This is a genomic window from Streptomyces sp. Y7, from assembly GCF_043195415.1.
Taxonomy (GTDB): domain Bacteria; phylum Actinomycetota; class Actinomycetes; order Streptomycetales; family Streptomycetaceae; genus Streptomyces.
The window spans coordinates 1-55,135 of sequence record NZ_JBIDDQ010000024.1 but is presented as its reverse complement, the minus strand read 5'-3'; the positions used below and the strand labels follow the sequence as shown (position 1 = coordinate 55,135).

General features: G+C 71.4%; 56 protein-coding genes and 1 tRNA gene (1 of these 57 cut by a window edge). 27 read left to right on the top strand and 30 right to left on the bottom strand.

Translation table 11 applies throughout. The annotated features are described in order from the left end of the window. The 5 genes from ACGFW6_RS36480 to ACGFW6_RS36460 all read right to left on the bottom strand — a co-directional run. Positions 1–594, bottom strand: the start of a protein-coding gene (locus ACGFW6_RS36480; protein ID WP_393520018.1) for a phosphatidylserine/phosphatidylglycerophosphate/cardiolipin synthase family protein. Its footprint begins 621 nt before the window's first position; the window shows 594 of its 1,215 coding nt (coding positions 1–594); its start codon is at positions 592–594; its stop codon lies off the left edge, out of view. A 10-nt stretch (positions 595–604) separates the two neighbouring features. Further along, on the bottom strand, positions 605–1,081 hold the full coding sequence (locus ACGFW6_RS36475; protein WP_393520015.1) for an ATP-binding protein: 477 nt from the start codon (positions 1,079–1,081) through the stop codon (positions 605–607). A gap of 209 nt (positions 1,082–1,290) precedes the next feature. After that, entirely contained in the window at positions 1,291–2,394 is a 1,104-nt protein-coding gene (locus tag ACGFW6_RS36470) for a B12-binding domain-containing protein (protein WP_393520012.1), read from the bottom strand. After that, positions 2,391–4,007: a PP2C family protein-serine/threonine phosphatase gene (locus ACGFW6_RS36465; RefSeq protein WP_393520010.1), complete on the bottom strand. Its 1,617-nt coding sequence runs from the start codon at positions 4,005–4,007 to the stop codon at positions 2,391–2,393. Before ACGFW6_RS36465 ends, ACGFW6_RS36470 begins: the two co-directional genes overlap by 4 nt. Before the next feature lie 330 nt (positions 4,008–4,337). Next, positions 4,338–5,024 (bottom strand): DUF2848 domain-containing protein, encoded by a 687-nt coding sequence (locus ACGFW6_RS36460; protein WP_393520007.1) that lies wholly within the window; start codon positions 5,022–5,024, stop codon positions 4,338–4,340. A gap of 140 nt (positions 5,025–5,164) precedes the next feature. Here ACGFW6_RS36460 and ACGFW6_RS36455 point away from each other — a divergent pair, with 140 nt between their 5' ends. From ACGFW6_RS36455 to ACGFW6_RS36445, 3 genes are read left to right on the top strand one after another with little or no spacing between them, the layout of a single operon-like run. Beyond that, positions 5,165–6,574, top strand: a complete 1,410-nt coding sequence (locus tag ACGFW6_RS36455) for an MFS transporter (RefSeq protein ID WP_393520004.1) — start codon at positions 5,165–5,167, stop codon at positions 6,572–6,574. Between the two features lie 13 nt (positions 6,575–6,587). After that, on the top strand, positions 6,588–7,385 hold the full coding sequence (locus tag ACGFW6_RS36450; RefSeq protein ID WP_393520001.1) for a carbon-nitrogen hydrolase family protein: 798 nt from the start codon (positions 6,588–6,590) through the stop codon (positions 7,383–7,385). Then, positions 7,382–7,726, top strand: a complete 345-nt coding sequence (locus tag ACGFW6_RS36445) for a cupin domain-containing protein (RefSeq protein ID WP_393519998.1) — start codon at positions 7,382–7,384, stop codon at positions 7,724–7,726. The genes ACGFW6_RS36450 and ACGFW6_RS36445 overlap by 4 nt, the downstream gene beginning before the upstream one ends. On the opposite strand, the gene ACGFW6_RS36440 is transcribed toward ACGFW6_RS36445, so the two are convergent. Next, a complete protein-coding gene (locus ACGFW6_RS36440; RefSeq protein WP_393519996.1) occupies positions 7,723–8,349 on the bottom strand; it encodes a GntR family transcriptional regulator in 627 nt (208 codons plus the stop codon). The genes ACGFW6_RS36445 and ACGFW6_RS36440 overlap by 4 nt on opposite strands. Before the next feature lie 267 nt (positions 8,350–8,616). Between ACGFW6_RS36440 and ACGFW6_RS36435 the strand changes: the two genes are divergently transcribed. Continuing rightward, positions 8,617–8,838 carry a hypothetical protein gene (locus tag ACGFW6_RS36435; protein WP_393519993.1) on the top strand — a complete coding sequence of 74 codons (222 nt, stop codon included), beginning with the start codon at positions 8,617–8,619 and terminating at the stop codon, positions 8,836–8,838. Between the two features lie 351 nt (positions 8,839–9,189). Here the strand turns inward: ACGFW6_RS36435 and ACGFW6_RS36430 are convergent, their stop codons facing one another. The 7 genes from ACGFW6_RS36430 to ACGFW6_RS36400 form a co-directional block, all read right to left on the bottom strand. After that, the gene (locus ACGFW6_RS36430; protein ID WP_393519990.1) at positions 9,190–10,536 is read right to left on the bottom strand and encodes a phosphatase PAP2 family protein; all 1,347 of its coding nucleotides are present in this window, start codon (positions 10,534–10,536) and stop codon (positions 9,190–9,192) included. 204 nt (positions 10,537–10,740) lie between these two features. Next, on the bottom strand, positions 10,741–12,036 hold the full coding sequence (locus ACGFW6_RS36425) for a TerD family protein (protein WP_393519987.1): 1,296 nt from the start codon (positions 12,034–12,036) through the stop codon (positions 10,741–10,743). Positions 12,037–12,135: 99 nt separating this feature from the next. Beyond that, positions 12,136–14,136: a beta-galactosidase gene (locus ACGFW6_RS36420; RefSeq protein ID WP_393519984.1), complete on the bottom strand. Its 2,001-nt coding sequence runs from the start codon at positions 14,134–14,136 to the stop codon at positions 12,136–12,138. After that, positions 14,133–15,446: a glycoside hydrolase family 36 protein gene (locus ACGFW6_RS36415; protein WP_393519981.1), complete on the bottom strand. Its 1,314-nt coding sequence runs from the start codon at positions 15,444–15,446 to the stop codon at positions 14,133–14,135. Before ACGFW6_RS36415 ends, ACGFW6_RS36420 begins: the two co-directional genes overlap by 4 nt. A gap of 26 nt (positions 15,447–15,472) precedes the next feature. Next, a complete protein-coding gene (locus ACGFW6_RS36410) occupies positions 15,473–16,357 on the bottom strand; it encodes a carbohydrate ABC transporter permease (RefSeq protein WP_393519978.1) in 885 nt (294 codons plus the stop codon). Then, a complete protein-coding gene (locus tag ACGFW6_RS36405; protein ID WP_393519975.1) occupies positions 16,354–17,331 on the bottom strand; it encodes a carbohydrate ABC transporter permease in 978 nt (325 codons plus the stop codon). The genes ACGFW6_RS36410 and ACGFW6_RS36405 overlap by 4 nt, the downstream gene beginning before the upstream one ends. Before the next feature lie 5 nt (positions 17,332–17,336). Further along, positions 17,337–18,650 (bottom strand): ABC transporter substrate-binding protein, encoded by a 1,314-nt coding sequence (locus ACGFW6_RS36400; RefSeq protein ID WP_393519972.1) that lies wholly within the window; start codon positions 18,648–18,650, stop codon positions 17,337–17,339. Positions 18,651–18,886: 236 nt separating this feature from the next. Between ACGFW6_RS36400 and ACGFW6_RS36395 the strand changes: the two genes are divergently transcribed. Further along, positions 18,887–19,753, top strand: a complete 867-nt coding sequence (locus ACGFW6_RS36395; protein WP_393519969.1) for a hypothetical protein — start codon at positions 18,887–18,889, stop codon at positions 19,751–19,753. A 17-nt stretch (positions 19,754–19,770) separates the two neighbouring features. Here the strand turns inward: ACGFW6_RS36395 and ACGFW6_RS36390 are convergent, their stop codons facing one another. The 5 genes from ACGFW6_RS36390 to ACGFW6_RS36370 form a co-directional block, all read right to left on the bottom strand. Continuing rightward, entirely contained in the window at positions 19,771–21,609 is a 1,839-nt protein-coding gene (locus ACGFW6_RS36390) for a copper resistance CopC/CopD family protein (RefSeq protein WP_393519966.1), read from the bottom strand. A 187-nt stretch (positions 21,610–21,796) separates the two neighbouring features. Further along, positions 21,797–22,564: an SDR family NAD(P)-dependent oxidoreductase gene (locus tag ACGFW6_RS36385; RefSeq protein ID WP_393519963.1), complete on the bottom strand. Its 768-nt coding sequence runs from the start codon at positions 22,562–22,564 to the stop codon at positions 21,797–21,799. Continuing rightward, positions 22,561–23,034 (bottom strand): cupin domain-containing protein, encoded by a 474-nt coding sequence (locus ACGFW6_RS36380; RefSeq protein WP_393519960.1) that lies wholly within the window; start codon positions 23,032–23,034, stop codon positions 22,561–22,563. Before ACGFW6_RS36380 ends, ACGFW6_RS36385 begins: the two co-directional genes overlap by 4 nt. Beyond that, positions 23,031–23,654, bottom strand: coding sequence for a GNAT family N-acetyltransferase (locus tag ACGFW6_RS36375; protein WP_393519957.1), 624 nt, complete (start codon positions 23,652–23,654; stop codon positions 23,031–23,033). Before ACGFW6_RS36375 ends, ACGFW6_RS36380 begins: the two co-directional genes overlap by 4 nt. Beyond that, a complete protein-coding gene (locus ACGFW6_RS36370) occupies positions 23,647–25,806 on the bottom strand; it encodes a penicillin acylase family protein (protein ID WP_393519954.1) in 2,160 nt (719 codons plus the stop codon). The genes ACGFW6_RS36375 and ACGFW6_RS36370 overlap by 8 nt, the downstream gene beginning before the upstream one ends. Before the next feature lie 77 nt (positions 25,807–25,883). Here ACGFW6_RS36370 and ACGFW6_RS36365 point away from each other — a divergent pair, with 77 nt between their 5' ends. From ACGFW6_RS36365 to ACGFW6_RS36345, 5 genes are all read left to right on the top strand, one after another. Continuing rightward, a complete protein-coding gene (locus ACGFW6_RS36365; protein WP_393519951.1) occupies positions 25,884–26,603 on the top strand; it encodes a siderophore-interacting protein in 720 nt (239 codons plus the stop codon). A 91-nt stretch (positions 26,604–26,694) separates the two neighbouring features. Further along, the gene (locus ACGFW6_RS36360) at positions 26,695–27,288 is read left to right on the top strand and encodes an HhH-GPD-type base excision DNA repair protein (protein WP_393519948.1); all 594 of its coding nucleotides are present in this window, start codon (positions 26,695–26,697) and stop codon (positions 27,286–27,288) included. A gap of 224 nt (positions 27,289–27,512) precedes the next feature. Then, positions 27,513–28,193 carry an HdeD family acid-resistance protein gene (locus ACGFW6_RS36355; RefSeq protein ID WP_393519945.1) on the top strand — a complete coding sequence of 227 codons (681 nt, stop codon included), beginning with the start codon at positions 27,513–27,515 and terminating at the stop codon, positions 28,191–28,193. A 98-nt stretch (positions 28,194–28,291) separates the two neighbouring features. Further along, entirely contained in the window at positions 28,292–28,612 is a 321-nt protein-coding gene (locus ACGFW6_RS36350; RefSeq protein ID WP_393519942.1) for a hypothetical protein, read from the top strand. A gap of 46 nt (positions 28,613–28,658) precedes the next feature. Beyond that, positions 28,659–28,784, top strand: a complete 126-nt coding sequence (locus ACGFW6_RS36345; protein WP_393519939.1) for a hypothetical protein — start codon at positions 28,659–28,661, stop codon at positions 28,782–28,784. Between the two features lie 232 nt (positions 28,785–29,016). Here the strand turns inward: ACGFW6_RS36345 and ACGFW6_RS36340 are convergent, their stop codons facing one another. After that, on the bottom strand, positions 29,017–30,675 hold the full coding sequence (locus ACGFW6_RS36340; RefSeq protein ID WP_393519936.1) for a helicase HerA-like domain-containing protein: 1,659 nt from the start codon (positions 30,673–30,675) through the stop codon (positions 29,017–29,019). Between the two features lie 256 nt (positions 30,676–30,931). Here ACGFW6_RS36340 and ACGFW6_RS36335 point away from each other — a divergent pair, with 256 nt between their 5' ends. Together ACGFW6_RS36335 and ACGFW6_RS36330 are read left to right on the top strand one after the other, a co-directional pair. Then, positions 30,932–31,228 (top strand): type II toxin-antitoxin system VapB family antitoxin, encoded by a 297-nt coding sequence (locus ACGFW6_RS36335; protein ID WP_003999914.1) that lies wholly within the window; start codon positions 30,932–30,934, stop codon positions 31,226–31,228. Positions 31,229–31,362: 134 nt separating this feature from the next. Continuing rightward, positions 31,363–31,980: a LytR C-terminal domain-containing protein gene (locus ACGFW6_RS36330; RefSeq protein WP_393520139.1), complete on the top strand. Its 618-nt coding sequence runs from the start codon at positions 31,363–31,365 to the stop codon at positions 31,978–31,980. 97 nt (positions 31,981–32,077) lie between these two features. On the opposite strand, the gene upp is transcribed toward ACGFW6_RS36330, so the two are convergent. Further along, positions 32,078–32,713, bottom strand: coding sequence for a uracil phosphoribosyltransferase (gene upp, locus ACGFW6_RS36325; protein ID WP_393519934.1), 636 nt, complete (start codon positions 32,711–32,713; stop codon positions 32,078–32,080). Positions 32,714–32,851: 138 nt separating this feature from the next. Here upp and ACGFW6_RS36320 point away from each other — a divergent pair, with 138 nt between their 5' ends. From ACGFW6_RS36320 to ACGFW6_RS36280, 9 genes are all read left to right on the top strand, one after another. Continuing rightward, on the top strand, positions 32,852–33,046 hold the full coding sequence (locus tag ACGFW6_RS36320; RefSeq protein WP_393519931.1) for a hypothetical protein: 195 nt from the start codon (positions 32,852–32,854) through the stop codon (positions 33,044–33,046). Between the two features lie 314 nt (positions 33,047–33,360). Continuing rightward, on the top strand, positions 33,361–33,894 hold the full coding sequence (locus ACGFW6_RS36315) for a hypothetical protein (RefSeq protein WP_393520136.1): 534 nt from the start codon (positions 33,361–33,363) through the stop codon (positions 33,892–33,894). Positions 33,895–33,932: 38 nt separating this feature from the next. Further along, positions 33,933–34,364 (top strand): tRNA adenosine(34) deaminase TadA, encoded by a 432-nt coding sequence (gene tadA / locus ACGFW6_RS36310; RefSeq protein ID WP_393519928.1) that lies wholly within the window; start codon positions 33,933–33,935, stop codon positions 34,362–34,364. Positions 34,365–34,419: 55 nt separating this feature from the next. Continuing rightward, positions 34,420–34,504: transfer RNA gene (locus ACGFW6_RS36305), tRNA-Ser, on the top strand. 162 nt (positions 34,505–34,666) lie between these two features. Continuing rightward, positions 34,667–34,846: a hypothetical protein gene (locus tag ACGFW6_RS36300; RefSeq protein ID WP_393519925.1), complete on the top strand. Its 180-nt coding sequence runs from the start codon at positions 34,667–34,669 to the stop codon at positions 34,844–34,846. Beyond that, on the top strand, positions 34,843–35,136 hold the full coding sequence (locus tag ACGFW6_RS36295) for a Dabb family protein (protein WP_030952811.1): 294 nt from the start codon (positions 34,843–34,845) through the stop codon (positions 35,134–35,136). Before ACGFW6_RS36300 ends, ACGFW6_RS36295 begins: the two co-directional genes overlap by 4 nt. A gap of 157 nt (positions 35,137–35,293) precedes the next feature. Continuing rightward, the gene (locus ACGFW6_RS36290; RefSeq protein WP_393519922.1) at positions 35,294–36,148 is read left to right on the top strand and encodes an RNA polymerase sigma factor SigF; all 855 of its coding nucleotides are present in this window, start codon (positions 35,294–35,296) and stop codon (positions 36,146–36,148) included. Positions 36,149–36,416: 268 nt separating this feature from the next. After that, positions 36,417–37,298: an RNA polymerase sigma factor SigF gene (locus ACGFW6_RS36285; protein WP_393519919.1), complete on the top strand. Its 882-nt coding sequence runs from the start codon at positions 36,417–36,419 to the stop codon at positions 37,296–37,298. A gap of 39 nt (positions 37,299–37,337) precedes the next feature. Next, on the top strand, positions 37,338–38,123 hold the full coding sequence (locus tag ACGFW6_RS36280; RefSeq protein WP_393519916.1) for a hypothetical protein: 786 nt from the start codon (positions 37,338–37,340) through the stop codon (positions 38,121–38,123). A 27-nt stretch (positions 38,124–38,150) separates the two neighbouring features. Here ACGFW6_RS36280 and ACGFW6_RS36275 read toward each other — a convergent pair whose 3' ends face one another. Further along, positions 38,151–38,345 (bottom strand): hypothetical protein, encoded by a 195-nt coding sequence (locus tag ACGFW6_RS36275; protein WP_393519913.1) that lies wholly within the window; start codon positions 38,343–38,345, stop codon positions 38,151–38,153. A gap of 206 nt (positions 38,346–38,551) precedes the next feature. Here ACGFW6_RS36275 and ACGFW6_RS36270 point away from each other — a divergent pair, with 206 nt between their 5' ends. From ACGFW6_RS36270 to ACGFW6_RS36255, 4 genes are all read left to right on the top strand, one after another. Next, a complete protein-coding gene (locus ACGFW6_RS36270; RefSeq protein ID WP_393519910.1) occupies positions 38,552–39,049 on the top strand; it encodes a MarR family winged helix-turn-helix transcriptional regulator in 498 nt (165 codons plus the stop codon). Between the two features lie 13 nt (positions 39,050–39,062). Further along, positions 39,063–41,576, top strand: coding sequence for an MFS transporter (locus tag ACGFW6_RS36265; RefSeq protein ID WP_393519907.1), 2,514 nt, complete (start codon positions 39,063–39,065; stop codon positions 41,574–41,576). Between the two features lie 94 nt (positions 41,577–41,670). After that, positions 41,671–42,495 carry a YceI family protein gene (locus ACGFW6_RS36260; RefSeq protein ID WP_393519905.1) on the top strand — a complete coding sequence of 275 codons (825 nt, stop codon included), beginning with the start codon at positions 41,671–41,673 and terminating at the stop codon, positions 42,493–42,495. Between the two features lie 50 nt (positions 42,496–42,545). Next, complete coding sequence (locus tag ACGFW6_RS36255; protein ID WP_393519902.1) at positions 42,546–43,016, top strand: PPOX class F420-dependent oxidoreductase; 471 nt, start codon at positions 42,546–42,548, stop codon at positions 43,014–43,016. Between the two features lie 90 nt (positions 43,017–43,106). Here the strand turns inward: ACGFW6_RS36255 and ACGFW6_RS36250 are convergent, their stop codons facing one another. The 8 genes from ACGFW6_RS36250 to ACGFW6_RS36215 all read right to left on the bottom strand — a co-directional run bounded on the left by ACGFW6_RS36250 (position 43,107) and on the right by ACGFW6_RS36215 (position 53,126). Continuing rightward, a complete protein-coding gene (locus ACGFW6_RS36250) occupies positions 43,107–43,883 on the bottom strand; it encodes a TetR/AcrR family transcriptional regulator (protein WP_393519899.1) in 777 nt (258 codons plus the stop codon). Positions 43,884–44,003: 120 nt separating this feature from the next. Next, a complete protein-coding gene (locus ACGFW6_RS36245) occupies positions 44,004–45,509 on the bottom strand; it encodes an MFS transporter (RefSeq protein WP_393519896.1) in 1,506 nt (501 codons plus the stop codon). A 92-nt stretch (positions 45,510–45,601) separates the two neighbouring features. Next, positions 45,602–47,782, bottom strand: a complete 2,181-nt coding sequence (locus ACGFW6_RS36240; RefSeq protein WP_393519893.1) for an ArnT family glycosyltransferase — start codon at positions 47,780–47,782, stop codon at positions 45,602–45,604. Next, entirely contained in the window at positions 47,779–49,248 is a 1,470-nt protein-coding gene (locus tag ACGFW6_RS36235; protein WP_393519890.1) for a glycosyltransferase, read from the bottom strand. The genes ACGFW6_RS36240 and ACGFW6_RS36235 overlap by 4 nt, the downstream gene beginning before the upstream one ends. Before the next feature lie 14 nt (positions 49,249–49,262). Continuing rightward, positions 49,263–50,954: an ATP-binding protein gene (locus ACGFW6_RS36230; RefSeq protein WP_393519888.1), complete on the bottom strand. Its 1,692-nt coding sequence runs from the start codon at positions 50,952–50,954 to the stop codon at positions 49,263–49,265. Continuing rightward, a complete protein-coding gene (locus tag ACGFW6_RS36225) occupies positions 50,951–51,691 on the bottom strand; it encodes a response regulator transcription factor (RefSeq protein WP_393519885.1) in 741 nt (246 codons plus the stop codon). The genes ACGFW6_RS36230 and ACGFW6_RS36225 overlap by 4 nt, the downstream gene beginning before the upstream one ends. A 130-nt stretch (positions 51,692–51,821) precedes the next feature. Beyond that, complete coding sequence (locus ACGFW6_RS36220; protein WP_393519882.1) at positions 51,822–52,700, bottom strand: DUF2797 domain-containing protein; 879 nt, start codon at positions 52,698–52,700, stop codon at positions 51,822–51,824. A 39-nt stretch (positions 52,701–52,739) separates the two neighbouring features. Further along, positions 52,740–53,126: an HGxxPAAW family protein gene (locus ACGFW6_RS36215; protein WP_393519879.1), complete on the bottom strand. Its 387-nt coding sequence runs from the start codon at positions 53,124–53,126 to the stop codon at positions 52,740–52,742. Positions 53,127–53,246: 120 nt separating this feature from the next. Between ACGFW6_RS36215 and ACGFW6_RS36210 the strand changes: the two genes are divergently transcribed. Next, entirely contained in the window at positions 53,247–53,729 is a 483-nt protein-coding gene (locus tag ACGFW6_RS36210) for a MarR family winged helix-turn-helix transcriptional regulator (RefSeq protein WP_393519877.1), read from the top strand. 12 nt (positions 53,730–53,741) lie between these two features. On the opposite strand, the gene ACGFW6_RS36205 is transcribed toward ACGFW6_RS36210, so the two are convergent. Then, positions 53,742–54,080: a winged helix-turn-helix transcriptional regulator gene (locus tag ACGFW6_RS36205; protein WP_393520133.1), complete on the bottom strand. Its 339-nt coding sequence runs from the start codon at positions 54,078–54,080 to the stop codon at positions 53,742–53,744. A 206-nt stretch (positions 54,081–54,286) separates the two neighbouring features. On the opposite strand from ACGFW6_RS36205, the gene ACGFW6_RS36200 reads away from it, so the two are divergent. Further along, a complete protein-coding gene (locus ACGFW6_RS36200; protein ID WP_393519875.1) occupies positions 54,287–55,114 on the top strand; it encodes an NAD(P)H-binding protein in 828 nt (275 codons plus the stop codon). The last annotated feature ends 21 nt before the right edge of the window (positions 55,115–55,135 follow it).

Below are 55,135 nucleotides of genomic sequence, written 5' to 3'. Positions count from 1 at the left end.
CTGCGCGAAGGCCGCAGCGATGCCGTCCACGGCAGGCCCGCGTACCTCGACGTGGGTGTCCCGCCACTCCTGTGGATTGCGGGCGTCGCCGCACCACTCCTCGGCGATGCCCACACCGCCGGTGAACGCCACCTGCTCGTCCACCACGAGCACTTTGCGGTGGCAGCGGTGGTTCTGCTTGAGCAGCGACAGGTAGAGCGGCTTGCGGAACCAGGCCACCTGCACGCCCGCCCGGCCCATCTCCACCAGCAGGTCCTTGTCGATCAGCCGGCTGCCGAAGCCGTCCAGGAGCAGCCGGACCCGGACCCCGGCCCGGGCCCGATCCGCCAGTGCGTGCGCGAACTCGCGGGCGATGGTGCCCTTCCAGTACACGAACGTCATCATGTCCACCGTGTGCTCGGCGGACCGGATGGCTTCGAGCATCGCGGGGAAGATCTCGTCACCGTTGCGAAGGGCCACCAGCGCGTTGCCCTCGGTCGCCGCGATGCCGATGAGACGCTCGAGCCTGCGTCTTATGCGCACGGCACGCTCGGCAGCCGTCCTGTCGCGGCCCCTGCCGCCCGCGAACCCCACCATGTCCTGAGTGCTGGTCATCCTGCTTCCTTCAGCCGTCGTCGCCCTGTGGTCCGCGCTCGGGATCGTCCGGCCGCGCGGGCTGACCGCGGGTGTCCTCGGCTGTGGTCGGCATGCGGAAGCAGGCGGTGACCGACTTCCCGTAGGGGCAGGGGCGGGCCTCCCACTCGTCGGCGAGGGCATCGACCAGGAACATGCCCCGCCCGCCGAGTCGGTCGCCACTGGGGTCGCGCGGTGTGGGCAGGGCGGCGTCGTCGTCGTGCACGGTGACGTGCAGGCAGCGGCCGTCCCAGGTCATCACGAGCCGGGCGGTGGAGTGGGCGTGCACATGAGCGTTGGTCACCAACTCCGAGACGGCCAGCAGAACATCGTCGACCGTGTGCGAGGTGGCCATGGGCCGGCCGAGGGATTCCAGATGCCCGCGCGCCCAGTCGCGTGCCGCCTTCGGACCGGCACTGATCGGGATCGAGCGTGCCCAGCCCACCGCCCGTACTGACGCATGCTCCACGTCTCCTCCTCGGCCAGGACCGTGCCCCCGCCGCGCGTGCGACTCGTCACGTTGAAGCTCGGACGTCACTCTCTGCGATCGTCGGCTCGGGCCGACAGAACGCCGTTTACCCCGTTCCGCGCCGCACACGCTCAGGGCCTTCGAGAGCCCCTGGGCGGGGCTACGGGTCCTGCGGTGGACCCCCGGCAGGACCGTGAGTCCCCGGCGCGTCAGGCGAGCGCGTTGCGTGCGGCGGCGATGATGCCGCGGGCTCGGGGGAAGTCGCGCAGTTGCTCCTCCAGCAGGTCCAGGGCCGGGAGCAGGGAGCGGGCCGGGACTTGGCGGGCGGTCAGGACCTCGCCGGTCCAGGTGAGGAAGTGGGTGAAGAGGTCTGCGTCGTCCACGTACAGCGCCGCGGCCAGGAACTCCACGATGTGGGCGAGGTCTTCGGCCGTGCGTTCACGCTGATCGTCGTCGTAGCCGCTCATGGCGGGGAAGCGCTGTTCCAGACCCTTGAGGGTCTCGCGGACCAGGGTGCGGGAGGTCCGGGTGACCAGAGTGAATTCCTGGTCGGAAAGGTGCGGCAGGTCGTCGATGGCCTGGTGGGGTGCCCGGGGCCGGGGCAGGGGGCCGGCGGCGAGTCGGTCGGCGGCGGCGCGGGCCTCGGGCGCCCAGGCGTCGGCGCCCAGTTGACGGGCCCAACGGCCGTCGGCACCGAAGGCGAGGCCGCCGACCATGACCGGTGTGCCGGCCGCCTGGACTGCGGTGATCGCGGCGTGCGCCATCGGCAGGCGCGTGGACAGGGCGGCGGACAGGCACACCGTGTCCGCGCCGGTGCGGTGGATATGGCTGATCAAGTGGGCGGTGGGCACCTGGGCGCCGAGGTAGCCGACCTGCCAGCCGCGCAGCCGCAGTGTCTCGGCGAGCAGGCGGGCGGGCAGCGCGTGCCATTCCTTGTCCACGCAGGCGACCGTCACCCGGCCGAGGAACGTGGCGGGGCGCTCGGCGGACAGGACGGCGATGACGCGGTCGTTGATGGCGGTGGCGGCATGCTCCTCGACGACGCTCATGCGGTTGGCGGCCCACTCGACGCCCACCCGGTGCTGGACGGCGCCGATGACCTCCAGCAACACCGTCTCCGCGTCCAGCCCGGCCGCCAGGGCGTCCCCGACGACGTCGAGGGCGCTGTACTCGTCCGCCGCCTGGACGCTGCTCCAGAGCTTCTCCGCCCAGGCCACGGCCCGCTCGTCGCGCCGGGGGGAGGCGAGCCGGGAGCCGATGCGGTGCCGAGCGGATTCCTCGCCGCGGTCGGGAGAAGCGGGGGTGGTCGTCATACGGATTCCCTGCCCGGCCTCGCGCCGTCCACGGCACCGGGGTGCGAGCCGTGGGGTGCGGTGATGGCGAGGACGGCGATGTCGTCGTGCCGCCCGTCGCCGATCCAGGCGTCGGCCAGCATCTGGATCCGCTCGACGACGGCCTCGGCGGGCATGCCCGCGCACTCGGCGAACGCCCGCTTGAGGCGCCGCTCCCCGAACATGGCGTCCCCCAGCGGCCCGCCCTTGGCCTCGGTGACGCCGTCCGTGTAGAGCAGGCACGTCTCCCCCGGCGCGAGCCGGACCTCGGCGGTACGGGAGCTGATCGCCGGCAACGCGCCGATCAGGGTGCCCGCGGTGTCGGCCTCCTCCACCGTGCCGTCCCGGCGCACGATCAGCGGTGGGGGATGTCCGGCGGAGGTCACCCGCAGCACCACGTCGCCGCCCTCCCGGCGGGTGGAGGCGAGCACGAGCGTGGCGAAGCGGATGCTGCCGCTGCCCAGCAGGGCGTTGTTCAGCAACCGCAGCAACCGGGCGTGATCGTCGGCCATCGGCAGCAGGGCCTGCACCGTGTTGCGGATCTTGCCCGTGATCACCGCGGCCTCCAGGCCCTTGCCCGCCACGTCACCCAGGACGGCGAGGGTCTCGGGGCAGTCCTCGCTCGGCGGGTGGACGTCGTAGAAGTCCCCGCCGATGCGGTCGGTCTCGACACTGGCCCGGTAACCGCCGGCGAACTCCACCCCCTCGACCGTACGCAGCGAGGGCGGGAGGAGGTCCCGCATGAGGATGTCGGTGATGGTGTTCTGCTCGGCGTAGAGCCAGGCCGCCGACATCGCCGCGCCGGCCCGGGCGGCGAAGAGTCCGGCGAACGCCTCCTCCGAGTCGCTGAACCGCCCCTGCTGCTCCCGGCGCAGCAGCACCAGTGCGCCGGCCGCGACCCCGTGCCCCGGCAGCGGCGTGATCACCAGCGAACCGACCTCACCGAACCCTTCGGGAATCAGCCAGTCCGACGCCGAAGCGGGGTCTATCCACCGCGAGGGCACCGGGGGGAAGCCGCGCAGCGCCTCGGCCAGTCCTGGCACCGTCTCGGCCTGGGCGGGGACGCTGGTCCGCGTGATGCGGCCCTCGTGGTCGCAGAGGACCGCGGACAGGTTCCGGGCCCGGGTGGGAGAGACGACCAGGGCGGCATCGGCCAGATACTCGGCGGCCAGACGCGCGGTGATCTCCATGCACCGGTCCAGGTTCAGCGACGCGAGCAGAGCGGTCGATGCCTCGGTGAGGAACCTCGCACGCTCGCGCTCGGCCTCCAGTTCCTCGGTCACCGACCGGTAGGCGGTCTCCTCCACCAGCCACCACGCCGTGCCCCCACCGGGAAGCACGGACGGGTGCGCGGAGAAGGAACGACTGCCCACCGTGCCGGTGACAGGCATCACGTCAGGAGCGTGATGTGCGGCGGCGAGCCACTCGGGGGACAGCAGGGGCTGCGCGGTCCGGGCGCCGGGCAGGAGGGCGGAGGCCGCCTCGTTGAGTTCCACGACCCGCCCAGCCGGATCCATGACCACCACCGGGTACGGGGCGGTGGCCGCTGTCACGACGCCTGGGCCGCCTGCGCGGGTGCCATCCAGTGACGTCATGAACCGGAGCCCGGCGCTCGGGCCCTCCACTTCACACGACGAAACGTTGTCATCAGGCAAACATCCCTCACGTGTGGGCCGCTCTGCAACCGTCCGCCGTCCGGCCTTCTTTCGCGTCCACACTTTCTTCACCGAACGGCTGGGCCCCTGGAAGCGGTCCGGGCGCCGTGAGGGAAGAGCGCCGACGGGTGCGATCCGCCGACCGCGCCGAGATGGTGGGCGCCCGGGCCGAGCGCCGCGGCCACGGCCCTCTCCGGCCCCAGCCGAGCGCCCGGCCACGGGTCGGCCGCCCGAGCGCCGGGCGGCCGAACCGCAGTGCCCCCTAGGGCCTCAGCCGATCGCCGCCGGCATGGACCGCACGTCGTACCGGAGGCGGATCGCGTCCCCGGTGGCGGGGTCGGACAGCTCCACGCTCCAGCCGTCGCCGAACTGGTCGACGCCGGGCGTCATCGGAATCGTGCCGGAGATCAGGACCGTGCCGGGGGTGAGCGCGTCGCGCGAGCGCAGGACGTCGATCCAGTAGGCGGGGGCGAGGAGTTCGGCGAGGGTGCCGTGCTGGATCTCCGTCGAGGTGTCGCCGTGGGTGACCCAGGCGCGCAGGGTGAGGTCGTCGAGACGGGACTCCACCTCGGCGAGGCGCCAGGCACGGCGGGCGAGGACGTCGGGGCCGGCGTTCTTGCTCCACGCCACCCCGTGCACCTCGAGGTCGCGGTCGGTGTGGTCGCAGGCGGCGGTCAGCAGAAGCTCGCCTCCGTCCGCCACCACAAGCGCCCACTCCGCCTCGCCGGAGGTGTGCCCGTGCTGGGCGTGGACCCGGTCGGTCTGCTGGGCGAGGTAAGGGGAGACGGGGTAGAGGGCGGGCGTCACGGACGGGCCGGGGACGCCCAGTTCGGCGAGTTCCGCGACGTGCGCGGCGACGTCCTCCTGGCTGCGTCCGGCGTACCCGGCGTTGAGGACCTGGACGACGTCGACCTCGCGCGTCGATCCGTCGGGCAGTTCGAAGGTCAGCACGGCCATGAGGGCACTCCAAGAGATCGGGTCCGTGGAACAGGTCCGCGGTGAAGTTCTCGCGCAGGGGGCTTGCGCATACGACCTGTATACAAGAAGTATGCCGGAAGGTCGATGTCCCCCGACGTCCCCGAGCAAGGATGGGAACCATGCCCGACACCCCGAAGGACGAGACGAAGGACGAGACGAAGGACGCGACGAAGGACGCCACGAAGGACGACGGCAAGGCGTCCGATCGGCACTCCGGCGTCCGCCGGGCCTTCGTCGCGAGCCTGACCGGCACGGCGCTGGAGTGGTACGACTTCGCCGTCTACTCCGCCGCGGCCGCCCTGGTCTTCGGCGATCTGTTCTTCCCCTCGGAGGACCCGCTCACCGGCACGCTCCTGGCGTTCTCCACCTACGCGGTCGGCTATGTCTCCCGCCCGCTGGGCGGATTCGTCTTCGGTCGCCTCGGTGATGTGATCGGCCGCAAGAAGGTGCTCATCGCCACGCTGGTCCTCATCGGCGCGGCAACGTTCCTGATCGGCGTCCTGCCGTCCTACGCGACGGCCGGCGTGGCCGCCCCGATCGCCCTGGTCGTGCTGCGCTTCGCGCAGGGCGTCGGCGTCGGTGGCGAGTGGGGCGGTGCCGTACTGCTGTCCAGCGAGTTCGGGGATCCACGGCGCCGCGGCTTCTACGCCTCCGCCGCGCAGGTCGGCCCGCCCGCCGGAAACCTGCTGGCCAACGGCGTGCTCGCAGCCCTCGGCGCGCTGCTGACCGAGGCGCAGTTCGAGTCGTGGGGCTGGCGCGTGGCGTTCCTGTTCTCCGGCGTCCTCGTCGCGTTCGGGCTGTGGATCCGGGCGAAGCTGGAGGAGACCCCGGTGTTCAAGGCGATGGAGGCCGAGCGCTCCCGGCCGCAGGCGCCGATCCGCGAGGTGTTCACCACCCAGCCCCGCGCCCTGCTCGCCGCGATCCTGTGCCGCGTCGGCCCGGACGTGCTGTACGCCATGTTCACCGTCTTCGTCCTGACGTACGCCACCGAGGAACTCGGCATGTCACGCGGTTCCGCCCTCGTGGCCGTGCTCATCGGCTCCACGATCCAGGTCTTCCTGATGCCGCTGGCCGGGGCTCTCTCCGACCGGGTCAACCGCCGGCTGCTGTACGGCGCCGCCGCGGTGGCCGCCGGCGTGTGGCCCTTCGTGTTCTTCCCGATGATCGGCGGCGGCACCTGGCTGCCGCTCGCCACGGGGGTCGTCGTGGGCCTGGTGATCCACTGCTGCCTGTACGGCCCGCAGGCCGCCTTCATCACCGAGCAGTTCGAGCCCCGGCTGCGCTCGACCGGCTCGTCCCTGGCCTACACCCTGGCCGGAATCATCGGCGGCGCCGTCGCGCCGCTGCTGTTCACCAGCCTGCTGAGCGCCTACGGCACCTGGGTGCCGCTGGCCGTGTACATCGCCCTCGCCTCGGCCGTCTCCCTCGTCGGCGTGCGGCTGGGGCGTGACCCCGAGGCCGCCGTCGACGAGGACGCCGCGCTCGCCGCGCCGAAGGCGCAGCACACGCACACGACCACCCCTGTCTGAGGAGGACCACCCCGTGCGGATCGCACTGAGCCAGCTCACCACCGGCCCCGACCCCGAGAAGAACCTCCTGCTCGTCGAGGAGTGGACCCGGCGCGCGGCCGACGCCGGAGCCCGCGTCGTCGTCTTCCCCGAGGCGTCGATGGCCTGCTTCGGCACCCCGCTGGCACCGCTCGCCGAGCCCCTGGACGGCCCGTGGGCCGACGGCGTGCGGCGGATCGCCGACGCCACCGGCACGGTCGTCGTGGCCGGCATGTTCACCCCGGCCACCGGGGGCCGGGTCGCCAACACCCTGCTGGCCACCGGGTCCGGCGTCGAGGCGTCGTACGACAAGATCCACCTCTACGACGCCTTCGGCTTCCGTGAGTCCGACACCGTCGCCGCGGGTTCGGCGACGGCGGTCATCGACGTGGACGGCGTCCGGCTGGGCCTCGCCACCTGCTACGACATCCGTTTCCCGGAGCTGTTCCGGGCGCACGCCGACGCCGGTGCCGTCGCCACGCTGCTGGGCGCCTCCTGGGGCGCGGGGCCGGGCAAGCGCGAGCAGTGGGAGCTGCTGGTGCGGGCCCGGGCGCTGGACGCCACCGTGTGGCTCGCCGCCGTGGGCCAGGCCGACCCCGGCGCGGGCGCCGGCGCGGGTTCCGCCCCGACGGGGATCGGGCACAGCCTCGTCGCCGGACCCGACGGGACCGTACGGCACGCTCTGGGCGCCGAGCCCGAGCTGCTGGTGGCCGACCTGGACACCGACGAGGTCGCCGCGGTCCGGCAGCGGATCTCCGTGCTGGCCAACAGGCGTCCGCAGGTGTGGCGATGAGCAAGCCCGAGCTGGAGTTCCACCTGCCCGACGGGCCGTGGCGGACCCCGGCCGGCGCCCGCCCGGGCGTCGAGGAGCGCGTCCTGGCCGAGGACCCCGTGCGCGGGTCCCGTACGGCGCTGGTCCGCTGGGCGCCGGGCACCGACACCTCGGCGGACGGCGTGAGCGGCCACGACTTCTGGGAGGAGGTCTACCTGGTCGAGGGAGCGCTGCACGACCTGACGCTCGACCGGAGTTTCACGGCGGGCATGTACGCGTGCCGCCCGCCCGGGATGCCGCACGGTCCCTGGACCTCCCGGGACGGCGTCACCATGCTGGTGATCACCTACCCCGCGACCTAACCCGCGAGCAGCACCTTGAGCGTCGACTCCAGGTGGTGGTCGATGGCGGCCCACGCGGCCTGTGCGTCACCGGCCTCCAGGGCGTTCAGGATGGCCTCGTGCTCCTCCAGCACCGCTTCCTGACGTCCCTGCTGGTTGAAGAGGGCGACCACGCCGGCGCGGACCTGCCGGCTGCGCAGGCCCTCGTAGTGCCGGTCGAGGAGGGCGTTGCCGACGGCGGACACCAGGACGGCGTGGAAGCGGTGGTCCACGGCGATGAACTCGCGGGCCTGGTCGGGGCCGGTGAGTTCACGCTGCCGTTCCAGCAGCGACCGCAGCTCCGCGACGGGCGCCGCGCCCCCGGCGACGAGCTGCTGGGCGGCGTACCGCTCGACGATGCCGCGCAGCTCCATGAGCTCGCGGATCTCCCGTCCCGTCAGCGGGGACACCCGGGCGCCCCGCTTGGGCACCAGTTCGACCAGGTCCTCGGCCGCGAGCTGAAGCAGCGCCTCGCGGATGGGCGTGCGGGAGACGCCGATACGGTCCGCGAGCTCCTGCTCCGAGAGGAAGGCGCCCTGCAGTGCGGGATCCGTCAGCACCGTGTCCTTGAGATACGCGTACGCCTTCTCCCGACCGGACGTCACCGCAACCCCCAGCAGTCGTATACACCTTGTATACGAACGCTATCACGCACCGTCGACCGGAGACCCAGGACGACGTGGCCCTGACGACGAAGCCTTCGTGAAGACGGCCCGACCCCCTGGCGTTCGTCTGTGACATCCTCCTGACTTTTTGCGGGACTTCACGGAGCGGGTCAAGAAACCCCAGGTCAGTGGCGTGACCCGGTTGTTACCTGCCGATCTGTGCCCACAGCCACAGCGAGCGGGAGAAACGTGGGCTCATACTGAGCCATGACAAAGCCTGCGGCACCGAAGCGTCACCTGCCCACCAGCCCCTTCAAGGCCCCGGTCGCACCGGCCCCCAAGCACTTCGAAGTGGGCGATCAGGTCACACATGACGTGTACGGACTCGGCCGGGTGATCGGCATCGAGGACGGAATCGCGGCACTCGTGGATTTCGGCTCGGCGCAGAGGCGGATGCTGAGCCCGTACGCCAAGATGACCAAGTTGTAGAACCGCTGTGCCCGGTCACGGCACCCCGGGCCCCTTCGGGGACCTGTAACGAAAGAGAGACCTCTCATCGACCCGACGTCGCTGTTCTCCGCCGTGGAAGGCCAGGCCGGCCGTTCCGCCGCGGTGTCGCCGCCTCCGGCGACCAACCCCTTCCAGGCCCCGGACTTCGGGGTGGACGAGACATTCCCGCCCGAGGAAGCAGAAGAGCCCGACCCGGCCGTGCGCACGTCACGGCGCAGGGCGGCCTAGCACCCCGAGCGACGGCACCTTCGCCCCCCGGCCACAACCAGAGGGCCGGACCGCTTCCGCGGTCCGGCCCTCTGGCGTTCGCCCGTCGAAGTCGGACTGCTGTCAGACCAGTTCTGGCTGGGGCTTCGGTTGGGGGGTGAGGGTGGGTCTCGGGTCCCACTGGGTGGTGGTGCGGATGTAGGCGGCTATCACCGAGGTCATCGCCAGGACGAGGAGGGGGCCGGCGAGCCAGGGGTGGGCGGCCATCTGGGTCGGCAGGTAGCGGTAGGACACCAGGAGGACGGTGAAGACCGCGGTGCCGTGCGCGACGAGCCGCGTGGCCTGGGGGTCCCAGCCGCGGGCCTGGGCGCGCAGGGCCGTCTCGATGGTGAGGGTGAAGACGACGCCGGCGACGAGGTCGACGCCGTAGTGGTAGCCGAAGCCCAGGGTGGCCCCGATGGTGGCGAGCAGCCAGAAGGTGCCGGCGTAGCGCAGGAGCCTCGGGCCCGTGCGGGTGTGGAGGAAGATCGCGGTCGCCCAGGCCGTGTGCAGGCTGGGCATGCAGTTGCGGGGGGTGATCCCGTCGAACGGCATCGCCTGCGGGGTGATGAGCGGAGGAGCCGTCTCCGGCCACAGGTTGACGGCCGCCCACTGACCGCCGTCGGCGCCGTAGGCGAAGATCGGGCCGACGACCGGGAAGATCATGTAGATCGCCGGGCCGAGCAGGCCGATGGTCAGGAAGGTGCGCACCAGGTGGTGGCGGGGGAAGCGGCGCTCGGTGGCCACGTGGCGCAGCTGGTACAGGGCGGCGCACACCGCGGCCACGGCGAGCTGTACGTAGACCCAGTCCAGGACATGGGCGCCGACCGGGCCGGTGGCCCGGACGAGCCGGCCGACCAGCCAGGACGGGTTGCCGAGCGCGTGGTCGGCGGTCGCGACGTACTGGTCGAGCACCGTGTAGCGGGTCTTCGAGGTGATGAGCAGCCAGGTGTCGCCGGTCTTGCGGCCGGCCACCAGCAGCAGGGCCAGTCCCACGCCCTTCAGCAGCAGGACGCGTTCCCGGCCGGTGCGGTGGGTGACGGCGAGGACGGCACAGCCGAGGACGACCAGGAGCGCGCCGTTGCCGAAGGGGTGGCCCTCGGCGGGTTTGATGCCGTGGCCGGCCGTCCAGCGCACCAGCAGAATCACGAGGTCGATGCCTATCGCGGTGCCCATCGCGACAAAGCGCTGGCGCCAGGTGAGCACCACCATCATCAGGGCCATGCCGGCATAGAGCAGGAAACCTGATTTAGGCGGGAATATCACCTCTCGTACTTGATTGGTGATCGGTCCCGGTACGCCGTAGCGTCGCGCGGCGATCTCCAGTGCGATGAGGAATCCGAGGCCGACCACGGCCGCCGCACCCCACAACACCGCCCGCGGCCGGAGCCACGCGGCGAACGTAGTCCTGCGTCTTATTCGCGAGAACACCCGCGACGCTATAGATATCAATTGTTTTGGCCGATTTGTCAGATAGATGAGGATATTGATTCGTCAATCAGTTCGATCATGCTATCCGAGTTGCGCACGTGGGTTTCCCTGGTTACGCGAAGGAAAATTCCGAGTCGTACGTCACAGAAGAATTCGAGCCACCCGGCGAACCGGCCCGCTCACGCCGCCGTCAGAGCCAGTCGGTCAGCGTCGCTTGAACTCGACCGGACCCGCGTTCATCTCGATCGTGCCGTCGGTGTGCAGGACCGGGCGGCGCTCGGTCATGCGGGCGCTGTAGGCCTCGATGTGGTGGATGGCGGCGCCGTCGGGTGAGGTGAAGTCGACGAGGGCGATGGCCACCCAGTAGCGGGTCTTGGTGTTCTCGAACAGCGGGACCGTGACGGTGGAGCCGCGGTCGTCGGTGACCACGACCTTCGCGCCGAAGCTGCGGAAGGAGCCGAAGCCGTTGCTTAGCGCGGAGTAGGCGCACAGCAGGACGTAACCCTGCTGGTCGGGGCGCACGACCCGGAGGGTCTCGCGGCCGGGGGCCCGGGAGTCGCCGTCGAGGTGGACGAACGGGCGGTTCTTCAGGGAGCCGAGGCGCTTGTAGTAGACGACGTCGGCGCCCTTGCCCTTCTTCGCCGTGTCCGTGTCGGGCGTGGGGGCCGAACCCTTCTTGCGGGCGCGGAGGGTGCCGGGCGGCTGCTCGCCGCGCACCGCCTTCGACGCCGGCACGAACAGGGCGTAGAGGTCGAGGTCGGCGCCCCTCTTGCGGCGCTGGTCGCTGCCGCCGTCCCACTCCAGGGTCGCGGTGACCACCAGCTCCCGGTCGGCCTTGTCCAGGCTCATCGAGACCTGGCCGCCCTTGTCGAGGCTGATGGTGCCGAGCGGCGGCTTGCGCAGGCTCATCGGGGGCGGGGCGGCCGCCGTCGGCGCCGGAACCTCGGGCGCCTCCTGGTGCTGCTCCGGTGCCTCGACGGGCTCCTCCGCCACGTCGATGCCGAAGTCCGTCGCCAGCCCGGCCAGGCCGTTCGCGTACCCCTGGCCGATGGCCCGCAGCTTCCAGCCCTCACCCCTGCGGTAGAGCTCCACCAGCAGGACGGCGCGTTCGCCGTCGGTGAGGGCCGGCGGGCGGAAGTGGACGGGGTCGGCGTCCGGTTGGGAGGCGCGGATCAGGACGTCCTTCACGTCGCGGAAGGTGCGGCTCGCGTCGTCGGGGTCGCAGCTGCCGACCAGGACCACCCGGTCCACGTCCGCCGGCAGCGCGGCCGGGTCCACCTCGATGCGCTCGGCGCCCTCGGCGTCGGCGGCCACGTGCCGTACCGCGTCGGACTCGGCGGACGGCTGGTTGTAGAAGACCAGGTCGTCGTCGGACCGGACCCTGCCGTCCGCCGCCACCAGCAGGGCGCTGAGGTCGACCGTGCCACCCACGGCGTGCAGTTCGGCGACGACGGGCCCGGAGCCCATCGCGATGTTCCCGCCCTTGCTCAGTTCCGGCATGCCGCCCACCCCTCGAAAAATCCCCCGGCACTTCCACGCCACCCTGTCACACCGGACCCGGTACGAAAGGGTGTTCGCGTCCGAGGGGCGGGCGCGCCCTCAGCGTGGCTCGCGCACCACCGCCGTCTCCCCCGCGGGCACCACCACCGAGCCCGGCGCCGGCTTGCCGGCCAGCAGTTCCGTGGCGTCCGGGGCCACCGTGACCTCGGCGGAACGGTCGGTGTGGTTGATCAGGAAGAGGTAGTCGGCGTCCGGCCCGCGCCGCAGGACCGCCTCCACGCCGGGAGCCGTCTCGCGCACCGGCTCCACCCCCGCCTCCGTACGGATGCGGTCCAGGAGCGAGGCGAGGGTCGACTCGTCGGGCAGCGTGGCCAGATACCAGCTGGTCCCGGAGCCGAGGCTGTGGCGCGTCACCGCCGGGACTCCCGCCAGCGGGCCGCTCGTGTACGACTCGACCGGCTCGGCGCCCGACAGCCGTACCCGCTCCGACCACAGCGTCCCCGTGCCGCCGCCGCTCAGGCCCACCGACTCACCGGGCAGCAGCGGGAAGAGTTCGTCGGTCCGCACCCCGAGCGCCTCGCGGAACGCACCCGGGTAACCGCCCAGCCGCACATGGCAGTTCTCGTCGACCGCGCCGCTGTGGAAGCCGACGGCGAGGGTCCCGCCGGCCGACGCGAAGGCCGTCAGATTCCGCGCGCCCTCGTCGTCCACCAGGTAGAGGGAAGGGGCCAGCACCACCCGGTAGGACGAGAGATCCGCGTCCGGGCGTACGAAGTCCACCGCCACGCCCGCCCGCCACAGCGGCTCGTACCAGGCCCGGACCAGGTCCTGGAAGCGCAGTTCGCCACTCGGCTGGGAGGGGAGTTCCAGGGCCCAGCGGGCGTTCCAGTCCCAGACGACCGCCACTTCGGCGGTACCGACGCTGCCGCGCACCTCCGCGAGCGCCTTCAGGTCGGCGCCGAGCCGGACGACGTCCCGCCAGATCCGGCTGTCCGTGCCGGCGTGCGGCAGCATCGCCGAGTGCCACTGCTCGGCGCCCGCCCTGGCCGCCCGCCACTGGAAGTACGCGATGCCGTCCGCGCCCCGGGCGACATGGGCCAGCGCGTTGCGACGCAGCTCGCCGGGGCCCTTCGCCCGGTTCACCGGCTGCCAGTTGACCGCGCCCGTCGAGTGCTCCATCAGCAGCCACGGGCCGCCCGCGAGGGAGCGGACCAGGTCACCGCTGAGCGCGAGGTCGATCGCGGACTCGGGGTCGGTGGACCGGAGGTAGTGGTCGTTGGAGACGAGGTCCAGCTTCGGGGCCCAGCGCCAGTAGTCCAGGGCGTCGAAGGCGTGCATCACCATGAAGTTGGTGGTGGCGGGGGTCTCCGGGGCCGCCGCCAGCAGCACCTGGCGCTCGGCCTCGTACAGCGAGAGCAGCTCGTCGCTGCAGAAGCGGCGCCAGTCCAGCTGGTGGGTGGGGTTGGGGACGGCGCCGGTGGGGCGGGGCGGGAGGATCTCGTCCCAGTCGTAGTACCACTGGCTCCAGAAGCGGGTGCCCCAGGCGTCGTTGAGGGCGTCCAGATCGTCCGCGTACCGCCCGCGCAGCCAGCGCCGGAACGCCGCCGCGCTCTCGTCGCAGTGGCATTCGGCGTTGTGGCAGCCGTACTCGTTGTGGACGTGCCACATCGCCAGCGCCGGATGGCCGGCGTAGCGCCGGGCGAGCTCGCCCGCCATGCGCAGGGCGGCCTCCCGGTAGGCGGGGCTCGACGGGCAGAACGTCTGGCGGCTGCCGTACGACAGTCCCCTGCCGTCCTTGTCGACGGGCAGGGCCTCGGGGTGGGCGCGGAAGAACCACGCCGGGGGCGCCGCCGTCGGGGTCGCGAGGTCGGCCGCGATGCCGTGGCTGTGCAACAGGTCGAGGACGCGGTCCAGGAGCGAGAAGTCGTAGGTGCCCTCGCTCGGCTCCAGCAGCGCCCAGGAGAAGATGCCGACGCTGACCAGGGTCACCCCGGCCTCGCGCATCAGGCGCATGTCCTCGGCCCAGACCTCCTCGGGCCACTGCTCGGGGTTGTAGTCGCCGCCGTAGGCGATGCCGGGGACGGACAGTTCGCGCTTCATCGGGCGGCACCCCCGAGGAGGCGGCGGGTGGTGGCCACGCCCCACTCGTCCAGGGACAGCAGACGGTCGCTGGAGGCCATCAGGCCGCCGGTCGCCTCGACGTGCGCGGCCCACCGCTCCCGGGTCTCCACGGCCGGGCGGGCCATCAGGCAGTCGGGGTCGTTGATCCAGAGCCGGCGGTGCTGCCACTGCCGGCCCACGCCGGTGAACTCGGCCGGGTCCTGGCCGGGCTGGCTGTGGTCGCCGGCCTCGGGGCGGCGGTACGGGGCGGTGTCCGGGCTCACCCGCATCGCGTCGAACAGGCCGAGGGAGGCGAGCAGCGGTGCTCCGCAGCCCAGCAGGTAGGCGTCCGCGCCGATCGCCTCGCGGATCAGCTCGATGCCCGAGCGGTACGCCGTCAGCGCGTCCACCGGCTCGTGCCGTACGCCCTCCAGGGCGCCCGCGTACAGGAAGTCGACCTTGAAGTAGTCGTAGCCCTCGGCGCGCAGCGTCCGGAAGACGTCCGTGAGATACGCCGCCGCCCCGGGGTGGGTGGTGTCCAGGACGCGCAGGTCGTGGCCCCAGTTGCGGCCGGCGTGCGCGAAGCCGCCGTCGGCGGTGCGCACCAGCCACTCGGGGTGCTCGGCGGCCAGGTCGCTCGCCGGGTCGACGAGGAAGGGCGCCGTCCAGATGCCGGCGCGGCGGCCGCGGGCGCGGATGGCGTCCGCGATGCCCGCGCGGGAGCGGAAGCGGCCGGAGAGGGTGAGCCAGTCGCCGAGGGCCTTCTGGTAGCCGTCGTCGATCTGGACGACGTCGACGGGCAGGTCGAGGGTGTCCATCGCGCGGAGGTTCTCGTGGATGTCGTCCTCGGTGACGGCGGTGAAGTACTCGTACCAGGAGCACCAGACCGTCGGGGCCGGACGGGGGACGGGCAGCGCCAGGCTGTCGGCCCACTCGCCCAGCACCGACTGGATGCCGGTCCCCGTCCACTCCTTCACCGGGCCGTCGGCGCTCACTTCCGCGGTGTTCCCGCCGACGACCAGGCGGATCGACGGCACCGCACGCGTCGGCTCGGCGGCCGCCCACAGCCGCACGGGTGAACCGTCACCGGGGTCCAGGGCCAGCAGGCCCTCGCCCTGGAAGGCCCCCTCGGGCACGGTCACGCCCGGGCGGTAACAGACCGTCGCCCAGTTGTCGTTGGTCGGGCGATGCGGGCTGTCGCCGAGAGCGTAGGCACCGCTCGGGCTCCAGGACTGCCAGCCCTCCTCGTGGACGCGGGCGGTGCGCGGGTCCACGAGGACGGAGGCGACGGGGGTGAAGGGGTGGTGCACGGGTTTCTCTTTCACGAAAGGGGCCGTCAGCCCTTGTTGGCGCCCAGCGTCAGGCCGCTGACGAACTGCCGCTGGAGCACGAAGTACACGATCAGCGTCGGGATCGCGGTGAGCAGGGCACCGGCCGCGACCAGGTTGGGGTCGGTGAAGTACGCGCCGGAGAGGTTGTTCAGCGCCGAGGTGATCGGCATGTTCTCGCCGGTCGAGATCAGGACCAGGGCCCAGAAGAAGTCGTTGTAGATCCAGATGGACAGCAGCGTCGCCAGGGCCGCCATCGCCGGGCGGCACAGCGGCAGCACGATCTGCCAGTACTGCCGCCACACCGAGGCTCCGTCCACCAGCGCGGCCTCGGTCAGCTCGTGCGGCAGGGTGCGCATGTAGTTGCTGAGCACGAAGGCGCAGAAGCCGGACTGGAAAGCGACATGAATCAACACCAGGCCGAGCGCGGAGTCGTAGAGCTTGCCGCTCATGGTGATGCCGGGCAGGTCGATCAGCAGGTACAGCCGGTACAGCGGGGTGATGATGACCTGCTGCGGGAGCAGGTTGCCGGCGGTGAAGACCAGCAGCAGCGCCAGGTTGAGGCGGAAGTCGAAGCGGCTGACGTAGAACGCGACCATCGAGGACAGGAACAGCGTCAACAGCACCGCCGGGACGGCGATGATCATCGTGTTGACGAAGTAGTGGCTCATGTCCGACTGCGTGAACGCGTTCGTGAAGTTGTCGAAGGTCAGCGTGTCCGGCCAAGACACGTATCCCTTCTCGCTCGTCTCCGCGTACGGCCGCAGCGCCGCGTAGATCGCCCAGGCGAGCGGCGCGATCCAGGCCAGCGCCGCGCCGGCGAGGAAGAGGTGCAGCAGGATCCGGGCGGGGCGCAGGGGCGTACGGGGCTTGGTCGTCGCGGTGATACTCATGCGCGCCGCTCCTTCCGGAAGGTGGCCACCAGGTAGGGGATGATCACGACGAGGGAGATCAGCAGCAGCACGACCGCGATCGCGGAGCCGTAGCCGATGCGGCTGGACTCGCCGATGATGTTGTTGGTGACCAGGATCGAGAGCAGCTCGGTGCCCTCGGCGCCCTTGTTGAAGACGAAGACCAGGTCGAAGGCGCGCAGGGCCTCGATGATGGTGACGACCAGGACGACGGTGTTGGTGGGGCGCAGCGTCGGGAAGATGACGTTCTTGAACGTCTGCCACTCGTTGGCGCCGTCGAGCGCGGAGGCCTCCCGCAGCGAGGGGTCGACGCCCTTGAGGCCGGCCAGGTAGAGGATCATCATGTAGCCGGTGTGGCGCCAGGACGCGGCGACGAGGATCGCCCACAGGTTGAGGTCCGGGTCACCGATCCAGTCGATGTACTTCCCGGGCTCGTTGGCGCCGATGAGGCTGTTGATCAGGCCGGTGTCGGGGTTGTAGATCAGCTGCCAGACGAAGCCGATGACGGCCATCGACATCACGACGGGCAGGAAGAACGCGGTCTGGTACACCCTGCTGAACCGGATCCGCTTGTCCAGCTGCACGGCCAGGAACAGGCCGAGCGGGGTCGGGATCACGATCAGGACGACGAACCAGATGACGTTGTGCTGGACGGCGGGCCAGAACTGCGGGTTGTTGGAGAACAGTTCCCTGAAGTTCTCCAGGCCGACCCACTTGATCGAGTCGAAGCCGATGCCGTCCCAGGTGGTGAAGGCCAGCGCCACGGAGGCGAGGGCCGTCACCCAGACGAGGGCGATGTGCAGGATCGTCGGCAGGCCCGCCATCAGGCCGAGCGTGAGCCGGTCGCGGCGGGTGAGCAGGCGGCGGTGTCCCTGGGACACCTTCTTGGCGGGGGCAGCGCCCGGAAGCGGCACGGCGGCCGCCTCCGGGATCTCCTCGGTGGTCTCTGTGGTCATGTCGATCAGCCCGACGCGAAGATCGTCTTCTTCTGGCGCTCGATCGAGGACAGCAGGCTGTCGACGCCCTTGGGGTCACGGATGAACTTCTGCAGCGCCGGCTGCATCACCGTGGACGTGAAGTCGGGGCGGGAGTCGCGGTCCATGAACTGGGTCAGGGACTTGGCGCCGGCGATCATGTCGTACGCCTTCTTCTGCAGGGCGGTGTACGAGGAGGTGTCGGCCTTGGTGGAGGCGTGGACCGAGCTCGGGTCGGACTTGAGGTAGACGGTCTCGGCCTCCGGGGTGCCGAGGTACTCCAGGAGCTTGACGGCCTCGGTCTTGTTCTTCGGGCTCTTGCTCATCATGAAGCCGTCGGTCGGCGCCTCGACGGTGTCCTGCCCGAACTGCGGGTCGATCTCCGGGAAGGCGAAGAAGTCGAGGTCGTCCAGGGCTGCCTTGTCGGTGAACTGCTGGGCCACGAAGGTGCCGAGGAGGTACATGCCGGCCTTCTTGGAGGCCAGCGTCTGGGCGGCGTCCTGCCAGGTGCGGCCCGTGGCGCCCTCCTGGTGGTACGGGAGGATCTCGGTCCACAGGTCGAAGACCTTGCGCACCTTGGCGTCGGTCCAGGACGCCTTGCCCGCCATCAGCTCGACGTGGAAGTCGTAGCCGTTCTGGCGGAAGTTGATCTGGTCGAAGGTGCCGAGCGCGGGCCAGGCGTCCTTGTCGCCGAAGGCGATCGGGACCAGCTTGTCCTTCTGCATCTGCTTGCACAGCGCGATGAAGTCGTCCCAGGTGGTGGGGACTTCGTAGCCGTTCTCCTGGAAGACGCTCTTCCGGTAGAAGATCGCCCACGGGTAGGTGTACAGCGGCACGAAGTAGTACTTGCCGTCCTCGCCCTTGCTGAGCTTGTGCATCGCCTCGGGGAAGTTGTCCCCGATGGTCTTCCACACGTCGTCGATCGGGGTGGCCAGTCCCTTGGCCGCGAAGAACTGCATCCGGTAGCCGGCGAACCAGGTGAACACGTCGTCCGGCGTGCCCTGGAGGTAGGAGTTGATCTGCTCCTGGAAGGTGTTGGAGTCCTTGGTGTTCACGTCGACCGTGATGCCGGACTTCTTCTTGTAGGCCGCGTAGATGTCCGCGAACGCCTTCTTCGGCACGGCGTCGGACGCCTTGGAGCCGAGGGTGACGGTCTTCGGGTCGCTCGCCGTGCCGCTGCCGCCGCAGGCGCTGAGCAGCGGGATGCCCGCGCCCAGTACGGCGGCGCCGCCTATGCCGCGCAGCATCGTGCGGCGGCTCGGCGAGGGCAGGGAGAGACCGGAGGGAGAGAAGTGCTGCATCTACGGCTCCTGATGACAGGGTTCGATCGTGAGGGTGGGCGTGTCGAAGTCCGTCGCAACCGATCAGAAATCAACTTGACCGAACACGGTGGCGCAATAACAGCCGTATGTCAGGTCATGCGTCAAGGGATGGCGATCGCCGTTTCGGAAACGTGACCGACATCTCGAACCCCGTTTCAGTGGGCACCTGATCGAACTCGCGTACGCCACGAAGATCGCGCCGCTACCTTTCGGCCATGACGACATCGAGTACGCCCTCGCACCTCCCATCCGTGACCCTGCGCGGGCGTTCCGGGGCGCTGTGGCTGGAGGACGGGTCACTGCTGCTGGAGCAGGACGGGGCGCGAAGACGCATACCGCTGCCGGCCGTCGAGGAGGTCAGACCCACCGAGGGGCCGCGCGGGGTGGAGGTGGTGCTGACCGCGCCGGAGGGGGCGGGCGCGACCGTGTACCGCGTCGCGCACCGGGTGGCCTCCGCGCGGGACGCCTTCGTCACGACCGTGAACGCCGCGCTGCCCGCACGGGACGCGGGGGAGGACCGCCGCAACGGTGCCGAACTGGTCGAGACGCTGCCGGGAACGGTCCGCACGGCCTGGTACCGCAAGGCGCTCGGGGACGTGGCGCTCGTGCTCGCGATCGGAGTGCCGGTCGTGGGCTGGATCGCCGGACTGGTGACACTCATCGCGCACGGCGACCTGATCGGCGCGATCCTGTGGTTCTTCGGCACGAAGCCCTTGATCATCGGCCTCTTCCTGTACGGCATGGCCGCCAAGACCCTGTACGACCGGGCGATCCTGCGCCGCCGCGGTGTCTCCGTGCTGGCCGCCTTCCATCGGTACGACGGAAAGAAGCGCATGTTCCGGTTCACCGACCTGAACGGCGTTCCGCGGGAGTGCGAGATCGACACCGCCGCCGAGCCCGTGAGCACCCAGCCGGAGCGCTTCCAGGTCAGCTACGACCCGCGCAGCCCGCAGCGGGTGGCGGCCGGGCTGCCCCTACGCACCTGGGTCCTGCGGTCGCTGGGCGTGGCCGTGTTCGGGACGCTGTTCCTCTACGCGGGCCTGTACATGGTCCCGTACCAGCTGATCCAGGTGCTGTCCTAGCCGCCGCCGGGACCGGGCTAGCGGATCACCACGGTCCTGGTCTCGCTGACCTGGTCGACCTCCGTCGTCCGCACGGTCACCTTCATCCGCCACTTCCCGGCGAGCGGCAGGTTGAGGAAGCTGTTGGCCCAGTAGCCGCCCTTGTCGGCGAGTTCGGCGTCGATCGGGCCGATGTCCTTGGCCGGCAGCGTGAAGGAGATCCGCAGTTCCGGGACGACGGACACACCGCCGTCGGGGCCGTAGACCAGGGCTTCGATGGAGTTGTCGCCGACCCGGCCCGGGTCGATGGTGATCTGCACCTTGCCGCGACCGCCCGGAGTGCCGACGTCGAAGGGGACGTTGGTGACGGAGGCGCCGACCACGGCAGGCGCTCCCGCCGCCGCCTCGGCCTCCGCCCGGCCGGGCAGCGTGCTGGTGAGGAGCGTGGTGACGGCCAGGACCGCCGCGCCGACGGCGACTTCGGCGAGGACGGAGCGGCGCAGGGCGCTGCGCTGCGCGGACCCGCCTTCCGCCGGGGCGGATCCCTCCGCGGCGGACTCCTCCGGGGAGGCGGACCCGGGCGTGGGGGATTCCGCCGCCGCCTCGGGTGCCTCGGGCAGCGGCGGGCCGCCCACCGGCTCCGGGACCTTCTGCCGTACGGCTGCCTCCGCGTCGACGACGGTCTCCGCGTCCACGGCCGTGCCGGCGTCGGCGGCCGTCTGCGCGTCGGCGGTCGCGAGCCGGGCCGTCCAGCGGCGGGACACGGCCGCCGCGCCGAGCAGCAGCACCACGCCGGCCAGCTTCAGGATCAGGAGCCTGCCGTACGTCGTGCCGGTGAGCGCGTCCCAGGAGCCGAGGCCGCGCCAGGACTGGTAGACGCCGGTGACGACCAGGACGGTCACGGACACGAACGCGAGGCGGGAGAACCGGGTGACGGCCGCCGGGGTCAGGTGCGCGCGGTACAGCGTGACGAGCAGAGCGGTCAGGCCGCCCAGCCAGACCGCGGTGGCGAGCAGGTGCAGCGCCGAGGACGTCATCGCCACCGGGACCTGGATGCCCGCGGAGGCGTGTTCGCCGGCCGCCCAGGTCATCGCGAGGCCGACGGCCGGCGGGGCGCCCGCCCAGCCGAAGGGCTTGCGGAGCCGGGCCGTCCGCAGCAGGTAGAGGGCGGCCACGAGCAGCAGGGCGAGACGGGCCAGCAGTACCTCACCGGGGCGGCCGGTCAGGGTGCGGGTGACGGAGTCCGCGCTCAGGGCACCCAGGGGGCCCTCGCCCGACTCGTACGGGGCGCGCAGCACCAGCAGGGCGAGGGTGGCACCCAGCAGCGTCCACCAGCCGGCCTTCAGCAGCCGGTGCAGCACGGGGGCGTCCGGCGGGCGGCAGACCGCCATGAAGACCGCCGTGCCGATGAGCAGGGCGACGGCGAGGTAGGCCAGATAACGGGCGATGTCGTAGAGGCTCTTGGTCGCCGGGTCCTCGGTGGGGCCGGTGTCCACGGTGGCCGTGGTGAGGGAGGGCTTGCCGACGGAGAAGGTGAACGCGCCGGAGACGGGGTGGCTGTCGGCCGACACCACCCGCCAGGCGACGGTGTACGTGCCCTCGGCCAAGCTCGCGGGGAGCGTCACGCGGGCCGTGTCGGCGCCGCCGCCCGGCGCGTGCTCCGGCTCGCCGGTGCGCAGTCGGCGGCCGTCCGGGTCCAGGACGCGGAAGGAGTCCTCCAGCAGGCCGACGGACTCCGTGAAGGTCAGGGTGATGTCACGCGGGGCCGACTTGAGGACGCTTCCGTCCTCGGGGTCGGTGGCGCGGAGAGCAGCGTGGGCGGATGCGGGGCCCGTGCCGCCGAGGACGAACAGGACCAGCAGGGTGCCCAGCAGCACCAGCCTTTGAAGGTGTCGCCGGTCGGTGGATCGGCTCCGCGGTCGTCGTCGCTCATCGCACCCCGCCACGTCTGTTCACATCTCCGTCGTCGGACTTGAGGCCTCGAGGGTACGTACGGACGGGGGACCCGCAACACTCACCGGCCGCCGTGCTCACTTCTCGCCGGCCCCGCCCTCCCCGGCGGGCTCACCAGGTCGGCCGGGCCGACACCCCTCCGTCCACCACCAGGTCGTGCCCGGTGATCCAGGACGCGAGGTGCGAGGCGAGGAACACACAGGCGTCGGCCACGTCCCGCGGGCTCCCCAGGCGTCCGGTGGGTGCCGCCTCTTTCCAGCGGCGCACTCCCTCCGGCCACGCGTCCTGCAGTCCCTCGCGGTGGATCAGACCGGGGGAGACGGTGTTGACGCGGATTCCCCAGCGGCCGTACTCCAGGGCCGCGGAACGGGCGTGCATGCGGACCGCCGCCTTGGAGGCGCTGTAGTGGGCGTGCCCGGGTGCCGGGCGAGTCGCCTCGATGGAGGCGATGTGGGTCACCGAACCGCCCCCGGCCCGCGTCCGCATGATCTCGGCGGCGGCCTGTGTGCAGGCGAACACGCTCGTCAGGTTGGCGTCCACGACCGCCCGCCACTCGGCCGCCGGCATGCCCGGCAGCTCCCGCACCGGCTGTACGCCCGCGTTGTTGACCAGCGCCGTCAGCCGCCCGCCGCCCCACTCGGCGGCCTCGCCCAGCAGCCGCCGGCAGGCGTCCTCGTCCGTCAGGTCGGCCCGCAGCACCAACGCCCGGCCGCCCGACTCCCGGACGCGGCCCGCGACTTCGTCCGCCGCCGCGACCGCCGTACGGCAGTGCAGGACGACCGCCGCCCCTTCCTCGGCGAACCGCGTGGCGATCCCCCGCCCGATGCCGCCGCCCGCGCCCGTGACCAGGGCGACCTGTCCTTCGAGGAGTCCGCTCATGGGCGGCACAGTCCCGCGATCCGGGCCGCTTCGGCGGGATAGCGCGCCGTCAGGTCCGCCAGGTCGCCGTGCTCGTAGCCCTCGTAGGTGAAGCCGGGGGCCATCGTGCAGCCGAAGAACGTCCACGAACCGCCGGCCGCCACCCGCGCGCCCATCCAGGTCCCGGCCGGGACCGTGAGCTGGACGTGCTCGCCGCGCTGTATGCCGGGGCCGAGCACCGCGGTGCGGGACGTGCCGTCGGGGGCGAGGAGCAGCATCTCCAGGGGGTCGCCCAGGTAGAAGTGCCACACCTCGTCCGACGGCAGGCGGTGCAGGGCCGAGTAGTCGTCCGTGGTGAGCAGGACGACGATCGCGGTGCCCTGCGGCCTCCCGTCGGACAGCTCGGGTCCCGCCCAGGTGCGCCGGAACAGACCGCCCTCACGCGGGATCGGCTCCAGACGGTAGTGCGCTACGAGTTCTTCCGGGGTCATCCCCCAAAAGCTACCTCCCGGGTGAGGAAGGCGAGTTGAGCTTCCTTCGGCGGGAGGTACACGTCCGGGATGTCGACCTCCGGCAGCACGACCACGGGCCCGGCCTCGAAGCCCTGCTTGAGGAACCGGGCGACGGCCTTGTCGTTGCGCACGTCCGGATCGACGACGACGCGCCGGCGGTCCAGGGTGCCGAAGACGTACGACGCGACGACGGCCAGCAGCACCGAGGTCCAGCCGGGCCGCGCGCCCTCGGGACCGGCGGGAGCGAGCAGCAGGTGGACGCCGATGTCCCCGGGGAGGACCTCGTAGCACTCGCTGACCCGGTCCGCCTCCGGCTCGTAGGTCTGCAGGAGCGCGACCGGGTCGTCGTCGCGCAGGACCAGGAAGGCGTGATGCGTGTCGAGGCCGGCCATGTGGGCATAGATCTCGGACACCTGGTCCCTGGTCAGGCCGTTCATGCCCCAGAAGGAGGCACGCTCCGCGTCGACCCAGCCATGGACCACCCCGGCGTCGGCGTGCGGGTCGAGGGGGCGGACGCGGACGCGGCCGAAGCCGTCGACGGTCTGCTCGTGGACGGGTCGGGCGGCGGTCTCGTGGAGCGTCGCGGACGGCTCAGACATCGGATTCCTTCTCGAACTCGGTGAAGTCGGTGACGACCGGGACCAGGTCTCCCCGCACCCACAGGGGGAGTTGGTCGCGGTGGTGGGGCGAACCGGGGACGCCCCAGGCGCCGAGCGGGACCAGCCAGCTGCCGGCCTCCCGGTCGGCCAGGTCCCAGACGTAACGGGCGGCGGGCCCGCGCGCGCTCAGGTCGGTGAGGCCGGGGACGGCGGAGGTGCACAGCACGCAGTCGTGGTCACCGGAGAGGCCGGGCTCGTCGTACGACGGGTCGGGCAGCGCCCGCCAGGGGGCGAGGCGATGGGTGTCGCCCCAGCCGCCCGAGGGCGGCTCCGCGGCCACCTCCTCGACGGCCGCCCGGACGGCATCGGCGCGGTCGATGCCGTACAACTCCTCGGCGCGCAGCAGGTGTTCGAGGGCGAAGCCGACGCGCGGGAGGAGCGCGAGCCAGGGCAGCAGGACCTCGGGGTAGGCGGGCGGGGCGGCCAGCGCGGCGAAGGCCGGGTGGGCGGCGAGCCGCCGTACGACCGCGCCGCGCACCGCCGCGTACAGGGCCGCGGCCTCGCTGTCCGCGTCCATGCGGCGGTCCCAGTCCAGCAGGGTCCGGCGGATGCGCGCCGCCTCGGGGCCGAGGGCGTCGAGGGTGCTCAGGAGGTCCAGCAGGGGTTCCGCCGAGGCCAGCCGGGTGTCCATGTGGATCGCCGGCATGTCGGCGGCCGACCAGCGCTCCTTCTCCCCCAGCAGGGCCGTGATGCGGTCGGCGCGATGGGGCGCGGCGAACTCCACGCCCAGCGGAGCGGCGAGACCGCGCTGGTTGGCCATGGCGGCGACGCCGTCGGTGAGCCCGCCGCGCGGCGTCTCGTGCCAGCCCTGCCACTCGTGGCCGGGCTCCCAGGCGGGCACCGGCCCGATGCCGTTGGCCGCGGACCGCACCGGCACCTTCCCGGCCACGCGGTGCAGCAGCCCGCCCTCGGTGTCGGCGGCCTGGACGACGTTGACGGGCTCGGCCCACAGGTCGACGGCCCGGTCGACGTCGGCGACGCGGCGGGCGCGCAGAAGGGGGAGCAGGGCGCTGAAGCCGAGGTCGGCGGTGACGCGGGGCGGGTAGCGCAGGGCCATGGCGAGGGGCGGGGCGTCGGCGTCCGAGGGGGCGTCGAGAACATCGGACAGCCCGGTGGAGAAACCTTCCGGCAGATCGCCGGGGGCGTCATCGGAGAAACCTTCCGGCAACCCCTCGGGGCCGCCGATCACCACCGGCCCCCGAGCCGTCTCGATCACCTCGACCTCGACCGGCTCCTCCCCCGCGACCGCCACGACCTCCGTGTGCCGCGCGGCCCGTCGCCAGACCCCGTCCGGGTCGAGCGCCTCGACGCCGGCCCCGGTGCGCCGCAGCCGCTCGCGGTACAGGTCCTGGTAGTCGGCCATGGCGTTGGTGATGGCCCAGGCGACCGTGCCGGTGTGGCCGAAGTGGCCGATGCCCGGGACGCCGGGGACGGCGAGGCCGATGACGTCGAACTCGGGGCAGGACAGGTGGACCTGCTGGTAGACACCGGGGTCCTCGATGAAGCGGTGCGGGTCGCCGGCGATGATCGCGTGCCCCGTGACGGTCCGCTCACCGCTCACCAGCCAGCCGTTGCTGCCCGAGGTGCCCGGCCCGTCGGCGGCGAACAGCCCGACCGCGTCGGCTCCGAGGTGCCGTACGACCTGCTCGCGCCAGAGCTTGGCCGGGAAGCCGGCGAACAGGATGTGGATGCCGAGCCAGACGCCGAGCGGCGTCCACGGCTCCCAACGCCCCGGAGTCAGATCCGCCTTCGCGAACTCGGGTGCGCGGCGGGCGCCTTCGTCCATTCCCTCGTTGACCCCGTCGACGTACGCGCGCACCCACCCCGCCGTCTCGGGGTCCCGTCTCTCCAGTTCGGCGAAACACCGTCTCGCCGTGTCGTCGAGGCGGGCCCGTCTGACGAACCGGTCCCAGGGCAGGGCCTCGGCGCCGAGGAAGGACGCCGAGGTGCCCCGGGCCCGGTGCCGTTCGACCTCGAGCTGCCAGGCCCGGTCGAGGGCGGTGACACGGCCCTGCACACGGGCGAGTTCACTCGCCGAGTCGGCCCGGAGATGCGGAATGCCCCAGGCATCGCGAAAGATCTCGCCGGTCACCTGTGCCCCTCCTTTGCTTTAGGTTAGGCTTCCCTAAGTTGTTGGTGCGGGAATCGTACGCGAAGGGTGAAGAACTCATGGGGCAGGGGCACGGCTGGGAGGGCGCGGTCCTGAAACTGCTGCGCGCGAAGGACTTCGTCTTCACGGTGACGGGCGCCGAGGACGTCACCGAGCACTACCGCCGCGTGCATCTCACGGACGGCGGCATGCTGGCGGCGACGGGCGTCCACCCCACCATGTGGGTCCGGCTCTGGTTCGACAACGCGGGCAAGCCCCATCAGCGCGCCTACACCCTCGTCGACCCGGACCCGCAGGCCGGCACCTTCAGCCTGGAGTTCGCCCTGCACGAGGGGGTCGCCAGCGACTGGGCGCGCACGGCGAAGCCCGGCGACACGATCGAGGCGACCATCCACGGCACCGGGTTCACCGACCCCGAACCGGCCCCCTCGCACGTCTTCGCCATCGCCGACACGGCCTCCCTGCCCGCTCTCAACTCCCTGCTCGACGCCCTGGACCAGGCACCCGCCACGGTGTGGTTCGAGGGCGAGCGCGACGGTCTGCCCTTCCGCGCGGAGGAGTCCCGGCACGACGTACGGACCCTGCCGCGGCGCGACGCCGGGGCCCACCTGGTCGCCCAGGTGAAGGAGAACCTGCCCGGCCTGCTCGAGGACACGCCGGACCCGTACGTCTGGATCGCCTGCGACACGGCGACCACCCGCGCGCTGACCGCCTACGTCCGCAAGGAGCTGGGCCTGCCCAAGCAGCGGGTGAACGCGCTGGGGTACTGGCGCCCCTGATTCCGGCACGGGCGCACCCCCCTTGATGCGCCCGTGCCGGACCGGCATCCCCCGCGCGCGTGCGGACGGCGCGCGCGGCATCATCGGGGGCATGGACGTCACCCTGCATCTCGCCCAGGACCCCGAGGCCGACGAACTCCTCGGCCGCAGCCCGCTCGCCGCGCTCGTCGGCATGCTGCTGGACCAGCAGGTCCCGATGGAGTGGGCGTTCAAGGGACCCCGCACGATCGCGGACCGGCTCGGCGCGGACGACCTGGACGCGCACGACATCGCCGCCCAGGACCCGGACGCCTTCGTCGCCCTGCTGTCCGAGAAGCCGGCCGTGCACCGCTACCCGGGCTCCATGGCCAAGCGGATCCAGCAACTGTGCCAGTACCTGGTCGAGCGCTACGACGGCGACGCCGAACTCGTCTGGAAGGGCGTCGACGACGGACGCGAGCTGCTGCGCCGGCTGGAGGACCTCCCCGGGTTCGGCAAGCAGAAGGCACAGATCTTCCTGGCCCTGCTCGGCAAGCAGCTCGGCGTCCGCCCGAAGGGCTGGCAGGAGGCCGCCGGCGCCTACGGCGAGGCGGAGTCCTTCCGCTCGGTCGCCGACATCACCGGGCCCGAGTCGCTGACCAAGGTGCGCGCGCACAAGCAGGAGATGAAGGCGGCGGCGAAGGCCGCGAAGGCGGCGGGCAAGTAGCCGTCCGGCACCGACGGCCGTAGATCGCCCACGCGCGGACGAGGGACCCGCGGACACGGAGAGGGCGTCCCCCTCGCGGACGGGGGCGGCACCGCGCCGACGGCCGGTGGCCGGCACCCGCGCGGGCGCCGACGTCGAGCGAAGCGCCCATGGGCCGGCGCCGGACTCAGCCAAGTGGCCCGCCCCGAATGGCGGGCGGTGCGGTGCCGTTCCCAGCATGGAGCATGACCGAGGCGCCGAACGGATCCCCTTGGGGCCGGGACTACGACGATCGCCGGATCCACTCCGGCCACCCCGCCGGGTCCCCGGGCCCGGCGAACCCGCATGAGCCCGAGCCGCCCTTCGAGGGCCCGCTGCACGCGCTCTCCCGTGCCGCCTGGCAGGTCGTCCTGGTCACCGGCGTCGCCTCCCTCGTCCTCGGCGTCTTCGTCCTGGCGTGGCCGGACGCCTCGCTGCGGGTCGCCGGCGTCCTCTTCGGCCTCTACCTCCTGATCAGCGGCGTCTTCCAGCTGGTCGCCGCGTTCGGCACGCACCGGACGACCTCGCTGCGGGTGCTGGCCTTCGTCAGCGGCGCCGTGTCGGTCCTCCTCGGCCTGTTCTGCTTCCGCGGCGCGATGCAGTCGATCCTGCTGCTGGCCCTGTGGATCGGGATCGGCTGGCTCATCCGCGGCATCACCCAGTGCCTGGCCGCCGCCTCCGACAGCTCCGTGCCGGCCCGCGGCTGGCAGATCCTCCTCGGCGTCATCACCTTCCTCGCCGGCGTGGTGCTGATCGTCTCGCCGGTCGAGTCGATCACCGTGCTGATGGTGCTCGGCGGCTGCTGGCTGGTGGCGGTCGGCCTGGTCGAACTGGTCACCGCGCTCCGGCTGCGGACGATGGCCCGACAGGTCCCGCGCGAACTGTGACACGCACAGTGATACCCACCCCTGCCCCGTACGCCGTGCGGGCGGTTCTCCCGCCGGACGGGATGAACGCCGTACGGCCCCCGGGGAGATGACCTTCCGTGAGTACCGCACGATGCCGCTCGCGCAGCCGCGCCTGGCTGCGGGTCGTCGTGCTGCTGCTCGCGCTGCTGGTGCCGGGCGCACACGCGCAGGCGCACGCCCTGCCCCCGGTGGCCGCGGCCGTCGAGATCGCCGAGCAGGACGTCCTCGACACGGCCGTGCGGCCGGTGGCCCGAGCCGAGCGGCGCACCGCCGTACGGCAGCGTCCGGTCCTGTCGCCGGGCGCGGCGACAGCAACCCCGGCGGGTGCCCGGCGCCACGCGCAGCCCCGGCCCCCGTACGTCCCGCACATCCTGCGCACCGTGGTCCTGCGCTGCTGACAGACCCCGCGACGAGGTCCGTCAGTACGACGCAAGGAGCACTGTCATGCCCACCGACCACTACGCCGTTCTGCGCGCCCTGCTGCGCGCCGAGGCCGCACGCAACACGCCGAAACCGCAGGCGAAGAAGGACAAGCCGCAGCTGCCCCGGAAGGACAGGGAGCGCGGCTGACGCGGCCGCGGCGGAGGCGGCCTTCTCCGGGTCACCGCCTCCGCCGCGCCGCACGTGCCGAAGCCGGCGCCCCACCGTCCCGCGCCGCGCCCCACCGAGGAGCGGCCCGGGTCCACCACCCCCACCGCGCGAAGCCGAACCTCGACGGCCTGCACCACTGCCACCGCGCGAAGCCGAACCTCGACTGCCTGCTCCACGACCCCCACCGCGCGATACCGAAGCCCGACCGGGTCTACCGCCTGCGGCGTGCCGTGCCGAAGACCGACCGGGTGATCTCCCGCCCGATCTGTGTACCGACCGACCGAGCCAGGGACTTGAAGATGCCGCTCCCGACGACCTGCTCGACGACAGAGGGCTGCTCCTTCTGCCGGGCCCTGTGCTCCCCTGCCCCGGCCGCCGCCTCACGCAGCTCGTCCGGCCCCTTGCCTCCGCGGATCTCGTCGGGCCCCTTCGCGCCCCCGCGCGACGCCCGGAGCTTCTCGTACGCCGACTCCCTGTCCACAGCCTGTGCATATCGCCCGTACAGCGCGGACGACGTGACCGCCTCCTGCAGCGCCCCCGCGTCGAGCGGACCCATCAGCGACTCCGGCGCCCGCAGCCGGGTCGCGGCCACCGGCGTCGGGGCGCCCTTCTCGCTCAGGACGGTCACCACGGCCTCGCCGATGCCCAGGCCGGTCAGGAGCTCCTCCAGGTCGTACGCCGAGTCGGGGAACGTCTTCACCGTGGCCTTCAACGCCTTCTGATCGTCCGGCGTGAAGGCGCGCAGCGCGTGCTGGATCCGGTTGCCGAGCTGCCCGAGCACCTCGGCGGGCACGTCCTTCGGCGTCTGCGTCACGAAGAAGACACCGACCCCTTTCGAGCGAATCAGCCGCACGGTCCGCGTGAGGGCGTCCAGGAACGCCTCGGACGCGTCGTCGAACAGCAGATGCGCCTCGTCGAAGAAGAACACCAGCTTCGGCCGGTCGATGTCCCCCACCTCGGGCAGATCGTGGAAGAGGTCGGCCAGCAGCCACATCAGGAACGTCGAGAACAGCTGCGGCCTGTCCTGCACGGCGGGCAGTTCGAGCACCGACACGACGCCCCGCCCGTCCTGCTCCGTCCGCAGCAGTTCGCCGGTGTCGAACTCCGGCTCCCCGAAGAAGTCGGCCATGCCCTGTGCCTCGAAGGCGGTGAGGGAGCGCAGGATCACCCCGGCCGTGGCGGTCGACAGCCCGCCGATGCCCTTCAGCTCGTCCTTGCCCTCGTCCGAGGTCAGGAAGGCGACGATCGCCCTGAGGTCCTTGAGGTCGACCAGCTCCAGGCCCTTGGTGTCGGCGTAGTGGAAGATCAGCCCGAGGGACTGCTCCTGGGTCGGGTTCAGCCGCAGGACCTTGGACAGCAGCACCGGCCCGAAGCTGGTGATCGTGGCGCGCACGGGAATGCCCCGGCCGATACCGCCCAGGGCGTAGAACTCGGCCGGGCATCCCTTCGCCGCCCACTGCTGCTGGACCTCGGCGGCACGCGCGCCGGTCCTGTCGTCCGGCCGCCCCGGCGCCGCGACCCCGGAGAGGTCGCCCTTCACGTCCGCCAGGAACACCGGCACGCCCTGGGCCGAGAGCTGCTCGGCGATGAGCTGGAGCGTCTTGGTCTTGCCGGTGCCGGTGGCACCCGCGACCAGGCCGTGCCGGTTGAGCATGGGCAGCGGCACCCGGATCTGCGCGTCGGGCAGACAGCCGCCCTCCCAGAGCAGGGCGCCCAGGTGCAGGGCGGGCCCGGTGAAGGCGTAGCCGGCGGCGATCCCCAGGGCTTCCCGCGGCAGGGCGGCGGCACGGCTCGACACCTCGGGAGCGGCGCCCCGCGGCGCGGTCCCGGCGGCCGCCCCGGCCTTGGGCGTGGTGTTGCGGTCGCTCATCTCAGCCCTCCGCGCGCTTCCCGCCCTCGGACGGGCGGCCGGATCGCGGCCCGACGGGCGTCCGACCGCGAACCGGCACGGTGTCCGACCCGACCCGGCTCGCCACCTCGGGTTCCGTACGGGTCCGTTCCGGCATCCGATCCGGCCGTCATTCCTTCGACCTTTGCCGTTTCATCCCGGTTTGCCACATCTTTTCCAGCGTCGCACTACGGCGCCATGGCTGCGCCCGGAACGTCTTGACCGGTAGGCTTTCCGTGTGATCTTCAAGCGCATCGGAAACGGCCGGCCGTACCCCGACCACGGCCGGGAAAGCACCCGGCAGTGGGCGGACGTCGCGCCGCGCCCGGTCCGCCTCGATCAGCTCGTGACGACCAAGGGTCAGCTCGATCTGGAAACCCTGCTGGCCGAGGACTCGACGTTCTACGGCGACCTCTTCGCGCACGTCGTGAAGTGGCAGGGCGACCTGTATCTGGAGGACGGCCTGCACCGCGCGGTGCGCGCGGCGCTCCAGCAGCGTCAGGTGCTGCACGCGAGAGTCCTGGAACTGGACTGACCCCGGGCTGACACGCCCGGGCGTCACCCGTTGCCCCTTTCGGGTAGGTCCGTGCGGCATCGAATGATCATCTAGTAGGCATTGCCGCCCGGGCGCACTACGCTGCGCCCATGAGCATGCTGACTCCTCCTGGCATGGGCGGCCAGTACCGCATCAAGGGGGACAAGTACCCACGGATGCGCCGTCGTCGTCGGCACGGCAGGCTGGTCGTGGCCGGCGTCGCGTCCGTCGCCGCACTCGGCCTGGCCGGCTGGGGCACGCTCCAGCTCATCGACGTCTTCACGGGCGGCGGCGGAGAGGCCTCGGCCGCCGGCACCAAGTCCGGCTGCGGGATCCGGGCGACACCCTCGCCCGCCGCGACCGCGCCGCTGCCGAAGCCCGCCGGAATCACCGTCAACGTGCTCAACGCCACGACCCGCAGCGGGCTCGCCAAGCAGACCGCGGACGAGCTGAAGAAGCGCGGCTTCAAGATCGGCGACGTGGGCAACGCGAGCAAGGACTACGACAAGAAGGTGAAGGGCACCGGGATACTGCTCGGCCCGGCCGCCTCCCTGAACAGTTCCCTGCCGGTGCTGGCCACCCAGCTGACCGGGGCCGAGCGCCGCACCGACGCCACCCGCAAGGGCGCCACCGTGGACCTGATCATCGGCGACCGCTTCAAGGAACTCGCGAAGAAGCCGGAAGCCGACAAGGCCCTGGCCACGCTGGCGAACCCGAAGCCGACGCCCTCGACCGCGAAGCAGGGCTGCTAGAAGCGCCCCGGCAGGGGCGCGGGGTACTGCGCGACGAGCCACGACTGACCGGCAGCCGCCACACACCCGCACCCCTACGGCGAAGGGGCGCGGCCCCCTACTCGGCCGCCCCGTAGAGACGATCCCCCGCGTCGCCCAGCCCCGGCACGATGTACCCGTGCTCGTTGAGGTGGTCGTCGACGGCGGCCGTCACCACGGTCACCGGCGTCCCCGCCAGCTCCCGCTCCATCAGCTCCACGCCCTCCGGCGCGGCGAGCAGCACCACCGCGGTCACGTCGTCCGCCCCGCGCTTGATGAGCTCCTGGATCGCCGCGACCAGCGTCCCGCCGGTGGCCAGCATCGGGTCCAGGACGTACACCTGACGCCCCGAGAGGTCCTCCGGCATCCGCGTGGCGTAGGTGGAGGCCTGGAGGGTCGACTCGTCGCGCACCATGCCCATGAATCCCACCTCGGCGGTCGGCAGCAGCCGGACCATGCCGTCCAGCATGCCGAGGCCGGCGCGCAGGATCGGCACGACCAGCGGGCGCGGGTGGGACAGCTTGACGCCGGTGGTGCCGGTGACCGGGGTCGTGATGTCGACCGCTTCGGTGCGCACGTCCCGCGTGGCCTCGTAGGCGAGCAGGGTGACCAGTTCGTCGGCCAGCCGACGGAAGGTCGCGGAGTCGGTGCGCTGGTCGCGCAGCGTGGTGAGCTTGTGGGCGACCAGGGGGTGGTCGACGACGTGGAGACGCATGTCCACAACATTAGCCGGGCCCGGTATGCCCGGCGCCCCCGCACACGACAAGCCCGAGGTCACGGCTTCACCCGTGCGCTGGCATCAAACCGCCCATCGGAGGGAAAGTGGGAGGGACGTAGCGGGGGTGGTGAGCCGATGCCTGATCGTGAGTCCCCAGAGCGTCCCACGCAGGACGCGCCGGACGACAGCGACGCCGCGCGCCGGCGGCGCCGGGCCCAGTTCCTGCGGGAACTCGCCGAGGCCCGGGCGCTGCGGGACCGCGTCCAGCCGCGCCGCGCCAAGGCGGCCCGTCTGCGGCACGCGCTGCGCATGCGCACGTTCCGCTGGTAGGGCGAGTCGCGCGGGAAGATCGGCTGCTCTCCGGGCGGTTGGGCGGTGGGCGTGCGTGGACACCGGGAAAAGCCGCGTACGATCCGCACGTGGCGGCAACGAGTGCGCTGGTGAGTCCTTCACGGACCCGCTCGCTCAACCCCTCGGGCCTACGCGATCAAAACTGCCGGACACAGGGAGCCGAAGACGTCCCCTGAACGCCTTGTTTCTGCCACGATTCCGAGTGGGTGGGGCTCGGACCCCAAGCCTCCCCACCCCGACCTCCGCCGGGGGGACCCCCAACCGGCACGCCTATGACCAGTGGGAGAGTCACGGTGTACTTCGCCGCACTGCTCGCGCGCACCGAAGACGGGTGGGAAGCGAGCGACACAGAGCTCGACGATGTGGAGACCCTGTCGGATCTGGCCGACCTGGCCCGTGAAGCCTCGCCGGAGGACGACACGGTGCTCGTGCTCATCGAGCAGGAGGACGCCTGGTTCGGTGTCGTCCGGATCGACGGCGAGGACGACCCTCGTATCTACGTCTCGGACGCCGCCGCAGCCGCCCGCAGCAGTTACGGCGAGATCCTGCTCACCGACGAACTGCTCGGAAGGGAGCCCGGCGACGACGGCGCCGACCTGGACTCCCTGGACCTCGACGGCACGGAGGAGCCCGACGGCGACTCCGAGGACGACGACGAGGACGGCGGCGGTGCCGACTCGGTGCCGCACAGCCCCGTCGGCGACAGCGAGATCCTCGACGACCTCGGTGTCGGCGAGAAGGAGCTGAAGTCCCTGGACGCCGAGGACGCGCTCAGCGCGATCGCCGAGGCGCTGGGCGCCTCGGAGGTGCTGGAGACCGTCCGCTGACCTCGTTCGACCCCGTACGCGACCGCTGGCGGGCGCCGATGCAGCTCGCCCTGGACGAGGCCGAACAGGCCGTCCGGGGCGGGGACGTCCCCGTCGGCGCCGTCGTGCTGTCCGCGGACGGCACGAGGGTGCTGGGCACCGGCCACAACGAGCGCGAGGCGACCGGCGATCCGACCGCCCACGCCGAGGTGCTGGCGATCCGCAGGGCCGCCGCGGAGCTCGGCGAGTGGCGGCTGTCGGGGTGCACGCTCGTGGTCACGCTGGAGCCCTGCACGATGTGCGCCGGCGCGATCGTGCAGTCCCGGGTGGACCGGGTCGTCTACGGCGCCCGGGACGAGAAGGCGGGCGCGGCCGGCTCCCTCTGGGACGTCGTGCGCGACCGCCGGCTCAACCACCGGCCCGAAGTGATCGAGGGCGTGCTCGCCGAGGAGTGCGCGCGTCGGCTCACGGACTTCTTCCGGGATCGCTGACCGGCCACGAATACCGATTTCAGAGCAGGGCCGGGCGTGCTGTAAGGTCTCCCTCGGTAGCGTGTCCGAGCGGCCGAAGGAGCTCGCCTCGAAAGCGAGTGTGGCGCAAGTCACCGAGGGTTCAAATCCCTCCGCTACCGCTTGAGAGGGGCCCCGTCCGATGGACGGGGCCCTTCGTGCTGTTGATCTCCGCGGAGGGGCGAAGGTTACACTCACCGCCGGTAACCCGAGGCTCTTTCGGCTCTTTCGACTCATTCGGCACGGCAGGCATGGCAGGCACACCAGCCACAGGGGAGGCCGCGATGGCGGTGAACTCGAAGAAGATCGCCGTCTATGTACTCGTGGTCTTCGCGCTCTACGTGATCATCACCGACCCGGCCAAGGCGGCGGACTACGTCCAGGTAGGGTTCGAGGGCATTTCGGACGCCGCGAAGGCCATCGGCGACTTCATGACCTGGATCGCCAACGGAGGAGACTCATGATCCGCCATCTCGTCCTGTTCAAGCTGAACGAGGGCGTCGAGCGCGACGACCCGCGGGTCGTCGCGGGTGTCGAGGCCTTCCGCTCGCTGGAGGGCAAGATCCCCGAGCTGCGCCACTGGGAGCTGGGCTGGAACTTCAGCGACCGCCCCATCGCCTACGACTTCGCGATCAACTCCGCCTTCGAGGACACGGCCGCCCTGCGCGTCTACGCGGAGCACCCCGAGCACCAGGCGGGCGTCGCCCTGTGGCGGGAGTTCGCCACCTGGGTGATCGCCGACTACGAATTCTGAGCCGCGCCGCCCCTTGGTCCACCCGAAGCCCTCCGCCGCAACGGCGGGGGGTTTTCGCGTGTCTTACGCATCCTTCCCTTCTCAACACGGGATTATGCGGTACTTGAACACAATGAACTGTCTTGTGATGCTATGACCGCTTTTGACGGATGAGTTGATGGATCACGAGGTGGAGTTGACCGTGCCGGCCAGTACTGCGCCTCAAGCCCCGACCCAGGAGGAGACGCCCGCGTCCCCGCCGCCCCGTAGCCGTGGCGCCGACACCCGGGCACTCACTCAGGTCCTCTTCGGGGAGCTCAAGGAACTGACGCCGGGCACGCCGGAGCACAACCGCGTACGCGGAGCGCTCATCGAGGCGAACCTCCCGCTCGTGCGCTACGCGGCCGCCCGCTTCCGCTCCCGCAACGAGCCGATGGAGGACGTGATCCAGGTCGGCACGATCGGGCTCATCAACGCCATCGACCGCTTCGACCCGGACCGGGGCGTGCAGTTCCCGACGTTCGCGATGCCGACCGTGGTCGGCGAGATCAAGCGGTACTTCCGGGACAACGTCCGCACGGTGCACGTGCCGCGCCGGCTGCACGAGCTGTGGGTCCAGGTCAACAGCGCGACCGAGGACCTCACCACCAGCTTCGGACGCACCCCCACGACCGCCGAGATCGCCGAGCGGCTGCGCATCACCGAGGACGAGGTGCTGTCCTGCATCGAGGCCGGGCGGTCGTACCACGCCACCTCGCTGGAGGCCGCCCAGGAGGGCGACGGGCTGCCCGGACTGCTGGACCGGCTCGGCTACGAGGACCCGGCCCTGGACGGCGTGGAGCACCGGGACCTCGTACGGCATCTGCTGGTGCAACTCCCCGAACGCGAACAGAGAATCCTTCTTCTGCGGTACTACAGCAACCTCACCCAGTCGCAAATCAGTGCGGAACTCGGGGTGTCCCAGATGCACGTGTCGAGGCTACTCGCGCGTAGCTTCCAGCGGCTGCGTTCGGCGAACCGGATCGACGCGTAACCGTATAGAGGATCGATCGGTCACCGTCGCGAGCGAATCGCTCACCAGGGCGGATCCCGACAGTTGTGGCCCGAAATACCGTCAGACCCCCTTTATCCAGGGCGGATTCAGGTCTCACATGTCGACATGTCACTACAGCGTGTTGCCGACATGTGACATTCTTCGGGAAGCGCGTTTGCCGTGGCTTCGGCTCCGGTATTCAGGTGAAGGCTGGCGTTCCTCGATCGGAGCGTTCGCCACGACCGTCCCGCGACCCAAAGGGGGTGGCATGTCCGCAGACCAGGGCAGCTCGAAGGTGCTCACGCTCACGAAGAGCGAGTCCGCGCCCGACGCCGTTCTCGACGACGTCACGGCCCTCGAGGCCGTACCGGCCCTCCCGTCCTCGGGAGCCATCGACACCCGCACCCTGTCCCGCTCCCTGTTCCTGCGGCTCGCCGCACTGGACGAGAACAGCCCCGAGCGTGCCTACGTCCGGGACACGCTGATCGAGCTGAATCTCCCGCTCGTGCGCTACGCGGCGGCCCGCTTCCGCTCGCGCAACGAGCCGATGGAGGACATCGTCCAGGTCGGCACCATCGGCCTGATCAAGGCGATCGACCGCTTCGACTGCGAACGGGGCGTGGAGTTCCCGACGTTCGCGATGCCGACCGTGGTCGGCGAGATCAAGCGGTTCTTCCGCGACACGTCCTGGTCGGTGCGGGTGCCCAGGCGGCTCCAGGAGCTGCGCCTGGCCCTCACCAAGGCCAGCGACGAGCTCTCCCAGAAGCTGGACCGCTCCCCGACGGTCACCGAACTCGCCACCGTGCTCGGCGTGTCCGAGGAGGACGTCGTCGACGGCCTCGCTGTCGGCAACGCCTACACGGCCTCCTCGCTGGACTCCCCGGCCCCGGAGGACGACGGCGGCGAGGGCTCGCTCGCGGACCGCCTCGGCTACGAGGACACGGCTCTGGAGGGCGTCGAGTACCGCGAGTCCCTCAAGCCGCTGCTGGCCAAACTCCCGCCCCGTGAGCGGCGGATCATCATGCTGCGCTTCTTCGCCAACATGACCCAGTCACAGATCGGCGAGGAGGTCGGCATCTCGCAGATGCACGTCTCCCGGCTGCTGACCCGGACGCTGGCGCAGCTGCGTGAGGGGCTCATCTCCGACTGACCCCTTCATATTTGACGGAGCGTCAGCCACCATGGCCCGATGCTTCGCCGGATGTGGACGACCTCGACACATGGCCGTCGGTGCGCCCTGATGGGCGCGTCGGCGGCCGTCGTATGCCTGGGCGGGGCACTGGCCGCGTGCGGGGGCGGCGGAGGTGATGACGGGTACGTCGCCACGGGGGCGGCGGGAGGCCCGCCCCGCGTCTCCGGCACGGCGGCCGCGCCGACGGGCGAGGTGACGCTGGTGCCGCTGGACGGACCGGAGAGCGGCGAGGCCGGCGGACACGGCGGTGCGGCGGGCGGCGGCGACGGCACCGGCGGCGGTGCGGGCGGCTCCGGCAATTCCGCGGAGCCGGAGGGGAGTCAGGGGCCGGCGCCCTCCACGGGAACCGAGCGGGAAGAGACGGAGAGCCCCGCCGGCTCCCCTGGCGGAACCCGGGGTCCGGCGGGCACGCCCACCGGCTCGGCCCACCCGCCCGGAGGTCCGGCCGACGGCCCGGCGTCCTCCGCGCCCCCCTCGCCCGCGCAGCTGACCGTGAGCGACCCCGTGCGCAAGCCGACGGACCAGCGCTGGTGCGAGAAGGTGACGCTCGGCCTGCGCAACTCGGGCGGCACGGCCGTGCGTTCTGGCACCGTGACCTTCGGCACCCACATCATCGGCGCGCTCGGCATCGACTGGGCGATGATCGAGTCGTCGGCGGAACTCCCGGTGCCGATCGGGGCCGGGGAGCGCGAGGAGAAGACCTGGACGGTGTGCGTCGACGCCTGGCGCGTGCCGCTCGGCATGCACATCGAGACGCGGGACGTCGCCGTCCAGTGGAAGTGATCGGCCGCCGGCCGGAGCCGGCTGCGACTACTTGAGCGCCAGCCAGGCCACCGCCGCCACGATCACGACCGCGGCCACGACGCCGATGATCATGCCGATGCGCGGACCGGAGGAAGCCTGCTGCTGACGACCGGCCTGCGGGCCCTCGTCGACGAACGCGCGGAACATCTGGGTGCTGCCTGCGGGGTCGTGGTTGCCCTGGGGGCCCTGGGTGTTAGCCATGGCCAGAGACCCTAGCGAATCCGCCCGTGCGGCCCAAGTGGGGGCCCGACCCCTGCACAGGGGGTCACAGAACCCGCCCCACCTCCACATTTACGGTCGCAATACTTGCCTTTGCCAAGTTTTTGTCTCGCACCCACCCCTATTTATTTGCCTGTAGCAACCAAGCGCTTCTATGGTTGCCCTAAGCAACAAACGACGGAGGTGTGATGGCCGAGCAGGCGCAGTACGAGGAGCTGGTTCGTCAGTTCAGCGCCTTCGGTGCCGTGAAGAGGGAGATGGGACGCATCCTGCCGTCCGACTGCCCGTCCGGCTCCGCCGCCGTACTGACGCTGCTGAGCCGCCACGGGGACATGCGCATGAGCAAGCTCGCCGAGCTGCTGGCCGTGGACATGTCGGTCACCAGCCGCCATGTCGCCCATGTGGCCGAGCGCGGCTGGATCGAGCGCTCCCCGGACCCGGCGGACAAACGCGGCCGCATTCTGCACCTCACCGCGGCGGGCGAGGACCGCGTCCGGGAGATGTCCCGGCTGACCACCGAGCTGCTCGCCGAGCGGCTGAGCGACTGGACGGACGAGGAGATCACCCTGCTGACCCGGCTGATGACCCGGCTGCGGGCGAGCTTCGACGACTGCCGGTCCCCGCACAGAGCGCCGCCGCCCGACCAACCCGAACACCCCACCCGTACACCCGCGATCACCCAGTAGGAAAAGGAACCCCATGGCAACGACCACACCAGCCGGTGTGCGGGCGCACGCCAAGCACTCGGGAGGGCCGTCCGGCGCTCCGATGTCGCACCGGCAGATCATGGAAGCGCTGACCGGGCTGCTGCTCGGCATGTTCGTCGCGATCCTGTCGTCGACGATCGTCTCCAACGCTCTGCCCGACATCATCAAGGACCTCGGCGGCGGCCAGAGCGCCTACACCTGGGTGGTCACCGCGTCGCTGCTGGCGATGACCGCGTCCACACCCCTGTGGGGCAAGCTCGCCGACCTCTTCTCCAAGAAGCTGCTCATACAGCTGGCGCTGGTGATCTTCGTCCTGGGGTCGGCGGCGGCCGGTCTGTCGCAAAACCCGGCGATGCTGATCACCTTCCGCGCGGTGCAGGGCATCGGCATGGGCGGTCTGTCCTCGCTGGCCCAGATCATCCTCGCGGCGATGATCTCCCCGCGTGAGCGCGGACGGTACAACGGCTACCTCGGCGCCACCTTCGCCACCGCGATGGTCGGCGGCCCGCTGATCGGTGGCGTCATCACCGACACCGACTGGCTCGGCTGGCGCTGGTGCTTCTACGTCGGCGTGCCCTTCGCGGTCGTCGCCCTGATCGTGCTCCAGCGCACCCTGCACCTCCCGGTCGTCAAGCGGAAGGTCAAGGTCGACTGGGCCGGCGCCTTCTTCATCACCGCCGCGGTCTGCCTCCTGCTGGTCTGGGTGACCTTCGCCGGTGACAAGTACGACTGGCTGTCCTGGCAGACCGGCGCGATGACCGGTGGCGCGCTCGCGCTGCTGCTGATCTTCCTCTTCGTGGAGACGAAGGCCAGCGAGCCGATCGTCCCGCTGCGCCTGTTCCGCAACCGCACCATCACGCTGGCGTCGCTGGCCTCCCTGTTCGTGGGCATCGCGATGTTCTCGGGCACGATCTTCTTCAGCCAGTACTTCCAGCTGGCGCGCAACGAGTCGCCGACCATGTCCGGCGTGCTGACCATCCCGATGATCGTCGGCCTCTTCGTCTCCTCGACCGTCTCCGGACAGGTCATCACCCGCACCGGCCGCTGGAAGGCCTGGCTGCTGGCCGGCGGTGTGCTGGTCACGGCGGGCCTCGGACTGCTCGGCACGATCCGCTACGACACCGCGTACTGGCACGTGGCGATCTTCATGGCGCTGCTGGGTCTCGGCGTCGGCATGATGATGCAGAACCTCGTCCTCGCCACGCAGAACCAGGTCGCTCCGAGCGACCTGGGTGCCGCGAGCTCGGTCGTGAACTTCTTCCGCTCCCTCGGCGGCGCCATGGGCGTCTCCGCGCTGGGCGCGGTCCTCAGCCACCGGATCACCCACTACGCCGAGGAGGGCCTCACCAAGCTCGGTGTGCAGGGCTCCTCCGGACACGGTGAGATCCCCGACCTCGACGCGCTGCCGGCCCCGGTGCGCACGGTGATCGAGAGCGCGTACGGCCACGGCGTCGCCGACGTCTTCCTGTACGCCGCGCCGATCGCCTTCCTCGCCCTCCTGTTCGCCCTGTTCATCAAGGAGGTCCCGTTGAAGACCAAGGGCGCCATGGCGCAGGCCGCCGAGGCGGACGGCCCGGAGCCGGCCGAGACCCCGGTGGCACGGACCGCCGCGGAGGAGCGGGTGCCGAGCTGGGCCGCCGCCTCCGCCGAGAGCGAGACCGAGACCGCCCCCGAGGGCACCAAGCAGCTCGCGGCCGTGACCACGGTGGCCCGCGCCGAGGAGACCGGCGGAGCGTCGTCCGGCGGTGTCCCGGTCCGCGGTTTCGTGCGGGGCGCCGAGAGCGCGCCGGTGCCGCAGGCGGCGGTCACGCTGATCTCGCTGGCCGGCCGGCAGCTGGGCCGCTCGGTCGCGCAGGCAGACGGTTCCTACGCGGTCGACGCGCCCGGCGCGGGATCGTACGTGCTGATCGCCTCCGCCGACGGCTTCCAGCCGCAGGCCTCCACGATCGTCGTGGGCGGCGACGAGCCGGTGGCCTACGACATCCTGCTCAGCGGCACCAGCGGCCTGAGCGGCGTCGTGCGCACCTCGCAGAGCGCGCTGCCGGTGAAGGACGCCATGGTGATCGTGACCGATGTGCGCGGGGACCTGCTGGCCACCGCCACCACCGGTGAGCAGGGCGAGTTCGGCTTCGCCGAGCTGGTGCCCGGTGCCGTGACCGTCGCGGTGAACGCCGCCGGCTACCGGCCGCGCGCCCTGCCCGTCGAGGTCGGCGGCACCGGCGTCACCCGGATCGAGGTCGACCTGGAGGCCGGCGCGCAGGTCCAGGGCGTCGTACGGGCGCCGCACGGACCGCTGGCCGACGCCCGCGTGACCCTGGTCGACGCGGCCGGCAACGTCGTGGGCACCGCCACCACCGGGACGGACGGGGCGTACGCCTTCACCGACCTGGACGGCGGCGAGTACACGGTCATCGCGACGGGCTACCCGCCGGTGGCGACCGCCCTGACGGTGACCGGCCCCGGCACCGACGACCACGACATCGAACTCGCCCACCCCGGCGAGTAGTTCGACTCCGGCCCGTGGCGGGCGGCGCGCTCTGAGCGGAGGTGCGCCGTCGCCGCGGGCCGGTTCTTTTGAGACCTTCTGAGGAGTACGTGAGATGGGACTGACCGCGAGGATCCGTACCCGGGACGGGTGGGCCGTGTCGCACGCGGTCGTCACGGTGACGGACATGACCGGGACGCAGGTGCTGCGACTGGAGGCGGACGCGGAGGGGGCCGTACGGGACGCGAACCCGCTGGCTCCGGGCGCGTACACCGTCATCGTCACCGCGGTCGGCTACGCGCCCGCCGCCGCGAGCGCGATCGTCACCGCGAGCGGCCGCGCCGAGGTCGGCACGGTGACCCTGGCCCGGCAGGGCGGCACGGAGCTGCCGCCGCCGGGACCGTGGACCGTGGACCCGGCACACTCCAGCGTGGCCGCCGTCGCCCAGCACCTGGGCATCTCCAGCGTGCACGGCCGGTTCACGCGGTTCTCCGGCGCCATCGAGATCGCGCCGGACGACGTCACCAAGTCCCGTGTGGAGGCGGTCATCCCAGCCGACTCGATCGACACGGGCAACGGCATGCGGGACGGGCACCTGAAGTCGCCCGACTTCCTGGACGTCGAGAGGTACCCCGAGATCACCTTCCGGTCGACGGGCCTGACGGCCGCCGCGGGCACCGACCGCTGGACCGTCCACGGCGAGCTGACCATGCACGGTGTCGTACGGCCGGTCGACCTCGACCTGGCCTACCTCGGTACGGGCGCCGACCCGTGGGGCGGGACGCGGGCCGCGTTCCGCGCGACGACGGAACTGCACCGGGACGACTTCGCCATGAACTACAACCAGGTCGTGCAGGCGGGCATCGCCGCCATCGGCACGACGCTGAAGGTGGAGCTGGACATCCAGGCGGTACAGGGCGAGACACTGCCGCAAACGTGAGCACAGCAGGGTCAGGCTGAACGGGCCCGTCGGCCCCTAGGCTGCGTTCCATGGCACCGAACATCGCGACCAACACCCGCGTCTCGCTCGAAGAGTTGCTCGACTTCGTACGGCCCCGGCATCGCGCCGTCCTGCTGACCCGGCGGGCCGACGGCAGCCCGCAGGCCTCGCCGTTGACCTGCGGGGTCGACGACTCCGGGCGGATCGTGATGTCCACGTATCCGGAGCGGGCCAAGACGCGGAACGCCAAGCGGGATCAGCGGGTGAGCTTCCTCGTTCTCAGCGACGAGTGGAACGGGCCCTGGGTGCAGGTCGACGGGTCCGCGGAGGTCGTCGACGCGCCGGAGTCGGTGGAGCCGCTCGTCGAGTACTACCGGAACATCGCCGGGGAGCATCCGGACTGGGACGAGTACCGGGCGGCGATGGTGAAGCAGGGGAAGTCGATCATTCGGGTGACGCCGGAGAAGTGGGGTCCGGTGGCCACGGGTGGGTTTCCCGCGCGGCTGGTTGAGGGCGCCTAGGGGGTAGGCGGGTGTGGGTCGTCGTGCGGGTGCGGGTCCGTGGTGGCTGGTCGCGCAGTTCCCCGCGCCCCTAAAGGGCGCTCTCGCGCCCTAGGGGTGTCGCTCGCCGCCGGTCTTTTCGACCATCGCCTCGATGCCCGCCACCAAGAGGTCCAGGGCGAACTCGAAGTCTCGTTCCCACATTTCCTCGACCGTGTCGCCGCCCCGGGCCTCCATGAGTTCCGCGGAGTCCTGGACGATGTCGGCGGCCTCCGGGGAGCGGGTCACCGTGCTCATGGCGTGGTGGAAGTAGTCGTCCGGGGTCATGCCGAACGCCGTGCTGCGGGCGATGAAGTGGCCCTCGATCGTGCCGAAGCCGTACACGAACTGGAAGACCGCGGAGATGGCGGCGACCAGGCCGTGCGAGGGCAGGCCGGTCCTGCGGATGATCCGCTGGACGAGGCGGGAGAAGGCCAGGCTGTTCGGGCCGATGTTGACGTAGGTGCCGATCAGCGGCGACAGCCAGGGGTGCCGGACCAGCAGGCCGCGGTACTCCCGGGCCAGCGCGCGCAGTTGGTCGCGCCAGTCCTCGTCGGTCTCCGGGTCGGGCAGGGTGAGTTCGCCGAAGGCGGCGTCGAGGGCGAGTTCGAGGAGGTCGTCCTTGGTGTCGACGTACCAGTAGACGGACATCGCGGTCACGTTCAGCTCGGCCGCCAGGCGCCGCATGGAGAACTTGGCCAGCCCCTCGGCGTCCAGCAGCCGTACGGTCGCCTCGGTGATCCGGTCCCGGTCGAGCCCGGAGGGCTGACTCCCCCCGCGCCCACCTCGACGCTCCTTGCCCTCCAGCCAGACGCTGGTCCGCGCGGACTCCCGGGCTGCCCTGGCCATCGCGCACCTTCCTAGACATTCGAATCGCCGGTCGCTGGGAGCGCCCCGCAGGGGCGCGGGGAACTGCGCGACCAGCCACGACTGCCCCGCAGTCGCCCGACAACGGTATGCCCCGAGCTCTCAGGCGGAATCTCCCCTTTCAGCCCTCCGCAACAACGCACCCGCGACCAATCCCCCCAACAGCACAGCCGACGCCCCCACCAGCAGACTGGTCTCCAGCCCGGAGGAGAACGCGTCCAGGATCCGCCCCCTCTCGGCCTCGCCGTCCGCCATGGACAGCGCCGCCGGCAGCGACATCGCCGCCACCGGGATCAACGCCGTGAACCGCGAATTGAGCAGCGCCCCCAGCACGGCGACGCCCAGCCCGGTGCCGAACTCCGCCACCGTCCCGTTGATCCCGCCGCCGACTCCGGCCTTCTCCGGCGGAATCGCACTCATGATCGCGTGGGACATCGCCGGACTGGCCACCGCCGCACCCGCGCCGATGAGCACCAGCCCCAGCAGCGTCCCGGCGTAACCGCCGGAGGCCATCGTGGCGATGGAGGCCAGCCCCGCCGCCATCACCGCCATACCGAGCCCGATGGCGAGCGGGGTGCCCAGCCGGGCCGCCCACTTCGCCGCCACACCGGTGAAGTTCAGGGCCACGATCATCAGGGCGAGCGGGGCCGTCCGCAGCCCGGCCTCCAACGGCTCGTATCCGAGCACGAACTGCATGTGCTGGGTGAGCAGGAAGAGCGAGCCGCCCATGCCGAAGGTGATGAGGACACCGCCCGAGACCGCGCCCGTGAACTGCCGGTTCCGGAAAAAGTGCATGTCGATCATGGGGTACGGGATCCGGCTCTCCCAGTACGCGAAGGCGACCAGCACGACGACGGCCACCGTGGCCGTCAGCAGCACCCGGCCCGACGTCCAGCCGTGCTCCGGCCCGGAGATGATCGCGTACACCAAAGAGGCCATGCCGATCGTGGAGAGCACGGCGCCCAGCAGGTCGGGGCGGTCGCCCTGCGGGTTCTTCGACTCCGGGACGAGCACCACGACGGCGATCAGGGCGAGCACCGCGACCGGAATGTTGATCAGGAAGATCGCGCCCCACCAGAAGTGGTTCAGCATGAAGCCGCCGAGCAACGGACCGGCGGCGAAGCCCAGCGAGTTCACGGCGGCCCAGATGCCGATCGCCTTGGGCTGCTCCTCCGGAGTGAAGATCTGGATCGCCACCGCCAGGACGGTGGTCATCAGCAGCGCGCCGCCGACGCCCATCCCGGCCCGGGCCGCGATCAACTGGCCCGTGGAGTCGGCGAGGCCGGCCACGAGGGAGCCCACGCCGAACAGCGCCAGGCCAGCGGCCAGCATCTTCTTGCGGCCGTAGCGGTCGGCGGCGCTGCCGGCCGTGAGCAGCAGACCCGACTGCACCAGGGAGTAGGCGTTGATCATCCACTGGATGTCGGAGGTGGCGGCGCCCAGTTCGCGGGTGAGCGAGGGGATGGCCACGTTCAGGACGGTGTTGTCGAGGACCACGGTGAGCACCGCGAGGCAGAGGACACCGAGGATCAGCCAGCGCTGCGGGTGGCCGCCCGGGGTCTCGGGCTGCGGCTGGGCCGGGGCCTGTTCCTGGGAGGACGTCGTCATGTTATACAGCGTAGAGCAAGTCTTATACGGCGTACAACGGGGATACGGCAAAGGGCGGTGGCGCGGGCCACCGCCCCTTGTCGCGGGGACCGTCAGCTGTCGCTCTTGGGCTGCGTCAGGTCGTAGAAGGTGCTGCCGTCGACGGTCACCGAGTCGAAGTTGTCCTGGACCCAGGAGCTGATCTGCGAGGAGGTGCCGCTGCTGCTGCCGCCCATGCCGCCGCCGCTGCCGCTGGCGATGAAGTAGTGGATCTGGCCGTCCTCCACGTACTTCTTGAACTCCGCCAGCGTCGGGGACGGGTCGGTGCCGTTGAAGCCGCCGATCGCCATCACCGCCTCGCCGGTGGAGAGCTGGTAGCTCGCGGCGTTCTGGGCGCCGATCGCCGCGGCCGCCCAGGTGTAGGAGTCGGCGTTCTTCTCCAGCAGTTCCTTGGCCTCGTCGCTGACACTGGCGCCGTTGAGCAGACCGCCCACGCCGCCGCCCATGCCGCCCTCGCCACCGCCGGGCATGCCGCCCTGCTGATTCTGGCCCTGGCCCTGGGTGGTGCCGTTCTGCTGACCCGGCATGCCGCCGCCGAAGCCGCCGCCACCGGGGAAGCCGTTGCCGCCCTGCTGGTTCTGACCCTGCTGGTTCTGGCCCGGCATGCCGCCACCGCCGGGTCCGCCGCCCATGCCGCCTCCGCCACCGGGGCCGCCTCGGCCACCCGCGACGGTGGGTCCCGCGGTGACGATCGAGCCGGTGTGGCCCTCGTTCACCGTGGTCAGGGTGTACGCCGCCGGGCCGGCCAGCGCGGCCACCAGACCCAGGCCGACCACTCCCAGGGTGAGCCGGCGGCCGAGCCTGTTCGCGAAGATCAGGCCCAGCGCCGCCACGAGACCGCCGACCAGGACGATCCACTTCAGCCAGGGCAGGTAGTCGGAGGAGCGGTTGAGCAGGACGTAGCCCCAGACCGCGGTCGCCGTCATCGCACCCGCCAGGGTCAGCGACGCCCACGCCTTGTCGCGCTTCTCCCAGAGCAGCGCCGCGCCCATGCCGATCAGCGGGGCGATGTAGGGGGCGAGGGCGACGGTGTAGTACTCGTGGAAGATGCCCTGCATGTAGCTGAAGACCAGCATGGTCGTGACCAGCGCGCCGCCCCAGACCAGGAACGAACCGCGCGTCACCGACGTACGGCGAGCCCTGCCCATCGCCACCAGGCCCGCGATCAGCAGGATCAGCGCGGCCGGGATCAGCCAGGAGATCTGGCCGCCGATACTGGCGCCGAACATCCGGTCCCAGCCGGTCTCGCCCCAGTTGCCGCCGCCGTTTCCGCCTCCCCCGCCACCGCCGACGCTGCCGGTCTCGTCGCCGTTGAGACGGCCCAGGCCGTTGTAGCCGAAGGTCAGTTCGAGGAAGGAGTTGTTCTGCGAGCCGCCGATGTACGGGCGGGACGAGGCGGGCCACAGTTCGACGATCGCCACCCACCAGCCGCCGGAGACGACGATCGCCACCAGCCCCGCGGCGAGCTGGCCGATCCGCTTCCGCACCGGCACCGGGGCGCAGACCGCGTACACGATCGCGAGCGGCGGCAGGATCAGGAAGGCCTGGAGGGTCTTGGCGAGGAAGGCGAAGCCGATCGCGGCTCCGGCCCACACCAGCCACCTCGTACGGCCGTCCTCCAGCGCCCGGATGACGAAGTAGCAGGCCACGGCCATCAGCAGGGCCAGCATCGCGTCCGGGTTGTTGAACCGGAACATCAGCGCCGCGACCGGGGTGAGCGCGAGGACCGCGCCCGAGATCAGGCCGGCCGCGGGGCTGAACCGGCGGCGCACGGCCGCGTACACCACGGCCACCGTGCCGACGCCCATCAGGACCTCGGGCAGCAGGATCGCCCAGGAGTGCAGGCCGAAGAGGCGGACCGACAGGGCCATCGGCCACAGCGAGGCCGGTGGCTTGTCGACGGTGATGGCGTTCGCCGCGTCCAGCGAACCGAAGAAGAACGCCTTCCAGGACTGGCTGCCGGCCTGGACGGCCGCCGAGTAGAAGGAGTTGGCGTAGCCGGAGGCGCTCAGGTTGTAGAGGTAGAGGAGCAGCGTGGCGAGCAGCAGACCGAGGAAGGCCGGGCGTGCCCAGCGGGGGTCCTCGGGGCGGCCGCGCCACAGCCGCCGTACGAAGGGCTGCTTGGGCTCGCCGGCGTCGGGGGCCGGGGCGGTCGACGGGGACGCCGGCGGCGGCCCCCAGGTGTCCGGGCTCGCGTCTCTGTCGTAGCCGGTCCGGTCGTAGTGGATGGTCATCGGTATTCCCTCGACTCGGTCTCGTGCGGGCGCACCGGCTGCAACCGCATGGTGGCGTCCGCGGCTTCACCGGCGCGGAACCGATCGGTGTCGTACGTGGGGTGGGGTGCGCCCGTCGGGCGCTGCGGGAGCGGGCCGTAAGGGCTCTGCCCGGCCATGGAGTAGGTCGGTGAGGACGGATCGGGGGCGGGGACGTGGGAGGCGACGACCGTCGAGTCGGTGTCGTCGCGACGGTCCGGGAACACCCACGCCCGGAAGAGCAGGAAGCGCAGGACCGTCGCCGCGAGGTTGGCGGCGATCAGGACCGCGAGTTCGGTGGAGTGCGCCGGGTCGCTGCCGGCCGCGTTCAGGGCGGCCAGCGAACCGCTGGTCAGGGCGAGGCCGATACCGAAGACCACCAGGCCCTGCGCCTGGTGCCGTACGACACCGCCACGGCCGCGCACCCCGAACGTGAGGCGCCGGTTGGCCGCCGTGTTGGCGATCGCGGAGACCAGCAGGGCGAGCGCGTTGGCGAACTGCGCACCGGCGAACTGCCGGAAGACGCTGTAGAGCAGGAGGTAGAAGAGGGTCGACAGACCGCCCACGACACAGAAGCCGACGAGCTGGCGGGCCAGCCCCTTCGGTACGTCCTTGATCTCGCGGTCCCGGGGGTCGTCGCCGAACGGCCGGGTGAGCCGGTCCAGCGGCAGCGAGCCGGTCGCCAGGGCCCTGCCCACCCGCCACACGCCCTTGAGGTCGTCGGTCGCCGTCCGCACGATGTGGACGGTGGAGTCCGGGTCGTCGACCCAGTCCACCGGCACCTCGTGGATCCGCAGGCCCGCGCGCTCGGCGAGCACCAGCATCTCGGTGTCGAAGAACCAGCCGGTGTCCTCCACCAGCGGCAGCAGCACCTGCGCGACATCGCGGCGGATCGCCTTGAAGCCGCACTGGGCGTCCGAGAAGCGGGCCTGGAGCGAGCCGCGCAGGATCAGGTTGTAACCGCGGCTGATGAACTCCCGCTTGGCGCCGCGCACCACGCGCGAGCTGCGGCTGAGCCGCGAGCCGATCGCCAGGTCGGAGTGACCGGAGATCAGCGGCGCCACCAGCGGCAGCAGAGCGTTGAGGTCGGTGGACAGGTCCACGTCCATGTAGGCGAGGATCGGGGCGTCCGAGGCGGACCAGACGGTCCGCAGCGCCCGGCCGCGGCCCTTCTGCTCCAGCCGGAACGCCCTGACCTCCGGGAGCTCCGCCTCCAGCCGCCGTGACACCAGGGGGGTGGTGTCCGTCGACGCGTTGTCCGCGATCGTGATGCGGAACGCGTACGGGAACGTGCGCTTGAGGTGGTCACGCAGTCTCAGCACACACGGCCGGAGGTCCTTCTCCTCGTTGTAGACGGGGATCACTACGTCCAGGACAGGCGTACCGGCGTCTCCGGCCGGGAGGTGCTCCCGCGCCGGCAGGGTGCCGGGAGAAGAGTCGGTTCGCATGGAACCGACTTTCGTCAGGCGCCCTGTTCCACCCATGTGGTGACGCTGTGCTGTGCCTGTGAGTGCTGTTGCCAGCTCATTTCGGGGCTCGGCGGCACGGGGAGCGCCGGCAGGTGCACCGTGAAGACGGTGCGTCCGGGCACGCTGTCTACGGTCACGGCACCACCGTGCGCGGTGGCCACGGCCTGCACGATGGCCAGGCCGAGGCCGGTGGAGCCGGTGGCGCGGGAGCGCGCGGAGTCGCCGCGCGCGAACCGTTCGAAGACGTGCGGCAGCAGATCCGGCGGGATGCCCTGGCCGTTGTCCTCGACGTCCACGCACAGCCACGGGCCCCGCCGTTGCACACGCGCTGTGACGGTCGTGCCGGCCGGGGTGTGGTTGCGGGCGTTGCCGAGGAGGTTGACGAGGACCTGTTGCAGCCGGGCCGCGTCCGCCGACACGAGCGCGGGCTCGTCGGGCAGGTCGAGGCGCCAGTTGTGGTCCATGCCGGCCACGCGGGCGTCGCTGACGGTGTCGACGACGAGCGGGATCAGGTCGGTCTGCTCGAACTGGAGCGGCCGTCCCGCGTCCAGCCTGGCGAGCAGCAGCAGATCCTCCACGAGCAGCGTCATCCGGCCCGCCTCGGACTCGATCCGGCCCAGCGCGTGTCTGGTGTCCGGCCCGACCTCTTCCCTGCCGCGTCTGGTCAGCTCGGCGTACCCGCGGATGGACGCGAGGGGAGTGCGCAGCTCATGGCTGGCGTCGGCCACGAACTGGCGTACCCGCATCTCGCTCTGCTGGCGGGAGTGCAGGGCGCCGTGCACGTGGTTCAGCATGCGGTTGAGCGCCGCGCCGACCTGACCGACCTCGGTGTGCGGATCGCACTCGGACTCGGGGACCCGCTCCTTGAGGTTGACCTCGCCGGTGTGGAGGGGGAGTTCGGAGACGCGGGTGGCGGTGGAGGCCACCCTGCGCAGCGGCCGGGTGGCGACGCCGACGAGGACCGAGCTGGCGATGCCGGCGGCGATCAGGCCGGCGCCCGTGACGCTCAGCTCGACGAGGACGAGGGTGTTGACGGTGCTGGTGACCGTCTCGGTGGGCAGGGCGACGTAGTACGCGGAGGAGCCGTCGACGTTCTTGACGTACTGCACGCGGTACTGGCCGAGGCCGGGAAGGGCCACCGTGTGCGGCTTGCCGTCCTGGGAGACCGAGTTGAGCGCGTTGATCTGGTCGTCGCTCAGCGCGACGGCCGACATGTCCTTGAAGTAGTCGCCCTCGTCCGACGATTCCTGCTCGGCGACGACCGCCCGGGAGATCGTGCGGTCGGGTCCGACCTGGGCCGCGACGGTCTTCGCCTGCGTCGGCCCCTTCGTGACGAACTCCTCGAGCCGGTCCTCCGACGAGGAACCGTTCGCCGAGGCCGCCGTGTTCGTGCCGTCCGCCTGCGGGTCCCCGACGCCCGGCTGACCGTTCCCGATCTTCCTCGGCGCGGAGATGCGCTTGCTCGCCTCGTCGACCTGCCCGTCCAGCTCCTGGTACAGATGCGAACGCAGCGCGAGCGTCGTCACCGTGCCGATCACCGCGCACACCACGGCGATCAGCACCACGGACGCGACGACGAGCCGCGTCCGCAGCGTGCGCGGCTGGCCCCTGCCCACTCTCGACTTCGCTCGAGCGAGGGGACCCCCACGTGTCTTCGGCGTACGCGGTCGTCGTCGTCCGCTCATGACACCGCGGGCTTGATCAGATAGCCGGCTCCCCGCCGGGTGTGGATCATCGGCTCCCGGCCGGCGTCGATCTTCCGGCGCAGATAGGAGATGTACAGCTCGACGACGTTGGCCTGCCCGCCGAAGTCGTAGGACCAGACCCGGTCGAGTATCTGTGCCTTGCTGAGCACGCGCCGCGGATTGCGCATGAGGAAGCGCAGCAGCTCGAACTCGGTGGCGGTGAGGTGGATGTTCGCCCCGGCCCGCGACACCTCGTGGCTGTCCTCGTCGAGCGTGAGGTCGCCCACGACGAGCACGGAGTCGGACCGCCGGTCGGCGGCACCCGAACGCCGGATGAGGCCGCGCAGCCGGGCGACGACCTCCTCCAGGCTGAACGGTTTGGTGACGTAGTCGTCCCCGCCCGCGGTGAGTCCGGCGATACGGTCCTCGACGGCGTCCTTCGCCGTCAGGAACAGCACGGGCACGTCCGGCAGCTCACGGCGCAGCCTCCCGAGGACGGTCAGCCCGTCCATGTCCGGAAGCATCATGTCCAGGACGACGGCGTCGGGCCGGAACTCACGCGCGGTCTGGACGGCACCCGTGCCGTCACCCGCGCTGCGGATCTGCCAGCCCTCGTAACGAAGGGCCATGGACAGCAGCTCGGTGATCGACAACTCGTCGTCCACCACAAGCACTCGGACGGGGCTCCCGTCCGGCCTCAGCAGTTCGGTGCGCCCCTGGGGCGAGGTCGTGGTCATAGCGGACACCTTGTCGGGGCCCTCTTAGAACACGCTTTCCGCAACCTGTGATTTCCCTGAGAAACGCACAGGAGGCTCTCAGGCAACCCCTGGGAAGATCTTGGCAGAGAGCGATTTCCCGTGCGGATCCTCAGAACAGCCCGTCCTGCACGCTCGCCTCCCGTTCCCTGAACTCCCGCACCGGCACGGTCAGTTCCCCGTCACCGCCCGTCGGCAGCAGCTCCCACCCCGTCATCAGCCGGGTGTCGACGACGACCACCCCGCCGCCCGTTTCGACGTGCAGATCCGGTCCGGCCGCCGCCACCAGCCGGCCGCTCACCACCCCGCCCGCGACGAGCTCGGTCACCTCACCGGCGGCGGGCGGGAGATCCATGAGCCCGAACACCGCGGTGTGATCGACCGGTCGGCAGGGTTCGCGGACGAGGGACTCCGGCCAGGCGTCCAGCGCGAGGGCCCGGGCGTGCAGGTCCTCGACCTCGGCCGCGCGCTCCGCCGCCGACGCCGGCAGCGCGGAACGCACCGCCCGCTTGTCGGCGTACGGAATCCGGTCCGGCACCCGCAGTGCCGCCCGCAGCAGCTCCTCCGTGCGCCGTGCCGCCATCAGCGGGCCGGCGCCCAGCCAGCTGAAGCAGACCGCGCCCTGCTCCAGCAGCCGCGCCGAGCCCCGTTCGAGGGCGGTGATGCCGACCTTGGTCATCCCGGGGCCGAACCAGGCCAGATAGACGTGGTACGGCCGCGGGTCGTCCGCGATCGTGTCGGCGGCCACCGAGTGCGCCCGGTCCAGCCGCGCACACTCCTCGCAGCGCGCCCCCGTGCCGCGCCCCGACACGGGCGCCCGCACCGGACATGTGTGCCCCCGTGCTCCCACGCATGTCCGCACGCCCCCGTCCGCGACCCCGAAGGCCACCCGTTTCCCCCAGGTCAGCGCCGAGCGCCGGCCCCCGTCCCATGCCAGCTCGGGGCCGTCGGCCGACCAGCGCAGCCCCTTGCATCTCCATGCCTGTGCCATCGCTCTTCGAGCCTAGGGGGTGCCACTGACAACGCCGGTTCAGCGACCGGCCGACCCGGCCTCGGCGACAGCGACGGCGGGCTCGGGCTCGGAGACCACGGCGAGCGCCTCGGGCGCCGCCGCGGCCGTACGCCGGCCGCGTCCCGCGAGCCGGCAGCCCCAGCAGTCCGGATGCCCGGCGCGCACGGTCAGGTCGCGCACCCCCATGGGCCACTGCCCGCGGGGCCGCGGACCCGAGGGCTTGCCCCAGCCGGACAGATGCAGGGCCCAGGTGACGAGGACGCTCCCCGCCAGGATCCCGAGCCCGCCCACGATCAGCGGGGCCGAGACCACGCATGTCCCCGCGCCCAGCACGGCGGAGCCGACGGTCGCGATGCCGGTTCCGGTCCATCCCGCGACCGTGTGCCCCTCGTCATACTGGCTCACGTGCCTGCCTCCCTCTCGTCAGGGCAGCGGAAATCATCCACGTCCGTGAGAGACCCAGAATCTCTCACGTCGTAAGAAGTTTAGACGCTAAATCTCTCACGAGCTAAGGTAATAAGGAAGATGCAAGCCAAGCCGCGTCCCACCGCCACCCCGGCCCAGGCGCTGGAGGCGATGGACTCGCTCATCGCCGCCCACCTGCTCGGCCAGCAGGAGATGGCCCAGCGGCTGGGGCTGAACATCACCGACCTGCTCTGCTTCGCCTGCGTCCTGAAGGCGGGCGAGAACCTGCTCACCGCGGGCGACCTCGCCGAACACGCCCACGTCACGACCGGCGCGATGACCGGCATCCTCAACCGGCTGGAGCGGGCCGGCTTCGTCACCCGCCGCCCCGACCCGTCCGACCGGCGCCGGGTGCGGGTGGCCGCCGTACCGTCCGCGGTCACCCGGGTCGAGGCGCTCTACGGCCCCTACTACGCCCGCCTGAGCGAGCTCTTCGCGAGCTACTCCGCCGACGAGATCTCCGTACTCACGGACTGGTTCACCCGGACGACCGGGCTCGCGCAGACCTACATCGACGAGATGCGCGAGCAGGACAAGAACTGAGTCCGGCCGGGGTCAGCCGGCCCGGCCCGCGCCCGGCACCCGGCGCTCCTCCCGCGCGTCGTAGGCCACCCGGGCCCGCTCGACCGCGTCCAGATGCACGGACCACTCCGACAGCGCGGCGAACAACGGCGCGAGGCTGCGCCCGAGTTCGCTGATCTCGTACTCGACGCGCGGTGGGACCTCGGCGTGATAGGTGCGCACGACCAGTCCGTCGCGCTCCAGCTGCCGTAGCCGCTGGGTCAGCACCTTCGGCGTGATCGTGCCGATACGGCGCTCCAGTTCGACGAAGCGCTGACGGCCGTACTCGTGGAGCGCCCACAGGATCGGCGTGGTCCAGCGGCTGAAGACGATGTCGACGACGGGTGCGACGGGACAGGCGCTCTCCGGATCGGTCCCCCGGCCGACGACCGGACCGACCCCGGCACCCCGCGGCCCCCGATCCTTTGTGTCCTCGGTCACAACTGCCCCCGTCCGCCAATACTTTCCTCTAGGTACCTACTACCCCCGCAACAGTAGCGTCGCCGTACGAGATCCGAACTCGGAGACGGAGATTGCTGATGATCGTGGTGACCGGAGCAACGGGCAATGTCGGGCGGCCACTTGTGCGGGCGCTCGTCGACTCGGGGGAGCGGGTGACGGCGGTGTCCCGCCGGATCTCCGCGGACGACGTACCGGCGGGGATCCGCCTCCACCGGGCCGACCTCACCGACCCCGAGCGCCTGAAACCCGCGCTCGACGGGGCGGAGGCCCTGTTCCTGCTGACCTCCGGCGCCTTCATGGCGGCCGGCGGTGACCTCGGGGCCGTCCTGGACGTCGTCCGGGGGTCGGGCGTGCGGCGGGTGGTCCTGCTGTCGTCCCAGGGCGTCGGCACGGGCGACCACCCACCGGTGCTGGAGGACGCCGTCAGGGCGTCCGGCCTGGAGTGGACGATGCTGCGGCCCGGCGCCTTCCACTCGAACGCCCTCCTATGGGCCGACCTGGTCCGCACCCGCCGAGAAGTCGCCGCCCCCTTCGGCGACACGGGGCTGCCCACCGTCGACCCGGCCGACATCGCGGAGGTCGCGGCGGCGGCCCTGCGCGCGCCCGGCCACGCCGGCGAGACGTACGACCTGACCGGCCCGGCACCCGTCTCACCCCGGCAGCAGACCGCCGCGATCGGGGCGGCCCTGGGGGAGCCGGTCGAATTCGTCGAACTGACCCGCGCCGAGGCCCGCGCTCGGATGCTGCACGCCATGCCCGAGCCGGTCGTCGAGAGCACCCTCGACATGCTGGGCGCACCACCGGCGGCACTGCGACAGGTCAGCCCGGCCGTCGCCCACGTCCTCGGCCGGCCACCGCGTTCGTTCGCGGACTGGGCGGAGCGTCATGCCGGAGCCTTCAAATAGCCGGGAGGGGCGGGAGGGGGG

Coding starts and splice junctions, on each gene's coding strand:
- ACGFW6_RS36365 (WP_393519951.1), top strand. CDS start 25,884: ATGGGGCAGGGGCACGGCTGGGAGGGCGCGGTCCTGAAACTGCTGCGC.
- ACGFW6_RS36285 (WP_393519919.1), top strand. CDS start 36,417: ATGTCCGCAGACCAGGGCAGCTCGAAGGTGCTCACGCTCACGAAGAGC.
- ACGFW6_RS36470 (WP_393520012.1), bottom strand. CDS start 2,394: ATGACGACCACCCCCGCTTCTCCCGACCGCGGCGAGGAATCCGCTCGG.
- ACGFW6_RS36270 (WP_393519910.1), top strand. CDS start 38,552: ATGGCCGAGCAGGCGCAGTACGAGGAGCTGGTTCGTCAGTTCAGCGCC.
- ACGFW6_RS36465 (WP_393520010.1), bottom strand. CDS start 4,007: ATGACGTCACTGGATGGCACCCGCGCAGGCGGCCCAGGCGTCGTGACA.
- ACGFW6_RS36235 (WP_393519890.1), bottom strand. CDS start 49,248: ATGCGAACCGACTCTTCTCCCGGCACCCTGCCGGCGCGGGAGCACCTC.
- ACGFW6_RS36250 (WP_393519899.1), bottom strand. CDS start 43,883: ATGGCCAGGGCAGCCCGGGAGTCCGCGCGGACCAGCGTCTGGCTGGAG.
- ACGFW6_RS36330 (WP_393520139.1), top strand. CDS start 31,363: ATGGGCGGCCAGTACCGCATCAAGGGGGACAAGTACCCACGGATGCGC.
- ACGFW6_RS36435 (WP_393519993.1), top strand. CDS start 8,617: ATGACAAAGCCTGCGGCACCGAAGCGTCACCTGCCCACCAGCCCCTTC.
- ACGFW6_RS36355 (WP_393519945.1), top strand. CDS start 27,513: ATGACCGAGGCGCCGAACGGATCCCCTTGGGGCCGGGACTACGACGAT.
- tadA (WP_393519928.1), top strand. CDS start 33,933: ATGCAGCTCGCCCTGGACGAGGCCGAACAGGCCGTCCGGGGCGGGGAC.
- ACGFW6_RS36240 (WP_393519893.1), bottom strand. CDS start 47,782: ATGACCATCCACTACGACCGGACCGGCTACGACAGAGACGCGAGCCCG.
- ACGFW6_RS36225 (WP_393519885.1), bottom strand. CDS start 51,691: ATGACCACGACCTCGCCCCAGGGGCGCACCGAACTGCTGAGGCCGGAC.
- ACGFW6_RS36395 (WP_393519969.1), top strand. CDS start 18,887: ATGACGACATCGAGTACGCCCTCGCACCTCCCATCCGTGACCCTGCGC.
- ACGFW6_RS36375 (WP_393519957.1), bottom strand. CDS start 23,654: ATGTCTGAGCCGTCCGCGACGCTCCACGAGACCGCCGCCCGACCCGTC.
- ACGFW6_RS36410 (WP_393519978.1), bottom strand. CDS start 16,357: ATGAGTATCACCGCGACGACCAAGCCCCGTACGCCCCTGCGCCCCGCC.
- ACGFW6_RS36245 (WP_393519896.1), bottom strand. CDS start 45,509: ATGACGACGTCCTCCCAGGAACAGGCCCCGGCCCAGCCGCAGCCCGAG.
- ACGFW6_RS36445 (WP_393519998.1), top strand. CDS start 7,382: ATGAGCAAGCCCGAGCTGGAGTTCCACCTGCCCGACGGGCCGTGGCGG.
- upp (WP_393519934.1), bottom strand. CDS start 32,713: ATGCGTCTCCACGTCGTCGACCACCCCCTGGTCGCCCACAAGCTCACC.
- ACGFW6_RS36340 (WP_393519936.1), bottom strand. CDS start 30,675: ATGAGCGACCGCAACACCACGCCCAAGGCCGGGGCGGCCGCCGGGACC.
- ACGFW6_RS36255 (WP_393519902.1), top strand. CDS start 42,546: ATGGCACCGAACATCGCGACCAACACCCGCGTCTCGCTCGAAGAGTTG.
- ACGFW6_RS36280 (WP_393519916.1), top strand. CDS start 37,338: ATGCTTCGCCGGATGTGGACGACCTCGACACATGGCCGTCGGTGCGCC.
- ACGFW6_RS36200 (WP_393519875.1), top strand. CDS start 54,287: ATGATCGTGGTGACCGGAGCAACGGGCAATGTCGGGCGGCCACTTGTG.
- ACGFW6_RS36290 (WP_393519922.1), top strand. CDS start 35,294: ATGGATCACGAGGTGGAGTTGACCGTGCCGGCCAGTACTGCGCCTCAA.
- ACGFW6_RS36460 (WP_393520007.1), bottom strand. CDS start 5,024: ATGGCCGTGCTGACCTTCGAACTGCCCGACGGATCGACGCGCGAGGTC.
- ACGFW6_RS36420 (WP_393519984.1), bottom strand. CDS start 14,136: ATGAAGCGCGAACTGTCCGTCCCCGGCATCGCCTACGGCGGCGACTAC.
- ACGFW6_RS36230 (WP_393519888.1), bottom strand. CDS start 50,954: ATGAGCGGACGACGACGACCGCGTACGCCGAAGACACGTGGGGGTCCC.
- ACGFW6_RS36275 (WP_393519913.1), bottom strand. CDS start 38,345: ATGGCTAACACCCAGGGCCCCCAGGGCAACCACGACCCCGCAGGCAGC.
- ACGFW6_RS36220 (WP_393519882.1), bottom strand. CDS start 52,700: ATGGCACAGGCATGGAGATGCAAGGGGCTGCGCTGGTCGGCCGACGGC.
- ACGFW6_RS36260 (WP_393519905.1), top strand. CDS start 41,671: ATGGGACTGACCGCGAGGATCCGTACCCGGGACGGGTGGGCCGTGTCG.
- ACGFW6_RS36425 (WP_393519987.1), bottom strand. CDS start 12,036: ATGCCGGAACTGAGCAAGGGCGGGAACATCGCGATGGGCTCCGGGCCC.
- ACGFW6_RS36320 (WP_393519931.1), top strand. CDS start 32,852: ATGCCTGATCGTGAGTCCCCAGAGCGTCCCACGCAGGACGCGCCGGAC.
- ACGFW6_RS36265 (WP_393519907.1), top strand. CDS start 39,063: ATGGCAACGACCACACCAGCCGGTGTGCGGGCGCACGCCAAGCACTCG.
- ACGFW6_RS36210 (WP_393519877.1), top strand. CDS start 53,247: ATGCAAGCCAAGCCGCGTCCCACCGCCACCCCGGCCCAGGCGCTGGAG.
- ACGFW6_RS36405 (WP_393519975.1), bottom strand. CDS start 17,331: ATGACCACAGAGACCACCGAGGAGATCCCGGAGGCGGCCGCCGTGCCG.
- ACGFW6_RS36360 (WP_393519948.1), top strand. CDS start 26,695: ATGGACGTCACCCTGCATCTCGCCCAGGACCCCGAGGCCGACGAACTC.
- ACGFW6_RS36385 (WP_393519963.1), bottom strand. CDS start 22,564: ATGAGCGGACTCCTCGAAGGACAGGTCGCCCTGGTCACGGGCGCGGGC.
- ACGFW6_RS36380 (WP_393519960.1), bottom strand. CDS start 23,034: ATGACCCCGGAAGAACTCGTAGCGCACTACCGTCTGGAGCCGATCCCG.
- ACGFW6_RS36345 (WP_393519939.1), top strand. CDS start 28,659: ATGCCCACCGACCACTACGCCGTTCTGCGCGCCCTGCTGCGCGCCGAG.
- ACGFW6_RS36455 (WP_393520004.1), top strand. CDS start 5,165: ATGCCCGACACCCCGAAGGACGAGACGAAGGACGAGACGAAGGACGCG.
- ACGFW6_RS36300 (WP_393519925.1), top strand. CDS start 34,667: ATGGCGGTGAACTCGAAGAAGATCGCCGTCTATGTACTCGTGGTCTTC.
- ACGFW6_RS36400 (WP_393519972.1), bottom strand. CDS start 18,650: ATGCAGCACTTCTCTCCCTCCGGTCTCTCCCTGCCCTCGCCGAGCCGC.
- ACGFW6_RS36295 (WP_030952811.1), top strand. CDS start 34,843: ATGATCCGCCATCTCGTCCTGTTCAAGCTGAACGAGGGCGTCGAGCGC.